General features: G+C 57.4%; 52 protein-coding genes and 1 other RNA gene (2 of these 53 only partly in view). 29 read left to right on the top strand and 24 right to left on the bottom strand.

The annotated features are described in order from the left end of the window. The 3 genes from H0S68_RS20430 to H0S68_RS20420 form a co-directional block, all read left to right on the top strand. Positions 1-938 carry the 3' portion of an ABC transporter substrate-binding protein gene (locus tag H0S68_RS20430; protein WP_369982361.1) on the top strand. 118 nt of this gene lie to the left of the window's left edge, so 938 of the gene's 1,056 nt are visible here — the last part of the coding sequence; its start codon lies off the left edge, out of view; the stop codon is at positions 936-938. Positions 939-1,020: 82 nt separating this feature from the next. Further along, the gene (locus tag H0S68_RS20425; RefSeq protein ID WP_020828532.1) at positions 1,021-2,790 is read left to right on the top strand and encodes an ABC transporter permease; all 1,770 of its coding nucleotides are present in this window, start codon (positions 1,021-1,023) and stop codon (positions 2,788-2,790) included. After that, positions 2,783-3,853 (top strand): ABC transporter ATP-binding protein, encoded by a 1,071-nt coding sequence (locus H0S68_RS20420; protein WP_142814459.1) that lies wholly within the window; start codon positions 2,783-2,785, stop codon positions 3,851-3,853. The genes H0S68_RS20425 and H0S68_RS20420 overlap by 8 nt, the downstream gene beginning before the upstream one ends. A gap of 2 nt (positions 3,854-3,855) precedes the next feature. Here the strand turns inward: H0S68_RS20420 and H0S68_RS20415 are convergent, their stop codons facing one another. After that, entirely contained in the window at positions 3,856-4,935 is a 1,080-nt protein-coding gene (locus H0S68_RS20415) for a tartrate dehydrogenase (RefSeq protein ID WP_410528994.1), read from the bottom strand. 79 nt (positions 4,936-5,014) lie between these two features. On the opposite strand from H0S68_RS20415, the gene H0S68_RS20410 reads away from it, so the two are divergent. The 4 genes from H0S68_RS20410 to fbaA all read left to right on the top strand — a co-directional run bounded on the left by H0S68_RS20410 (position 5,015) and on the right by fbaA (position 9,746). Further along, positions 5,015-5,974: a LysR substrate-binding domain-containing protein gene (locus H0S68_RS20410; protein ID WP_185959367.1), complete on the top strand. Its 960-nt coding sequence runs from the start codon at positions 5,015-5,017 to the stop codon at positions 5,972-5,974. 323 nt (positions 5,975-6,297) lie between these two features. Then, positions 6,298-7,314 (top strand): erythrose-4-phosphate dehydrogenase, encoded by a 1,017-nt coding sequence (gene epd, locus H0S68_RS20405; protein ID WP_020828524.1) that lies wholly within the window; start codon positions 6,298-6,300, stop codon positions 7,312-7,314. A 71-nt stretch (positions 7,315-7,385) separates the two neighbouring features. Next, positions 7,386-8,549 carry a phosphoglycerate kinase gene (pgk, locus tag H0S68_RS20400; RefSeq protein ID WP_020828523.1) on the top strand — a complete coding sequence of 388 codons (1,164 nt, stop codon included), beginning with the start codon at positions 7,386-7,388 and terminating at the stop codon, positions 8,547-8,549. A 117-nt stretch (positions 8,550-8,666) separates the two neighbouring features. Continuing rightward, positions 8,667-9,746, top strand: a complete 1,080-nt coding sequence (gene fbaA, locus H0S68_RS20395; RefSeq protein WP_020828522.1) for a class II fructose-bisphosphate aldolase — start codon at positions 8,667-8,669, stop codon at positions 9,744-9,746. A 56-nt stretch (positions 9,747-9,802) separates the two neighbouring features. Here the strand turns inward: fbaA and H0S68_RS20390 are convergent, their stop codons facing one another. Next, a complete protein-coding gene (locus H0S68_RS20390; protein WP_020828521.1) occupies positions 9,803-10,471 on the bottom strand; it encodes a DUF1345 domain-containing protein in 669 nt (222 codons plus the stop codon). 205 nt (positions 10,472-10,676) lie between these two features. On the opposite strand from H0S68_RS20390, the gene mscS reads away from it, so the two are divergent. Beyond that, entirely contained in the window at positions 10,677-11,546 is an 870-nt protein-coding gene (gene mscS, locus H0S68_RS20385) for a small-conductance mechanosensitive channel MscS (protein WP_020828520.1), read from the top strand. A gap of 90 nt (positions 11,547-11,636) precedes the next feature. Here the strand turns inward: mscS and H0S68_RS20380 are convergent, their stop codons facing one another. The 13 genes from H0S68_RS20380 to H0S68_RS20320 all read right to left on the bottom strand — a co-directional run bounded on the left by H0S68_RS20380 (position 11,637) and on the right by H0S68_RS20320 (position 25,536). Beyond that, positions 11,637-12,986, bottom strand: coding sequence for an MFS transporter (locus tag H0S68_RS20380; RefSeq protein ID WP_217331816.1), 1,350 nt, complete (start codon positions 12,984-12,986; stop codon positions 11,637-11,639). A gap of 203 nt (positions 12,987-13,189) precedes the next feature. After that, the gene (locus tag H0S68_RS20375; protein WP_261136546.1) at positions 13,190-13,888 is read right to left on the bottom strand and encodes an RluA family pseudouridine synthase; all 699 of its coding nucleotides are present in this window, start codon (positions 13,886-13,888) and stop codon (positions 13,190-13,192) included. Positions 13,889-14,063: 175 nt separating this feature from the next. After that, positions 14,064-14,765, bottom strand: a complete 702-nt coding sequence (gene araD / locus H0S68_RS20370) for an L-ribulose-5-phosphate 4-epimerase (protein ID WP_410528993.1) — start codon at positions 14,763-14,765, stop codon at positions 14,064-14,066. Next, complete coding sequence (locus H0S68_RS20365) at positions 14,759-15,619, bottom strand: L-ribulose-5-phosphate 3-epimerase (RefSeq protein ID WP_044553295.1); 861 nt, start codon at positions 15,617-15,619, stop codon at positions 14,759-14,761. The genes araD and H0S68_RS20365 overlap by 7 nt, the downstream gene beginning before the upstream one ends. A 1-nt stretch (position 15,620) precedes the next feature. Further along, entirely contained in the window at positions 15,621-16,277 is a 657-nt protein-coding gene (gene ulaD / locus H0S68_RS20360) for a 3-keto-L-gulonate-6-phosphate decarboxylase UlaD (protein WP_020828515.1), read from the bottom strand. Positions 16,278-16,286: 9 nt separating this feature from the next. Next, a complete protein-coding gene (locus H0S68_RS20355) occupies positions 16,287-17,765 on the bottom strand; it encodes an FGGY-family carbohydrate kinase (RefSeq protein ID WP_316044343.1) in 1,479 nt (492 codons plus the stop codon). Continuing rightward, a complete protein-coding gene (locus tag H0S68_RS20350; RefSeq protein WP_262244709.1) occupies positions 17,765-19,060 on the bottom strand; it encodes an MFS transporter in 1,296 nt (431 codons plus the stop codon). The genes H0S68_RS20355 and H0S68_RS20350 overlap by 1 nt, the downstream gene beginning before the upstream one ends. Positions 19,061-19,179: 119 nt before the next feature. Next, positions 19,180-19,650 carry a YhcH/YjgK/YiaL family protein gene (locus H0S68_RS20345; RefSeq protein ID WP_020828512.1) on the bottom strand — a complete coding sequence of 157 codons (471 nt, stop codon included), beginning with the start codon at positions 19,648-19,650 and terminating at the stop codon, positions 19,180-19,182. 13 nt (positions 19,651-19,663) lie between these two features. Further along, positions 19,664-20,662, bottom strand: coding sequence for a 3-dehydro-L-gulonate 2-dehydrogenase (gene yiaK / locus H0S68_RS20340; protein ID WP_020828511.1), 999 nt, complete (start codon positions 20,660-20,662; stop codon positions 19,664-19,666). A 256-nt stretch (positions 20,663-20,918) separates the two neighbouring features. Continuing rightward, on the bottom strand, positions 20,919-21,779 hold the full coding sequence (locus H0S68_RS20335) for an SMP-30/gluconolactonase/LRE family protein (protein ID WP_142814466.1): 861 nt from the start codon (positions 21,777-21,779) through the stop codon (positions 20,919-20,921). Between the two features lie 12 nt (positions 21,780-21,791). Then, positions 21,792-22,892: a substrate-binding domain-containing protein gene (locus H0S68_RS20330; RefSeq protein ID WP_130015842.1), complete on the bottom strand. Its 1,101-nt coding sequence runs from the start codon at positions 22,890-22,892 to the stop codon at positions 21,792-21,794. A 15-nt stretch (positions 22,893-22,907) separates the two neighbouring features. After that, positions 22,908-23,990 (bottom strand): ABC transporter permease, encoded by a 1,083-nt coding sequence (locus H0S68_RS20325; protein ID WP_410528992.1) that lies wholly within the window; start codon positions 23,988-23,990, stop codon positions 22,908-22,910. Further along, positions 23,983-25,536, bottom strand: coding sequence for a sugar ABC transporter ATP-binding protein (locus H0S68_RS20320; protein ID WP_410528991.1), 1,554 nt, complete (start codon positions 25,534-25,536; stop codon positions 23,983-23,985). Before H0S68_RS20320 ends, H0S68_RS20325 begins: the two co-directional genes overlap by 8 nt. 362 nt (positions 25,537-25,898) lie before the next feature. Here H0S68_RS20320 and H0S68_RS20315 point away from each other — a divergent pair, with 362 nt between their 5' ends. The 3 genes from H0S68_RS20315 to H0S68_RS20305 all read left to right on the top strand — a co-directional run bounded on the left by H0S68_RS20315 (position 25,899) and on the right by H0S68_RS20305 (position 28,311). Next, positions 25,899-26,717, top strand: coding sequence for an IclR family transcriptional regulator (locus H0S68_RS20315; RefSeq protein ID WP_410528990.1), 819 nt, complete (start codon positions 25,899-25,901; stop codon positions 26,715-26,717). A gap of 122 nt (positions 26,718-26,839) precedes the next feature. Continuing rightward, positions 26,840-27,457 (top strand): arginine exporter ArgO, encoded by a 618-nt coding sequence (gene argO, locus H0S68_RS20310; protein WP_020828505.1) that lies wholly within the window; start codon positions 26,840-26,842, stop codon positions 27,455-27,457. A gap of 122 nt (positions 27,458-27,579) precedes the next feature. Then, positions 27,580-28,311 carry an oxidative stress defense protein gene (locus tag H0S68_RS20305; RefSeq protein WP_071844535.1) on the top strand — a complete coding sequence of 244 codons (732 nt, stop codon included), beginning with the start codon at positions 27,580-27,582 and terminating at the stop codon, positions 28,309-28,311. Positions 28,312-28,694: 383 nt separating this feature from the next. Here H0S68_RS20305 and H0S68_RS20300 read toward each other — a convergent pair whose 3' ends face one another. Next, positions 28,695-29,588: a LysR family transcriptional regulator ArgP gene (locus tag H0S68_RS20300; RefSeq protein ID WP_020828503.1), complete on the bottom strand. Its 894-nt coding sequence runs from the start codon at positions 29,586-29,588 to the stop codon at positions 28,695-28,697. Positions 29,589-29,790: 202 nt separating this feature from the next. Between H0S68_RS20300 and rpiA the strand changes: the two genes are divergently transcribed. Then, positions 29,791-30,447, top strand: coding sequence for a ribose-5-phosphate isomerase RpiA (gene rpiA, locus H0S68_RS20295; protein WP_260629885.1), 657 nt, complete (start codon positions 29,791-29,793; stop codon positions 30,445-30,447). A gap of 324 nt (positions 30,448-30,771) precedes the next feature. Continuing rightward, complete coding sequence (gene serA, locus H0S68_RS20290) at positions 30,772-32,010, top strand: phosphoglycerate dehydrogenase (protein WP_020828501.1); 1,239 nt, start codon at positions 30,772-30,774, stop codon at positions 32,008-32,010. A 46-nt stretch (positions 32,011-32,056) separates the two neighbouring features. On the opposite strand, the gene H0S68_RS20285 is transcribed toward serA, so the two are convergent. The 3 genes from H0S68_RS20285 to zapA form a co-directional block, all read right to left on the bottom strand. Then, positions 32,057-32,665 (bottom strand): 5-formyltetrahydrofolate cyclo-ligase, encoded by a 609-nt coding sequence (locus tag H0S68_RS20285; protein WP_020828500.1) that lies wholly within the window; start codon positions 32,663-32,665, stop codon positions 32,057-32,059. Positions 32,666-32,693: 28 nt separating this feature from the next. Next, positions 32,694-32,876, bottom strand: a non-coding RNA gene (gene ssrS, locus H0S68_RS20280) — 6S RNA. Positions 32,877-32,917: 41 nt separating this feature from the next. Beyond that, positions 32,918-33,247 carry a cell division protein ZapA gene (gene zapA, locus H0S68_RS20275; RefSeq protein ID WP_012146623.1) on the bottom strand — a complete coding sequence of 110 codons (330 nt, stop codon included), beginning with the start codon at positions 33,245-33,247 and terminating at the stop codon, positions 32,918-32,920. Between the two features lie 321 nt (positions 33,248-33,568). On the opposite strand from zapA, the gene H0S68_RS20270 reads away from it, so the two are divergent. The 9 genes from H0S68_RS20270 (at position 33,569) to H0S68_RS20230 (ending at position 47,664) form a co-directional block, all read left to right on the top strand. Next, complete coding sequence (locus H0S68_RS20270) at positions 33,569-34,147, top strand: YecA family protein (protein ID WP_041414927.1); 579 nt, start codon at positions 33,569-33,571, stop codon at positions 34,145-34,147. A 61-nt stretch (positions 34,148-34,208) separates the two neighbouring features. Then, complete coding sequence (pepP, locus tag H0S68_RS20265) at positions 34,209-35,522, top strand: Xaa-Pro aminopeptidase (RefSeq protein ID WP_020828498.1); 1,314 nt, start codon at positions 34,209-34,211, stop codon at positions 35,520-35,522. A 4-nt stretch (positions 35,523-35,526) separates the two neighbouring features. Beyond that, positions 35,527-36,705, top strand: coding sequence for a 2-octaprenyl-6-methoxyphenyl hydroxylase (gene ubiH, locus H0S68_RS20260; protein WP_020828497.1), 1,179 nt, complete (start codon positions 35,527-35,529; stop codon positions 36,703-36,705). Positions 36,706-36,791: 86 nt separating this feature from the next. Next, the gene (gene ubiI / locus H0S68_RS20255; RefSeq protein ID WP_046372700.1) at positions 36,792-37,994 is read left to right on the top strand and encodes an FAD-dependent 2-octaprenylphenol hydroxylase; all 1,203 of its coding nucleotides are present in this window, start codon (positions 36,792-36,794) and stop codon (positions 37,992-37,994) included. Between the two features lie 549 nt (positions 37,995-38,543). Continuing rightward, a complete protein-coding gene (gene gcvT / locus H0S68_RS20250) occupies positions 38,544-39,641 on the top strand; it encodes a glycine cleavage system aminomethyltransferase GcvT (protein WP_048760857.1) in 1,098 nt (365 codons plus the stop codon). 44 nt (positions 39,642-39,685) lie between these two features. Next, positions 39,686-40,072 carry a glycine cleavage system protein GcvH gene (gcvH, locus tag H0S68_RS20245; RefSeq protein WP_020828494.1) on the top strand — a complete coding sequence of 129 codons (387 nt, stop codon included), beginning with the start codon at positions 39,686-39,688 and terminating at the stop codon, positions 40,070-40,072. Positions 40,073-40,158: 86 nt separating this feature from the next. Next, positions 40,159-43,038, top strand: a complete 2,880-nt coding sequence (gcvP, locus tag H0S68_RS20240) for an aminomethyl-transferring glycine dehydrogenase (RefSeq protein ID WP_410528989.1) — start codon at positions 40,159-40,161, stop codon at positions 43,036-43,038. A gap of 240 nt (positions 43,039-43,278) precedes the next feature. Continuing rightward, positions 43,279-46,563 (top strand): autotransporter domain-containing protein, encoded by a 3,285-nt coding sequence (locus H0S68_RS20235; protein ID WP_410528988.1) that lies wholly within the window; start codon positions 43,279-43,281, stop codon positions 46,561-46,563. Between the two features lie 135 nt (positions 46,564-46,698). Beyond that, positions 46,699-47,664: a zinc-binding alcohol dehydrogenase family protein gene (locus tag H0S68_RS20230; RefSeq protein ID WP_187963010.1), complete on the top strand. Its 966-nt coding sequence runs from the start codon at positions 46,699-46,701 to the stop codon at positions 47,662-47,664. 4 nt (positions 47,665-47,668) lie between these two features. On the opposite strand, the gene H0S68_RS20225 is transcribed toward H0S68_RS20230, so the two are convergent. The 3 genes from H0S68_RS20225 to H0S68_RS20215 are packed head-to-tail and all read right to left on the bottom strand — an operon-like array spanning position 47,669 to position 50,277. Further along, positions 47,669-48,199, bottom strand: coding sequence for a GNAT family N-acetyltransferase (locus H0S68_RS20225; RefSeq protein ID WP_149573833.1), 531 nt, complete (start codon positions 48,197-48,199; stop codon positions 47,669-47,671). A gap of 6 nt (positions 48,200-48,205) precedes the next feature. After that, positions 48,206-49,612 carry an ATP-binding protein gene (locus H0S68_RS20220; protein WP_410528987.1) on the bottom strand — a complete coding sequence of 469 codons (1,407 nt, stop codon included), beginning with the start codon at positions 49,610-49,612 and terminating at the stop codon, positions 48,206-48,208. Next, positions 49,609-50,277 carry a response regulator gene (locus H0S68_RS20215; protein ID WP_048760848.1) on the bottom strand — a complete coding sequence of 223 codons (669 nt, stop codon included), beginning with the start codon at positions 50,275-50,277 and terminating at the stop codon, positions 49,609-49,611. Before H0S68_RS20215 ends, H0S68_RS20220 begins: the two co-directional genes overlap by 4 nt. A 187-nt stretch (positions 50,278-50,464) precedes the next feature. On the opposite strand from H0S68_RS20215, the gene H0S68_RS20210 reads away from it, so the two are divergent. Genes H0S68_RS20210 through H0S68_RS20200 form a run of 3 tightly spaced genes read left to right on the top strand, consistent with a single transcriptional unit; the run spans position 50,465 to position 52,296 of the window. Then, positions 50,465-50,698: a hypothetical protein gene (locus H0S68_RS20210; protein WP_187961875.1), complete on the top strand. Its 234-nt coding sequence runs from the start codon at positions 50,465-50,467 to the stop codon at positions 50,696-50,698. Positions 50,699-50,711: 13 nt separating this feature from the next. Further along, a complete protein-coding gene (locus H0S68_RS20205) occupies positions 50,712-51,524 on the top strand; it encodes a MipA/OmpV family protein (RefSeq protein ID WP_217331827.1) in 813 nt (270 codons plus the stop codon). Between the two features lie 25 nt (positions 51,525-51,549). After that, on the top strand, positions 51,550-52,296 hold the full coding sequence (locus H0S68_RS20200; RefSeq protein ID WP_142814472.1) for an SDR family oxidoreductase: 747 nt from the start codon (positions 51,550-51,552) through the stop codon (positions 52,294-52,296). Between the two features lie 7 nt (positions 52,297-52,303). On the opposite strand, the gene H0S68_RS20195 is transcribed toward H0S68_RS20200, so the two are convergent. After that, positions 52,304-52,981, bottom strand: a complete 678-nt coding sequence (locus H0S68_RS20195; RefSeq protein WP_046372709.1) for a GntR family transcriptional regulator — start codon at positions 52,979-52,981, stop codon at positions 52,304-52,306. A 129-nt stretch (positions 52,982-53,110) separates the two neighbouring features. Here H0S68_RS20195 and H0S68_RS20190 point away from each other — a divergent pair, with 129 nt between their 5' ends. From H0S68_RS20190 to H0S68_RS20175, 4 genes are read left to right on the top strand one after another with little or no spacing between them, the layout of a single operon-like run. Then, a complete protein-coding gene (locus H0S68_RS20190; protein WP_128865163.1) occupies positions 53,111-53,824 on the top strand; it encodes a DUF2848 domain-containing protein in 714 nt (237 codons plus the stop codon). Continuing rightward, entirely contained in the window at positions 53,824-55,173 is a 1,350-nt protein-coding gene (locus tag H0S68_RS20185; RefSeq protein WP_410528986.1) for an amidase, read from the top strand. Before H0S68_RS20190 ends, H0S68_RS20185 begins: the two co-directional genes overlap by 1 nt. A gap of 30 nt (positions 55,174-55,203) precedes the next feature. Continuing rightward, positions 55,204-55,857 (top strand): DUF4286 family protein, encoded by a 654-nt coding sequence (locus tag H0S68_RS20180; RefSeq protein ID WP_122080134.1) that lies wholly within the window; start codon positions 55,204-55,206, stop codon positions 55,855-55,857. After that, positions 55,854-57,179, top strand: a complete 1,326-nt coding sequence (locus H0S68_RS20175; RefSeq protein WP_046372712.1) for an MFS transporter — start codon at positions 55,854-55,856, stop codon at positions 57,177-57,179. The genes H0S68_RS20180 and H0S68_RS20175 overlap by 4 nt, the downstream gene beginning before the upstream one ends. Before the next feature lie 40 nt (positions 57,180-57,219). On the opposite strand, the gene H0S68_RS20170 is transcribed toward H0S68_RS20175, so the two are convergent. Then, a protein-coding gene (locus tag H0S68_RS20170; protein WP_048760837.1) for an HD domain-containing protein crosses the window boundary here: on the bottom strand, positions 57,220-57,346 show its final stretch. It continues 482 nt past the right edge of the window; 127 of the gene's 609 nt are visible here — the last part of the coding sequence; its start codon lies off the right edge, out of view; its stop codon occupies positions 57,220-57,222.

Raw genomic sequence — 57,346 nt, 5'->3', positions numbered from 1 at the left:
CGGATACCAAAGCCGCAGGACCGTTGATTCAGGGGTTCGAAGCGCTGTATCCGGGCGTTAAGGTCGAATACAACGACATGAACAGCACCGAGCTGTATAACCGCTATATCAGCGAACAGGCGGCGGGTGGCACCAGCGGTGACGTGGTGTGGAGTTCGTCGATGGATACCGCGCTGAAGCTGGCAACCGACTATGCGCAAGAATACGCCTCGCCGGAACAGGGCCAACTGCCCAAGTGGGCGGTCTGGAAAGAGAGAGCCTACGGCACCACCTATGAGCCGGTGGTCTTCATTTATAACAAACGGCTGATCCCGCAGGGGGATGTGCCGGACTCGCACGCTGCGCTGGCAAAGCTGATCGCCAGTCAAACCGACAAGTTTAAAAAGAAAGTCACGACCTATGACATTGAAAAATCAGGGTTGGGCTTCATGCTGTCGGTGCAGGACTTCAAGGCCGATCCGAACTATTTCGCTACGCTGGCTGACGTTGCCAAAGGCGGTCTGGCCGTGCAGTCGTCCACCGGTACCATGATGGAAAGGGTATCGTCCGGTGAAAACCTGATTGGTTTCAACATTCTGGGTTCCTACGCCGAAGCCCGCGCCAAAACTGACCCTTCTCTGGGCATCGCTTACCCGAAAGATTACACCCTGGTGCTGTCGCGCGTGTCCTTTATCAGCAAAGAGGCTGCCAACAGCAACGCGGCAAAACTTTGGCTTAACTACGTATTGTCGGAAAAGGGCCAGAGCATTCTCGCCAACCAGGCCGATATTCCCTCTATCCGTAATGACATTGAAGGCAAAAACGACATCGACGGCATGACCAAAATGCTTGGCAACGCGCTGAAGCCTATTCCGGTGGACGAAAGCCTGTTGGAGTACCTGCAGCCGGCCAAACGGCTGGACTACATCAAGCAATGGCGTACCGCCGCGGCAAAATAAATTAGGACAGGCTCCGGACGCGCGTCTGCCAGGGAGGCGCGCGCCCTTTGGTGGTCGATGTTTACAACCATTGGGATAGATTATGAATACATGGCGCAGAAAGTGGCAGAGCCTGCCGCGTGGCTTGGTGGTGGTGATAACCGCGCTGGTTATCTATGTTCCGCTGTCATTTATCGTGATTCAAAGTTTTCTCTCCGCACCTTTTTTTTCGCCCTCCAAGGTTTTTAGCCTTGAGGCGTTCGAGTTTATTTTTACCGATCCCGACTTTTACAAGGCGCTGAAAAGTGGCTTTATCCTGGCCTTTGGCTTAGTGGTGATCGCCATTCCGCTGGGAGGTATTCTGGCCTTTTTGATGGTCAGAACCGATTTGCCCGGTCGTCGGTTTATTGAACCGCTGATCCTGGTGCCGATCTTTGTCTCACCGATGGTGCTGGGCTTTGGCTACGTGGTGGCCGCCGGGCCGGTCGGCTTCTTCTCGCTATGGGCGGAATCGCTGCTGGGCTTTGTGCCCTGGAATATCTACTCGATGGCCAGCATTGTGGTCATTGCCGGATTAACCCACGTGCCGCACGCTTATCTTTATATTTCCTCGGCCTTGCGCAGCGTCGGCTCAGACGTGGAGGAGGCCGCTCGTACGGCAGGGGCTTCGCCCTTGCAGGTCATGACGGCCGTCAGTTTGCCGATGGTGCGCCCTTCGATTCTGTATGCTGGCGTATTGCTGTTCTTTCTCGGGCTGGAGGTGTTCGGCCTGATGCTGGTGCTGGGCGATCCCGAAGGGAACCTGGTGCTGGCGACCTACCTGTATCAACTGACCAACAAGCTGGGCACGCCGTCTTACCACCTGATGGCGGCAGTGGCGGTGGTGCTGATTTGCATCACCATTCCGCTGGTAATGTTGCAGCGCCGTCTGATGCGTACCGCCAACCGTTTCGTCACCGTCAAGGGCAAGGCGTCGCAGGCGCGGGCGCTGCCGCTGGGCAAATGGCGCTGGGTCGCCGGTGCGGTGGTGGTGTTTTGGCTGACGGTGACCATAGGTGTGCCACTGGTGGGCGTGGTGCTGCGTGCCTTTATTTCCAACTGGGGCGTGGGTGTTTCTATCTGGGACGAGCTGTCGCTCAATACCTTCCGCACCATCTGGCAGCAACCCAACCTGTTGCGAGCCATCGTCAACTCGATGGCGATAGGGGTGATCGGCGGTGCTCTGGCGGTAGTCTGTTATCTGTTCATCGGCATTGCCATGCACCGCAAACCCGACGGCGCTACCCGTTTTCTCGATTACAGCGTGCTGGTACCGCGTGCGGTGCCGGGTTTGCTGGCGGGGCTGGCGTTCCTGTGGGTGTTCCTGTTCCTGCCGATGTGGCTGGACAAGTCGCTGAAAGAGGGCTGGTTATCGGCCCTGCCGGTCGCCGAATGGCTGCGGGAAAACCTGATTGTCTGGCTACGTTCTTTGCGCAGCACCATCTTCAGCGTTTGGCTGGCGTATACCGTGGTGTGGATGGCCTACGGCCTGAGGTTGATCTCCTCGACGCTGTTGCAGGTCGGCCCTGAACTGGAAGAGGCTGCGCGCAGTGCCGGTGCGTCCCGTGGGCAGATCACTCGTCACGTGACTATTCCGCTGTCGCGCTACGGCCTGATCGGCTCGTGGTTGCTGATGTTCCTGATTTTCGAGCGAGAGTATTCCACCGGGGTTTACCTGTTGTCTCCAGGCACCGAAACCATAGGTTCGATGCTGGTTTCGCTGTGGGCGGCGGGCGCTATTGATATCGTGGCCGCGCTCTCCTTCATTAACATCCTGCTGGTGGTGCTGGGGCTGGGGATCGCCTTGCGCTTTGGAGTGAAATTACATGATTGAACTTTCGGTAGAGAACCTGCATTTGACCTACGGCGACAACCCGGTGCTGAAAGGCGTTTCGATGCAGCTCAAGCGCGGCGAGGTGGTTTCGCTGCTGGGGCCGTCGGGCAGCGGTAAAACGACGCTGTTGCGGGCGGTCGCCGGGCTGGAGAAGCCAACGCAGGGCAGCATTACCATTGGCAGCAATAAGGTGTATGACGGCACTGCGCGCAGCGAGATCCCGGCGGAGGAGCGCAACCTCGGGCTGGTATTCCAGTCCTATGCCCTGTGGCCGCATAAAACCGTGTTTGAGAACGTCGCCTATCCGCTGAAATTACGCAAAGTTTCCACGGCGGAAATTACCCAGCGGGTGCAAGGGGTGCTGGATCAACTGGGACTGGGACATCTGGGCAAACGCCATCCGCATCAGCTGTCCGGCGGCCAGCAGCAGCGCGTGGCGATTGGTCGGGCGTTGGTGTACAACCCGCCGGTGATCCTGCTGGATGAGCCGCTATCCAACCTGGATGCCAAGCTGCGCGAAGAGGCGCGGGTGTTTCTGCGTGAACTGATTATCAAGCTGGGGTTGTCGGCGCTGATGGTGACCCACGATCAGAACGAGGCGATGGCCATTTCCGATCGCATTTTGTTGCTCAACAACGGCAAGATCGAACAGCAGGGCACGCCACAGGAAATGTACGGCTCCCCCTCGACCCTGTTTACCGCCGAGTTTATGGGCAGCAATAACCGCCTGTTCGGCAAAATCACCGAGATGAGCGAGGGCAAGGCGCGCATCGAAGGGAAAGATTGGGCGCTGTGGGGCATGGCAGGCGCAGGGGTAAAGGTTGGCGATGAAGCCACGGCGGTGATCCGGGTAGAACGCGTGCGCCTGGGTGAGGATCCCCAGGGCAACCAACTGGAGTTGCCACTGCTGACCAGCATGTACCTGGGCGATCGTTGGGAATACCTGTTCCGCACCGTTGCTGAAGATTTCGTGGTGCGGGCTTATGGCACCGAAGTGCGCGGACAGACGCTTTGCCGGCTGTCCTTGCCGGCAGAGCACCTGTGGATTTTCCCCAAGGCCTGAGGTTAAAGCAGGGCGGCGATCGCCTGACCGACCTGCTGGGTGGTGGCATCGCCGTGCATGTCCGGGGTACGTGGCCCGCAGGCGATAACCTGTTCGATGGCGGCGAGAATACCGTCATGCGCCTGGCGATAGCGTGGTTCATCCTTACCGAGGAAGTCCAGCATCATGGCACCGGCCCAGATCATGGCGACAGGGTTGGCGATTTTTTTGCCGAAAATATCCGGTGCGGAACCGTGCACCGGCTCGAACAATGACGGAAAATTGCGCTCGGGGTTCAGGTTGGCCGAAGGCGCGATACCGATAGTGCCGGCGCAGGCCGGGCCAAGATCGGACAGGATGTCGCCGAACAGGTTGGAGGCTACCACCACGTCGAAACGTTCGGGTTGCAGCACGAAGCGCGCGCAAAGAATATCGATATGCTGTTTGTCCCAGCGAATGTCCGGATACTGCTGCGCCATGGCGGCTACACGTTCATCCCAATACGGCATGCTGATCGCCATTCCGTTGGATTTTGTGGCGGCGGTGAGCGTCTTGCGCGGGCGTTGTTGCGCCAGCTCAAAGGCGTATTTCAAAAGGCGGTCGACGCCGTGGCGGGTGAACACCGACTCCTGGATCACCATTTCGCGTTCTGTGCCTTCAAACATTCGGCCGCCGAGCGACGAGTACTCCCCTTCGGTATTTTCACGCACCACGTAAAAATCGATATCCCCCGGGTTCTTATTTGCCAGCGGGCAGGGCACGCCGGGGAACAAGCGCACCGGACGCAGGTTGACGTACTGATCGAAATCGCGACGGAATTTTAGCAATGAGCCCCACAGCGAGATATGGTCCGGCACCTTGTCCGGCCAGCCGACGGCACCAAAATAGACGGCGTCAAAGCCTTGTAGTTGCTCGAACCAATCGTCCGGCATCATCTGGCCGTGCTGAAGGTAATAATCGCAGCTGGCCCATTCGAAGGTTTCAAACTCCAGGGACAAATCCCAACGCGCGGCAGCAGCTTGCAACACCCGAATGCCTTCCGGCATCACTTCCTGGCCAATACCGTCTCCCGGTATGGCGGCGATTTTATAGCTTTTGCTCATAGGATCTCACTTGTGAAGAGGGGCGATTGACATCCCTTCCATCCTATAATTGACTAACTGTTAATCAATGCTGGAAACGGTGAAACATAAAACACGAATCATGAATAATCTACCTATCCTGAGTGACCTGCGGGTGTTTGTGTTGGTGGCGCGCCGCGCCGGTTTTGCCGCCGCCGCCGACGAGCTGGGCGTTTCACCGGCATTCATCAGCAAACGTATTGCGCTGTTGGAAAAGGCGCTGGACGTGTCGTTGCTGCACCGCACTACGCGCCGGGTGGCGATCACCGAAGATGGCGAGCGCATTTACGAGTGGGCACAACGCATTCTGAACGACGTCGATCAAATGATGGATGAGCTTTCCGACGCCCGTCAGGCACCGCAAGGTACGTTGCGTATTGTCAGCAGTTTCGGCTTCGGTCGGCGTTTTGTCGGCCCGGCACTGTCGGCGCTGGCGCTGGAATACCCGGCGCTTGAACTGCGGCTGGACGTTTCCGATCGGCTGGTGGATTTGGTCAGCGAAGGTTTTGACCTGGATATCCGCATCGGTGATGACATTGCCCCCAATCTGATTGCCCGCAAGCTGGCGCAGAACCAACGCATTTTGTGCGCGTCTCCGCAATACCTGCAGCGTTACGGCACACCGAAAACCTTGAGCGAGCTTTCCGGACGCGCATGTCTGGCAATTAAAGAGCGTGACCATCCTTTTGGGCTGTGGCGACTGCAGGGGCCGCAAGGGGAGGAGGCGGTGAAGGTGACCGGCGGGCTGTCATCCAACAACGGTGAAATTGTGCATCAATGGTGCCTGGACGGACAGGGCGTTGCGCTACGCTCTTTCTGGGACGTACGAGAGAGTATTGAAAATGGCTGGCTGGTGCATATCCTGCCGGACTACTACCAGCCGGCAGATATTTGGGCGGTGTACGTTTCACGCCTGGCGACCTCGGCGAAGGTGCGGGTGACCGTCGAATTTTTGCGCGATTATTTCCGCCAACACTATGGCGAAGCCTCGTTGTTGTCGGAATACCTGGCGCGTCGCTAGGGCAAGGAGGAGGCAAAAGTGTGCGCCAGATCATTTTATTCCCGCAAAGTGTCGATCAGTTGTCAGGCGAGCTGTCGCATCTGTTCCTTTTGGCAAAACTTTGGTTTATGCTCAGCTGAAGCGTTTCAGTTGTATCGGAATTCAACTGAAACGCCGGAGTGAAGGTGATGAACACGCGGCTGATGGAAGGAATAATGCGACGTGGCGATTCACAGCAGGCGGTGCGCTAAAGTACTCTATGCGAGTAAGCTTGATAACCTATCAGCGCTCTCTCAGATAGGGTGAGCATGCCCGGTGTGAGAAGGCCCTTTTTCAGGAGCAGCATGACAATCCGCATAGCGATAAACGGCTTTGGCCGCATAGGCCGCAGCGTTTTACGCGCACTGTATGAATCGGGACGAAGAGCGGAAATTTCCGTGGTGGCGATCAACGAATTGGCGAACGCCGAGGGGATGGCCCACCTGCTGAAATACGACTCCAGCCATGGCCGTTTTGCCTGGGATGTTCGCCAGGAATGCGACATGTTGACCGTCGGGGACGATACCATTCGTTTGCTGCATCAGCCGGCGGTGGAACAGCTTCCCTGGGGCGAGCTGGGCGTTGATGTGGTGCTGGACTGCAGCGGCGTGTACGGCAGTCGGGCGGATGGCGAGGCCCATCTGGCGGCGGGGGCGAAAAAAGTGTTGTTCGCTCACCCCGGCGGCAACGATCTGGACGCCACCATCGTGTTTGGCGTCAACCATCAGACGCTGCTGGCGGAACACCGCATCGTGTCCAATGCGTCATGCACCACCAACTGCATTATTCCGGTGATCAAACTGCTGGACGATGCCTACAGCATCGAGTCGGGCACGGTGACCACCATTCACTCCTCAATGAACGATCAGCCAGTGATAGACGCCTATCACCAGGATTTGCGGCGCACCCGCGCGGCGAGCCAGTCGATTATTCCGGTCGACACCAAGCTGGCCGCCGGTATTACCCGCGTTTTTCCGCAGTTTTGCGATCGTTTTGAAGCGATTTCCGTACGTGTACCAACCATCAACGTGACGGCCATCGATCTCAGCGTCAGCGTCAGTTCGGCGGTGAAAGTGGCAGAGGTCAACCAGCTGTTGCAAATGGCCGCACGGGGATCTTTTCGTGGTATAGTTGACTATACGGAACTACCATTAGTCTCGATCGATTTTAACCATGACCCGCACAGCGCTATCGTCGACGGTACGCAGACTCGGGTCAGCGGACAACACCTGATCAAGACCTTGGTCTGGTGTGATAATGAATGGGGCTTTGCCAACCGGATGTTGGATACAACACGGGCAATGGCCGCAAGCGGTTTCTAGTACGGCGGCATCGGCACTGGCCGGTGCGCCGCTCAGGCAACTTTATAGAGAATCAACCAAGAGGGTTCACCATGTCTGTAATTAACATGTCCGATCTGGATCTGGCAGGTAAACGCGTTCTGATCCGCTCCGATCTGAACGTTCCAGTGAAAGACGGTAAAGTGACTTCCGATGCACGTATCCGTGCCTCCCTGCCGACTATTGAAGCTGCGCTGAAACAAGGCGCCCGCGTGATGGTAACTTCCCACCTGGGTCGTCCTACCGAAGGCGAGTACAACGAAGAATTCTCCCTGCTGCCTGTTGTCAACTATCTGAAAGAACACCTGAAAAACCCGGTACGTCTGGCTAAAGACTACCTGGATGGCGTTGATGTTGCAGAAGGCGAGCTGGTCGTGCTGGAAAACGTCCGTTTCAACAAGGGCGAGAAAAAAGACGACGAAACCCTGTCCAAGAAATATGCGGCACTGTGTGACGTGTATGTGATGGACGCCTTCGGCACCGCACACCGTGCACAGGCTTCCACCCATGGCGTGGGCAAGTTCGCGCCTGTTGCCTGTGCCGGCCCGCTGCTGTCTGCAGAGCTGGAAGCGCTGGGTAAAGCGCTGGGCAACCCAGCCCGTCCGATGGTTGCCATCGTGGGTGGTTCTAAAGTTTCCACCAAACTGACCGTACTGGATTCCCTGTCCAAAATCGCCGATCAGCTGATCGTCGGTGGCGGCATCGCCAACACCTTCGTGGCGGCGCAGGGCAACAACGTGGGCCAGTCTCTGTACGAACCTGATCTGATCGACAACGCCAAGAAACTGCTGGAAACCTGCGACATTCCGGTTCCGACCGACGTGCGCGTGGCGACCGAGTTCTCTGAAACTGCGGTTGCGACCGTGAAGCAGGCGAACGAAATTCAGGACAACGAGCAAATTCTGGATATGGGCGACGTCTCAGCCGAGCGTCTGGCCGTTATCCTGAAGAACGCCAAAACCATTCTGTGGAATGGCCCGGTTGGCGTATTCGAGTTCCCTAACTTCCGTAAGGGCACCGAAATTGTCGCTCGCGCTATCGCAGACAGCGAAGCCTTCTCTATCGCAGGCGGCGGCGACACCCTGGCAGCAATCGACCTGTTCGGCATTGCTGACAAGATTTCCTACATCTCAACCGGCGGCGGCGCCTTCCTGGAATTCGTGGAAGGTAAAGCGTTACCGGCGGTCGTGATGCTGGAAGAGCGCGCTAAGCAGTAATTCAGACAACGGGAGGCGAAAGCCGCCCGTTTGTTTTATACCGCGCGGCATAATGCGGCGCGGCATGAAAAAATCGATTTACATCCATCTACGGCCGACGAAACAGGACAAAGTAACATGTCTAAAATTTTTGATTTCGTAAAACCGGGTGTCATCACTGGTGATGACGTTCAGAAAGTATTCGCAGTAGCTAAAGAGAACAACTTTGCTCTGCCAGCAGTGAACTGCGTAGGTACCGACTCCATCAACGCCGTGCTGGAAACAGCAGCGAAGGTGCGTGCTCCGGTAATCGTACAGTTCTCTAACGGCGGTGCCGCGTTCATCGCCGGTAAAGGCGTGAAGACTGACGTTCCTCAGGGTGCAGCAATTCTGGGCGCTATCTCTGGTGCACATCATGTTCACCAGATGGCTGAGCATTACGGCGTGCCGGTTATTCTGCACACCGACCACTGTGCGAAGAAACTGCTGCCATGGCTGGACGGCCTGCTGGACGCTGGCGAGAAACACTTCGCGGCTACCGGTAAGCCACTGTTCTCTTCTCACATGATCGACCTGTCTGAAGAGTCCCTGGAAGAAAACATCGAAATTTGCAGCAAATACCTGACTCGCATGGCGAAGATCGGTATGACCCTGGAAATCGAACTGGGCTGCACCGGCGGTGAAGAAGATGGCGTGGACAACAGCCATATGGACGCATCCGCTCTGTACACCCAACCGGAAGACGTGGCTTACGCGTACGAAAAACTGAACGCCATCAGCCCACGCTTCACCATCGCAGCGTCCTTCGGTAACGTGCACGGCGTATACAAGCCAGGCAACGTTAAACTGACTCCGACCATCCTGCGTGATTCTCAGGACTACGTGTCCAAGAAATTCAATCTGCCGCACAACAGCCTGAACTTCGTGTTCCACGGCGGTTCCGGTTCTACCGACGCAGAGATCAAAGAATCCGTAGGTTACGGCGTGATCAAAATGAACATCGATACCGACACCCAATGGGCAACCTGGGACGGTATCCTGCAGTACTACAAAGCGAACGAAGCTTACCTGCAGGGCCAGTTGGGCAACCCGAAAGGCGCCGACCAGCCGAACAAGAAATACTACGATCCACGCGTATGGCTGCGTTCAGCCCAGACTTCCATGATTACTCGTCTGGAACAGGCTTTCAAAGATCTGAACGCAGTAGACGTTCTGTAATCTCGGTCAGCTGTTAGCCATATTGAAAGGCTCCCTTCGGGGAGCCTTTTTTGTTGCTAGCCCAACAGACTGGCGCCGACGTTAATCGACAGCCCCAGGATCACCAGATTGAAAACAAAGGAAATCACCGATTGCAGTAGAGCGACTTTGCGCACCTCGGCCGCACCGACGGCCACGTCGGCAGTTTGCGAAGCCACCGCGATGGTGAACGAGAAATAGGCAAAGTCCCAATAGGTAGGCTCCTTAAGGTCGCCGGGAAACAACAGCGGCAGCGGATCCTGCTGTGCACCCTGACGATAAAACTGGTGGGCATAGTGCATGGTAAATGCCGTGGGCAGCAGTAACCAGGACACCACCAGCGTCGCGCCGGTCAGCGCCAGATGCAGCGTCTTCAGCGAATCGCTGACCTGTTTGGCGGTGCTCAGCTCAAACAGAATGGATAAAATGCTCACCAGACAACCGATGCTGACCAGTGCCAGCACCATACTGGCGCTCTCATCCTGTGCCCGTGCCAGTTGGCGGATGTGTTTTGGCGTGCTGATCAACATCAGTCGCCAGAGAAACAGCAGATAGCACCAGGCCAAAACGTTCCAGCCGAGCATCAGTCGCTGCAGCTCAGAAAGCGTGGCGGGCAGCAGCAGGTAGCACAAAATGCCCGCACCGACGGACAGCAGCAGCCTTGGCCGAACCTGCCAGTAGTGTTTGATTGACGATGGAATGTGCATAACCGATGAAGTTCCTTATCGTTATAAAGGCGATAGCGGTGTGTTCAGCATAGAAGAAGCGTGGCGGCTGTTTCGGCTATTTTTGACGCTTACGGTTGGCATGCGGTGGAAATGTTGGTTAACCTAAGGCTGTGGTTTCCGACTGACGGCTGATGTCAGTTTTTTTGCGAGTTTATCCCCTTAGGGACAAGTTAGGACGACACGAATGAAAGATCTGAATGTAGTAGATGGCATTAATGGTGCCGGTAACTGGCTGGTGCAGAACCAGGACTTATTGATTCAGTACGCGGTGAACATCGTCGCGGCGATCGTTATTTTCATCATCGGTTCGATCATTGCACGCGTAGTCAGCAATGCATTAAGCCGGGTGATGAAGCTGCGCGGTATTGACGCCACGGTTGCCGACTTCCTGTCTGCCATGGCGCGTTACGGCATTCTGGCCTTCACCTTTATCGCCGTGCTGGGGCGCGTTGGCGTTCAGACCACCTCGGTGATCGCCGTGTTGGGTGCCGCAGGTTTGGCCGTCGGCCTGGCGCTGCAGGGCTCACTGTCCAACTTCGCTGCAGGCGTGCTGCTGGTGGCCTTCCGTCCACTGCGTGCCGGTGAATATGTCGATCTGGGCGGCGTAGCCGGTACCGTCGACCAGGTGCAGATTTTCTCCACCACGCTGCGTACCGCAGACAACAAAACCATCGTGGTGCCGAACGGCAAAATCATCGCCGGCAACATCATCAACTATTCCCGCGAGCCAAACCGCCGCGTAGACATCGTGGTTGGCGTGGCTTATAACGCCGATATCGACGTGGTGAAAAAAGTGTTGGGTGATGTGATCGCTGCCGACAAGCGCATCATGCACGCCAAAGGCGTAACCGTACGCTTGAACGAGATGGCGCCATCTTCACTGAACTTTGTCACCCGTTCCTGGACCACCAATGCGGAATACTGGAACGTATACTTCGATCTGATGGAGAACTTCAAGCGCGCGCTGGATGCCAACAATATCGGCATTCCGTTCCCGCAGATGGATGTTCATCTGTACCGCACTGAAGAAGCGGCTACCGCGAAAGCGGAATAAAGCAGAACAAGAGAAAAGGGGCCACGGCCCCTTTTTTTATTGCTGGCCGAGGCTGCATCCTGCGGATGTCGCCTCGGCTTTTTCGTTTTATCAGTTTGATAACGCGGAGTCTGGCACAGGGACGCGGCGGTTCACGCTGAGCCGGTAGAGCAGGAAAATAGCGGCAGAGCCCACCAGTACCGGCAGCGCCAGCCAGATGAAGAACATCTCCGACGTCCCTGCCGCGACGATCATCCAGGCGCCAAGCATTGAACCGACTATCGAGCCGAAGCGACCGCTCGCCATCGCCCAGCTGACTCCGGTGACGCGAGCGGCGGTAGGGTAAAGGGTAGCGGAGACCAGATTCAGGCCGTTCTGCGCACCGGCCACGCCGAAACCGATGAGGAATACGGCGACCGCCAGCGTATAGGCGTCCCCCATCAGATAACCGGTAGCGCCAATTACCAGCGCGGCACCCAGGTACGACAGGGCCAATACCCGGTAGGGGCCGACGCGGTCCATCAGCAGCGCCATAAGGATGGCACCGAGGGTTCCGCCCAGCGGCACCATCGCCCCGATGCGCGAAGCGTGGACGATATCGTACCCGGTATCCTTGAGGATGCTTGGCAGCCAACTGGTGAGCAGATAAAACACAAACAACGAGCAGAAGAATGCCACCCACAGCAGCAAAGTGCGCACTGCGCGACCTTCGATAAACAGGTGGGAGATTGGCGATCTGGCCAGTGCGGGGCGTTCATCATCGATAATCGTCACGCCGGCCCAACTTTTGCCGGTGATACGCTCGACCACCTGGCGCAGGCTATCGGCATGTTTCGGGCTGGCAGTCATAAAGCGCGCTGACTCGGGCATCTGCCAGGCCAGCAACGGCAACAGCAACAATGGCGCGATGCCACCGAGCATCAGCAAACCACGCCAGCCGAAGGCCGGAATAACCTGCCCGGCAAGGATGCCGCCCAGTGCCAGACCGGCGGTGAAACCGCTCCAACTGAGGGTGACCATGATCATCCGCCGACGTGCCGGCGAGTATTCCGAGCTCAGGGTGATGCAGGTGGGCATCGCCCCGCCCAAACCGATACCGGTGATTAAACGCAGCAGGGTCAACGACTCGATTGAGCTGGTATAGGCCGAGGCCAGAGTGCCTCCGCCAAAGATCAGTATGGAGGCGAGCAGCACGCGCTTGCGCCCTATGGCATCGGCAACCGGGCCGAAGATCAGGCTGCCGAGCAGCAGGCCGAACAATCCCGCGCCAAACGTCGGCGATAACTGTGCAGGCAGCAGTTGCCACTCTTCGCGTAACGCCGGGGCGATATAGCCGATGATGGCGGTGTCAAAACCGTCCAGCAGGACGATCAGGAAACACAGGGTAAGGATCAGGATTTGATAGGGCGAGATTTTCGCGTTGTCGATGATCTCGCTGATACGAGCGGTATTTTGGCTCATGGGGGTTCCACTTTAATTAGGCTTGTGTGGAGCTGGCTGGAGGGCTGTGCAGGCGTCAGGCTCTTGCTGAAACGGGCCTGAACCAAAGCCGCTGTGGCTGGCATGGTGCAGAAAGTCTGAGTATACACCAGAGCCAGCGGCTTGCAGCGATGCGCTGAGATGAGCCGTTCTGTTTCAGACAAAACGGCTTAAATACTCTGTTCTCAGAACGGGCAAGCATGGTGGGCTTTGATCTTCTCTGCGCTGACAGGATGAACGAAATGCAGTTCGCTGGCGTGCAGCATCAATCGCGGCGTCCATTCGGTGCCTGGCAGCAGACGGCCGCCATACAGGTCACAGCCCAAAATAGGATGGCCCAGATGCTGGCAGTGGATACGCAGCTGATGGGTGCGTCCGGTCTCCGGGATTAACTGTACCCGCGTCAACGGCAGTAACGTCCCGTCTTTCAACTCGCGATAAGTGCGTTCAACGACCCGATAGCGTGAGCGAGCGGGCTTGCCGTGGATTGAGCAAATCGACATCAGCGGGAACAGCGCCGGATCTTTGGCAATTGCCGCATCTATCACCCCTTCGTCGTCGTTCAGGTGCCCGCAGAGCAATGCGCTGTACACCTTGGTGACGGTACGCTGACTGAACTGTTGGCAAAGGGCGGCATTGATCGCTTTATTACGCGCTATCACCATCAGCCCGGAAGTGCCGAAATCAAGGCGGTGGACCAGCGTACAGCCAGGAAATAGCTGCACCAGCCGATGATGCACCGAATCGAGATTTTGCGGGTTTTTCCCCGAGAGGCTTAGCAGCCCGGCGGGTTTATTGATAAGCACCAGACTCTCGTCCTGATACAGCGTTTCTATCTGGTCATGGCACGGCGGGGCAATAAAGGTATCGATAATCTTAGACATCAGGCTGCCCGGCGGGAAAGTGGGAGCGGATAATAACGAATTTTTGGCCGCCAGTCAGTTGTCGCTGCCCGGCCCCTTGCCAAAGGAGGGTGAACGGCTAACCCGGCAGAGAGGTTTTCACCAGACGCCGAACGGCGCCTGGCTTCCAAAGGGGTTACTGAAAGGCGTTACCGGCTTATTGCCCGTAGTAGGCATTTTTGCCGTGTTTGCGCAGGTAATGTTTATCCAGCAGTGCCGGTTGCATGCTGTGAATGGCCGGCGTCAGCTGACGTGAGAAAATCCCCATGTAGGCAATTTCTTCCAGCACCACCGCGTTATGCACCGCGCTGTGCGCGTCCTTGCCCCAGGCGAACGGCCCGTGTGAATTGACCAATACTGCCGGAATGGCGTTCGGGTTGATGCCGCGACGGCGGAAGGTATCGATAATGACCTTGCCGGTTTCCAGCTCGTATTCATGCTCAATTTCGTCTTCGGTCATCAGGCGGGTACAGGGAATCGCACCGTAGAAGTAATCGGCGTGGGTGGTGCCCCAGGCGGGGATATCCAATCCTGCCTGCGCCCAGATGGTAGCGTGGCGCGAATGGGTATGAACGATACCGCCAATATCGGCGAATTCACGGTACAGCGCCAGATGGGTAGCGGTGTCAGAGGAGGGCTTTTTGGTGCCCTCGACGGTGTGCCCGTTGGCGAGATCGACCACCACCATGTCCTCCGCGGTCATGTGTTCATACTCCACGCCGGAAGGTTTGATCACCACCAGCCCGCGTTCGCGATCCACGGCGCTGACGTTACCCCAGGTGAAGGTCACCAGGTTATGGCGCGGCAGGTCTAGGTTGGCTTCCAGCACCTGTTGTTTAAGCTGCGGCAGCGTTAGCATGTCATACCCCCTTGTTGCATTTTCTGTTCGATCCACCGGCGGGCCTGCACAATCTCGGCCACTGGCTCTTCGGCTTTTTCGGTCCACATTTCAATCAGGAAAGCACCGCGGTAGTTAAGCTGTTTCAGGGTGCGGAATACGGCGACAAAATCGACGCAGCCTTCGCCAAACGGCACGTCGCGGAACTGTCCCGGCGAGCTATCGGTAACCGGGTAAGTGTCTTTCAAATGGATGGCGGCGATGCGGTCAATGCCCAGCGCCAACTCCTGCGCCACGTCATTGCCCCAGGCGCTCAGATTGCCGACGTCCGGATAGACCGTGAACCAGGGGGAGGCCAGGCAGGCGTCCCAGGCTTTCCATTTGCTGATGGAGTTCATAAAGGCGGTGTCCATGATCTCTACCGCCAGCATCACCTGCGCTGCGGCGGCGCGCTCGACTGCCCACTGCATACCCTCGGTGAAGCGGGCAAGAGTGCTTTCGTCCTGCGGCTCGTAATAGACGTCATAGCCGGCGAGCTGAATGGTGCGGATGCCGACGTCCTTCGCCAGTTGAATCGCCTGTTCCATCATCTCGAAGGCACGCTGACGCAGCGCATCGTCATGGCTGCCGAAGGGAAAGCGGCGATGACCGGACAGGCACATCGACGGGATGCTGATGCCGGTTTCCAGCATGGCGCTGACCAACGACAACCGCTGCTCCTTGCTCCAGCTCAGACGTGCCAGCCGCTCGTCGCTTTCATCCACCGACATTTCGACAAAATCAAAACCGCAGGCCTTGGCCAGCGCCAGCCGCTCGGGCCAGGTCAGGTGCTTCGGCAAGGCTTTTTCATAAATTCCCAAGGGGTGCTGACGCATATCAACTTCTCCAGATGTCATCAATGGCCGAGCGGAACTGACCGGCAGCGGCCAGCGGATCGGCAGCCTCCGCCAGCGCTCTGCCGACGATAAAAGCGGTCACGGCGATGTCTTTAAACAGCGGCAAATCGGTCGGCGTGATACCGCCGGTCACCGACAATTCAATGCCCAGATCAGACAAGGCCTTCATCAGATCCAAATCTTGATGGCTCCAGGTTTGCCCGCTGGCCTGCGCGTCGCGGCCACGGTGGTATATCGCCTGGCGGATACCGAGGTCGCGCCACTGTTGGGCATCCTCCAACGTCCAGCGGCCGAACAGCTCAATCTGAATCTCGCCCTGGTGTCGTTGCGCCACTTCCAGCGCACTGGCCATGGTGGCCAACGGGGCGGCGCAAATGACGGTCATCCAGTTGGCACCGTGGCCGAAGGCCTGTTGCGCCAACGTGCCACCGGCATCGGCCACTTTCAGGTCGGCCACCAGCGTATGTTGCGGGCAGCGCTCGCGCAGTGCGCTCACCGCCTGAATACCGGCGCTGATGCATAAGATGGTGCCGGCCTCGATGATGTCGACGTGGGGCCGCAGGCGTTCTGCCGTCTGCAGAGCGGCATCTAACCGGGTGTGATCGAGCGCCAGCTGCAGGCGCGGTTTATTGCTCATAAAGCCTCCTTACTGTGCGGATTGCAGCGTTTGCAGTGCGGCAATCAGCGCCTGATAACGTTGGTATTTCTTGCCGTAGGCCGCGCTTGTTGAAGCATCCGGCAACACCCGCTCAATACGTGGCGCCAGCTCGCGTTGGGCAGCGGTGAAGTCGCTGAATGCGCCGCTGCCGACCATCGCCGCCATCGCGGCGCCCAGACAGCCGGTTTCTTCCACCTGCGGCAGTTCGACCGGCAGGCCGCTGACGTCGGCAAACATCTGCATCCAGGGCACTGACTTGGCTGGGCCACCGGTGACGCGCAGCGCGGTGGCCGCAGGGAAACGTTGCCGCATGCGGTTGAGATGGGTCATATGGCAGAACACCACCCCCTCGTAAATCGCCTGCACCAGGTGCTCGCGCTGGTGGAAAGCCTGCAGGCCGTGGAAGCTGGCGCTCAGGCCCAGCCCGGCGTTGGAGCCATACAGGAAGGGCGCGAACAGCAGGCTGCTGTCGGCCTTGGGCAACGCCGCTACCCAGTCATTGAGTTGGGCGTAGTCTTGCAGGCCCCATTGTCGGCAGAACCACTCCAGGTTGGCAGCGGAGGTGGGGCTGGCTTCATGCACGATGTATTTGCCGGCTTCGGCATGACGGCCATAAACAAAGGGATGATCGAACCCTTCGGTAATGCGGTCGGTGATGCCGCTGGTGACCGACCAGGTACCCATCACCGCATTGAGTCGGGTTTCGTCCTGCAGCCCGGCGCACAGTGCGGTGGACACCACGTCAAACAGCCCGCCAACCACCGGCGTTCCCGGCAGCAGCCCGGTCGCGGCGGCAGCAGTAGCGTTGACGCGCCCGGCGATTTCGGCGGAACCGACGATCGGTGGCAGCGCGGGCATGATGTCGCCAATCCCCAGCAACTGCGCCAGCGCCGGGTCATAGCGGCCGTCGGCCATCTGATAAAGATTGGATTCGGAGATATTGGTCTCTTCGCAGGCCAGCTCGCCGGTCAGGCAGTAGCGCAGATAATCGTGCGCCATCAAAACGCTGCCAATTTGGCGATAGCGTTCCGGCTGGTGTTGCCTGACCCAGCGCAGCAATGACACCGGATGGCCGGTCCACAGCGTTTGTCGGGTCTGCGGGTAGAGCGCCTGCGGCACGCCCTGTTTTTGCCACTCCTGCACCAGTGTCAATGCGCGCTGATCGGAAGACAGCATGGCGTTGCCCAGCGGCAGGCCGCGTTTATCCAATAAAAACGCGCCCTTGCCCTGTGCCGAGATGCCGATTGCCTGAATATCGCCGGCGGCAATCTCGTTGCGGGCCAAGACTTCCCGGATCACCTCGGCGGCGGTGCTCCACAGCGCGTGCATATCCCGTTCCGCCCAGCCGGGCTGTGGCGCGATAATCTCAAGATTGCGGCGGGCAATATCCAGCTCGCTACCTCGGCGGTCATACAGCCCGGCTTTGATAAAGGTGCCGCCGCAGTCCAACCCCAACCAATATTCCATTATTCGGCCCCCGCTTTCTGGTCGCATTTATTCGGCAACATCAGTGCCAGTACCGACGCGATGGCCAGCGATACCGCCAGGCTGTAAACGCCGATATCCTTGCTGAACAGGCTGATCAAAACGCCGACCATGTACGGGCCGCAGAAGCCGCCCAGGTTGCCCAGTGCGTTGATCACGCCGCGTGCCCCGCCGGCCACTTCGGCGTTAAACAGTTTGGGAGGAATGGTCCAAAACACCCCGGCGGCGGCCTGGATAAAGACGCCGCAGCCAACCAGCGCTGCGTAAGACCACCAGATGTGATCTTTTAACAGCACTGACAGCGCCATACAGATGGCGAAGCAGGCCAGCGGCAATGCGACGAACACTTTGCGTTTGCCGGTACGATCGGACAGGGTGGAGATGATCAGCATGCCGAAGATGGCGCCGATATAGGGCAGGATGGCCAGCATGCCGACCTGCTCCATGTTGCCGTTGGTCAGCCCCTTGAGGATGGTCGGCAGCCACAGGGTGTAGCCGTAGATCCCGGTTTGATAGAAGAAGTTCACCATGATCAACTGCCACATGATCTTGTCGCCCAGCACCCGGCGCAGCGAGGCGTTACGCACCGTTTTGCCTTTGATCAGCAGCTGTTCGTCATGCAACGTTTTGATCAGGTAGTCTTTTTCAGCCTGTGAAATCCACTTGGCCTCCTGCGGGCGGTTGCTGATGGTGAAATACCACAGCACCATCACCACCAGCGACAGCGCGCCTTCCACCAGGAACAGCATGCGCCAGTCCCAGGCGGTGATGATCCAACCGGACAGCGGCGCGGTGAGAATACCGGCAATGGGCACGAACATAATTACGATGGCGTTGGCGCGCCCGCGCTCCTTGTCCGGGAACCAGTTGCTGATCATGGTCAGCACCACCGGCAGCATGCCGCCCTCGGAGACGCCCAGCGCGAAACGCAGGAATAACAGCTGATATTGATTGCTGACCAGCCCGGTCAGTACCGAGATCACCGCCCAGGCCAGCAGTGACCAGCCGATGAATTTCTTGCCGTTGCCGTACACCGCCAGCTTGCCACCCGGCACCTGCAAAAACAGATAGCCGATAAAGAAGATGCCGCCGGCCAGGCCGGCCATGGAAGCGGTGATGCCGAGTTCATCGTCCATGCCGCCGGGCATGGCGAAGGCAATATTCACCCGGTCCATGTAGGAGATGATGCAGGTAATAAGAATAGGCGGCACTATTCTCAACCAGCGTAATTTGGGAATGACCTGGCTGCGGCTAACGGAAACAGAGGCTGTATTCATCTATACACCTTTCGCTATTTTGTAGGGTCGGGCTTTATTGTTTTGGTTTGCGTTGGGCACAAGGGCGCCCGCACCGGCCTGAGGACCGGTGTTTTTTGCAGGTTTTCGTTTGCTGCTAATTAAGCGCTAAATAATGCCAGCGGTATTTTCACCACCACTTTGCGAATATCGCCGGGCTGTTGGTTAATACAGGCCGGGCGATGCACATCCTGCGGGAAAAATACCGCAAAATTTCCGGGCCGCAGGGTTAACCAGGATTCATCGGCGACGTCCTGATAAAAAAGAATGTCGCGCTGCGCCAGCAAATCCTGGTGGATCGGGTTATTACCGCGATCTGCCGCCACACCGATCAATTCGGTGCCGCTGACCAGAAACTGCACGTCGACGTTTTCCCGGTGTACCTCCGGTCGCAGATCGCTCGGCTGGTGGGTCTGCAGATCCAGCACCTGTACCACGTAGCCGGTGGCAGGATCCTGATACCGACCGGCGGGCAGGGCGCTGAAATCGGTGCTTTGCAGATAGGCGATGGCTTTGGCCACCGGCGCCGGGTACTGCTCCGGCGAAGTATGGGCAATATGGCCGAATATCATGGTGACTCTCCTGTTAAAGCGCCTGAATGCGCGCCCAGACGCGCTCATCCACGGGAATGCCGTCACGCATGTTTTCCGCGTGAATACGTGGGAATTTATGGCCCGGCAGGCGAATGGCTATCTCCGGGTTGTCGCGTTCTGCGCTGGTAATGTAGTCCATGATGCGCTGCAGTTTGGCATCGCGGGTGGCGCCGTCGATCAAGCGTTCGATCTCAATGGCGATGAAGACCTGCGACACGCCATACTCTTCGCGGTTGTCTTCGGTCACTTCCGCCACTGAGGATCCGCCAGACAGCAGGGTGGCAATCATATCGAGCACGATCGACAGCGCGGATCCTTTCCAGTAGCCCATCGGTAAAATGCGGCGGTTCTCTTCAATGGCGGCAGGATCGCGCGTCAATTGACCGTCGTTGTCGAAACCGCCGTCCACCGGCAGCGTTTTGCCCGCCAGCCGATTTAGCTCCAAAGCACCATAGGAGAACATCGACATCGACATATCCACCATGGTGATGGGGTTGCCCGGCACCGCGACGATCAGCGGGTTGGTGCCGATCCGGCACTCCTTGGCGCCCCAGGGTGGCATAACGGCAATTGAGTTGGTCCAGCAGATACCGATATAACCTTTCTCCGCCGCCTGCCAACCGAAACCGCCGCCGCGCATCCAGTGGTTGGCATTGCGCAGGGCCACCAGGCCTATGCCGTGGCTGTCGGCCAATTGCATGGCGCGATCCATCATCCGGCGCGCCGTGAGATTGCCGATACCCTGATGCGCGTCCCATTGTTCAATGGCTCCGAGCGACAACAGCTTGCTGGGTTCGGCGTCCGGCACGATATCGCCGGCGTCCAACTGCTGAATAAAGCGTGGGAAACGGTTAACGCCGTGGGAGTAAACGCCGTTGGCAGAGGTGTCGGCGAACATGCCCGCACAGTCATCGGCGGTGGCTTCCGCCACGCCCCGCGACAGCAGCACGCGTTTGAATTCCTGTTTCAGATCGGTGTAACTCACTCTCATGCTGGTTCTCCGCTACGGCATTTTTGTTTGTTTTGTGTTCTTTGAATTTCAATATACGAAATTGCATTTCAAATAAATGCTATACCTGCGGCCAGGTGAAGTCAAAGCGAGGGAAGAGAAAGTTATTTATATAAAACAAGTGGTTAAATTAACTTGGTGGTTTTGTGATCGCAGACACGTTTTTGGCCGTTGCGGTGTTTTAGGCGTGGCAAAGCAGAGCGGTAACTGCCCGCTCTGCTTTGGCCTTTATGACTAATTACCCTCGCGTATTCAGTATTTTGCGGTACAGCGAAGTGGTGGCGGTGATGTACAACTCATTGCCGTCTGGTCCGCCAAACGTGCAGTTGGAGACCCGCTCTGGCACTTCGATCTTACCGAGCTGTGTTCCCTGACTGTCGAAGAACAGTATGCCGTCGGCGCAGCTGCAAAAAATGTTTCCAAACGCATCGACACAAAAACCGTCCGGGAAGCCGGGGGCCACGGTGGCAAAACGGCGTCCGGCGTTCAGTTCACGTCCGTTAACCTGATACACCCGCAGCTCTCTGCGGCCCAGGGTTGGGAAATCGACGATCGACATATCCGCCACGTACAGCAGAGACTCATCCGGCGAGAACGCCAGGCCGTTAGGGCGCTGCAGATCGCTGGCCGCGATGTTCAGCGAACCGTCGCGGGGATCGAAGCAGTAAAGGTAACAGCCAACGATCTGACTTTCCGACTTGTAACCTTCTTCGTCACCGATAATGCCGTAGGGCGGATCGGTAAACCAAAGGGTGCCGTCGGAACGTACCGCCAGATCGTTGGGTGAGTTGAAACGCTTGCCGTCAACGCGATCGACCAGCATTTGCACCTCACCGTTGTTTTCGGTTCGGCTGATGCCGCGTCGTCCGTGCTCGCAGCTGACCACGCGGCCTTCGGCATCCCGTGCGTTGCCGTTGGCATAATGCGACGGGGAGCGCCACAGGCTCAGTTCCCCCTGTCGCGACCAGCGGAACATGCGATTGCCTTTCACATCGCTGAACACCACCGCATTTTGCGCGGGCAGCCACACCGGCCCCTCGGCCCAAATGGCCGGTGAGCACAGGCGTTCGAGCGGCGGGCCCGCCATCAGTTCGTTCATGCTGACCTCCGCTTACTTCACGCCCCAAATGGCTTTGTAATGGCCCTGATAATCATTTTGCGGGTCATACAGGTTACTGGCGCCGCCGTCGGCGGTGATGTTGTCGCGGGTCACCAGGTGCGCTGGGGTCACGTAGCCGGAAGGTGGCTGTTTGGCGAAGGCGCGGTTGAACTCATCCAGCAGTTGCCAGCCGTGCAGTTTAAGCGGCTCCGGCACCGTCGCCGACTGGCTGCCGCCGGAACGAATGCGCTGATAGGCCGAAATCGAGCCGTCGCCGGCGGAAATGCTGTATGGCGCATGGGTACCGCCCTTACCGGCGGTTTTCAGTGCCGGTGCCATAAAGTCAAAATACAAATCGTTAATCGCCAGTGCGTACTGGAATTGATCGCCGTATTTCTGCAGCAGGCTGAAGGTCATGGCGGGCATGCGGTTGGCGGTGTCCGCCAGCGGGGTATCGATAAACTCAACCACCTTGCAGCCGCTGCATTTGCCGATCTCCTCTTTCATCACGTTGGCCTTGTCCAGCGCGATTTGGTACAGCGAATCGGTGAAGATCAGCACGCTGGCTTTGCCGCCGGACTGCACCACGGCATATTGGGCGGCAATGCGCGCCACTTCGTTAGAGTCAGAGGTGACGTTATAGAACACGCTGTACTTGGCGATTGGCCCCGGCTCCGGCACCGCGTGCCAGGCCGTCAGCACTATGCCTTGTTGAATGGCCTTTTTCAGCGGGATCTTGGCGACGTTAGGGTTCCAGCCGCCGATCACTATGCCGTCCGGTTTTTGGGCAATCGCCTGATTGAGCGAGGCCAGCTGATCTTTCACCGAGCCACCGCCGTCGAGGGTTTCCAGCTTCCAGCCCGCGGCTTTCGCCGCTTCGCTCAGCCCTTCCTGCACCCCTTGCACACCGCCGTTTTTCATGTCCGAAGCGATAAAGATGATTTTCTTGTTGGCTTGCAGCTGTGGCCCGCTGGTGGGGCCGTCCCACTGAGTCACGCTGGCAGTCGCCTTGGCGACCGCTGCGGTGGCCTGATCCAGATAGGCGTCTGCCCAGGCGGATGAAGCAGCGCTGGCCAGCAGCAGGGTAGTCGGTAATATCCAAATACGTTTCATTCGGTGCACTCCTGGTTAAGGATTGATCGCTTTTTGGTTATTTTTATCAGCCGTAGCGGCTGGGCTGCGTTGTACCGCTTTTTGATTGAGTAACCGGCGGCGTTGGGCATAGCCCGCCAGGGTGATCGACAGCAACAGCGTCGCACCGTTGAACAGTGGCTCGACCCAGAATTCACCGCCGAACTGTTGGATACCGGCGATGCCGATAGCCAGAATGGCAATGCCAACCACGGTGCCCCAGACGTTAACCCGGCCCGGGCGAATGGTTGTGCTGCCGAGGAAGGCGCCGACCAGCGCCGGCAGCAGGTAGTCCATGCCGACGCTGGCCTGACCAACGCCCTGTTCGGCGGCGATCAGTACGCCACTGAAGCCGGTCAGCACGCTGGAGGCGATAAAGGCGCCAATGGTGAAGCGATTGACCGAGATGCCGTTCAGCCGTGCCGCCGCCGGATTGCCGCCCACGGCGTACATGCAGCGGCCAAGCGGGGTATGTTCGGTGATCAACCACAGCACCACGGCGACGATCAGCACGTAGAATGCGACGATCGGGATCCCGCCGATCTCGGTATGGTGCAGGGCGATGAAAGCATCCGGCAGATCGCCGACGATCTGTCGCCCGCCGGAGTGCCACAGCGCAATGGCATACAGCACGGTGCCGGATCCGAGCGTGGCGACGAAGCTGTCGATGTCCGCCAGTGCCACCAGAATGCCGTTCAGCAGGCCGTACAGAGCGGAAAGGGCCAGCACCGTCAGTACCGCCATCTGCCACGAAAAGCCGTATTCCACCTGCAGGGTGATGGCCAGGATATGCCACAGCACGATGCCGAAACCGACGTTAAGGTCAATTTTGCCGACGATCATCGGGATGGTCGCCGCCAGTGCCAGCAGCGCAATCTTGGCTTTGCTGGAGAGGATTGCCTGCAGCGTCAGCATGGACGCGAAAGACGGTGTGATCAGCGAAAATAGCACCACCAGCGCAACGCACAGCAGCAGCAGGCCGTAGCGGGTGAGAACCTGCATCAGCCAGGGGCCGGCACCGTCCTGCGACAGGCTGACTCTTTGCTCCAGTGCCGTTGATTTAACAGATGTTTTAGACATGGCCTACCTCAGATTCTAACGTTGTCGCGAGGGGGTCCCCGGAGCTGGCGGAGGCCAGTTCCAATAAATTGGCGAATGACACCTGCTGATTTTTCAGCTCGCCGACCACTTTTCCCCGGTTGAATACCAGTGCGCGGTTGCAGATATGGGCGATCTCTTCAAAGTCATTGGAGATCACCAACACCGCCACGCCCTCCGCCAGGGATTTATTTAACAGATGGTAGATTTCCGCCCGGGCCCCTACGTCTACACCGGCGGTGGGATCTTCCAGGATCAGCAATGGGGCACCGAGGTGCATCCAGCGCGCCATCACCACCTTTTGCTGGTTCCCGCCGGACAGGGCGCTGATATCGATATTGACGTCCTTGGGCCGCACGTCGAACAGCTGTACTTTCCACCAACTGGCGCCGATTTCGGCCCGGCGGCTGTAGCGGGAAAGCAGCTTGTGGCCACTGGCACAGGGGTTGATAAACAGGTTTTCACGCACGCTCATCGACATCACCAGGCTTTCGCCGGTACGGTCACCCGCCACCAGCGAAACGCCGCAGGCCATGGCCTGTTGTGGGCTACTGGCGCTATAGGGTTGGTCGCGAAAGCGGATTTCACCTTCATCGGCATGACGCAGGCCGAACAGCAGGCGACCAATCTCTTCTTGGCCTGCGCCGCGCAGGCCGGCCAGCGCCAGCATTTCACCGGGCTGCAGGTTAAAGCTGACCGGGCCGATATCGCCCACCACCACGTGATTGAGCTGCAACACCGGCGGCTGATTTTCCGGCAGGGGCTCGCGCTGATCTTCTGCCATTGCCTCACCGACGATCATCTGCACCAGATCCCGCAGCGAATAGTCGGCGGTATTGCCGCCCGCCACATAGCGGCCGTCGCGCATGACGCATACCCGGTCGGCAATCTCGATCACTTCGTCCAGCCGATGGGTGACGTAAATCATGCCGACCTTTTTGTCGCGCAGCCGGTTAATGACGGCAAACAGATGACGCACATCGTTGGCGGGCAGCGAGGCGGTCGGCTCATCCAACACCAGCAGTTCGGCGTTAACGGCCACCGCCCGGGCGATCGCCAGCAGCGATTTCTCGGTGCGCGACAGTTCGAACACCCTGGCGTCGGGATCCAGCGCGATGCCGACATCCTGCAGCGCCTGAGCGGCGCGGCGGCGAATGGCTCGCCAATCGATCAGGCCGAAGCGGCGTGGGAATCCCATCACCAGCGCCATGTTCTCCGCTACCGTCATCCATTCGATCAGCCCGAGATCCTGATGAATAAAGGCAATAGGTTGGCGACTGTCACTTTTTATCGCCGCGGCGGAGGCTATGCTGGTCCCCTGAAACTGAATGTCGCCACCGTCGCGTGGATACACCCCGGCCAGCACTTTGATCAGCGTCGATTTGCCGGCGCCATTTTCGCCCAGCAGGGCCAGGACTTCGCCCGGCATCACCTGCAGACTGACGTCGTTTACCGCAACGTTGCCGCCAAAGCGCTTAACGATATGGCTGAGGGTTAGAATGGGTTGTTCCGCATTATCTGGTGTCATGTGATGCGCCCCTGATAGTGAAATACGCAATCTGATTTATGCATTCTGGTGTTTATATGTCCGTTAAATTTCAATATACGAAATTCAATTTCAAAAATAATATGCCGAACGCCAATCTAAAGCAAAGCCGGAGGTGTTTTAATTCTTGTTTTAAAACAACTGGTTATTTATATCTTTGCGGAATTGTGACGTACAACTCACTTCAGGGGTTAGCAGAATGTTGCGCATTTTTAACCTGCTGCTGACAATGAAACGGCGTTCCGTCTTCACCTGATGCGGGCCTTGGGGTAACATTCCCGGCAAAGGGGCCGTTTGCCACACCGTGGCGTTGGCCGGCGGTTCGACACTGGAGAAATTGCGCAATGAGCTTGAAAGCTGTCGAAGAGAAAGATGACAAGAAAGACAAACCCCTGGGCAGTCAAAGCCTGTTCCGTGGATTGCAACTGATTGAGATCCTGAGCAACTTCCCTAACGGCTGCCCACTGGCGCACCTGTCTGAGTTGGCCGGCATGAACAAAAGCACCGTCCATCGCCTGCTACAAGGGTTGCATACCAGCGGATATGTGACACAGGCGCCGTCGCCCGGCAGCTATCGCCTGACCACCAAGTTCATTTCGGTCGGCCAGAAAGCGCTTTCTTCGCTGAATATTATCCACGTTGCCGCACCACATCTGGAGCAGCTCAATCTTGAGGTGGGGGAGACGGTAAACTTCTCCAGCCGTGAAGACGACCACGTTATTTTGATCTACAAGCTGGAGCCCACCACCGGCATGATGCGCACTCGTGCCTATATCGGTCAGCATATGCCGCTGTACTGCTCGGCGATGGGCAAGATATTTATGGCCTACGGCAACAGTGATTATCCGGAACACTACTGGCAGACACATCAGCATGAGATCCAGACGCTGACGCGCAATACCATTACCGAATTACCGAAGATGTATGGGGAATTGGCCGACATTCGCAAACAGGGCATGGCGATGGATCGCGAAGAAAATGAGCTGGGCGTGTCCTGCGTAGCGGCGCCGGTGTTTGATATTCAACAGCGTGTGCCCTACGCGGTATCGGTATCGTTGCCGACCGCCAAACTGCAGCAAATCGGCGTTAAAGCCCTTATTAAGCCAGTTCTGGCAACCGCGCAGCGCATTTCTCAGGAGCTGGGTTTTGTCATTCCCGCCTGATTATTAGCATTGCTGATAGTTGATTAGAAATATCAATTTCACCTAATAATTTTTTCCTCCTATGATGCGCGTGTTGACCGACACGCGCCGCTGACCGGCGCACTCTTTCTGTGAGGAATACCATGCTAGCTGTCTTTCTGCAGGGCTTTGCCCTGAGCGCCGCGATGATCCTGCCGCTGGGCCCGCAAAATGTTTTTGTCATGAACCAGGGCATCCGCCGTCAGTATCATCTGATGGTCGCCTCACTGTGCGCATTGAGCGATGTTGTGTTGATTTGCGGGGGGATTTTCGGCGGGAGCGCGTTGTTGAGTCGTTCGCCGTTGCTGCTGGCGTTGGTCACCTGGGGCGGGGTTGCCTTTCTGTTGTGGTACGGCTGGGGGGCGTTTCGCACCGCGTTCAGCCGCCAATTGGCGCTGGCAACGGCCGAGGAGCTGAAGCAGAGTCGCTGGCGGCTGGTGGTGACCATGCTGGCGGTAACCTGGCTTAATCCGCACGTTTATCTCGATACTTTTGTGGTGTTGGGCAGCCTAGGCGGTCAGTTGGCGCCGGACGTTCGTTCCTGGTTTGCGCTGGGGGCGGTAAGCGCCTCGATTCTTTGGTTCTTCGCGCTGGCGCTGTTGGCTTCCTGGCTGGCACCCTGGTTGAAGACCCAAATGGCACAGCGCGTCATCAATACGCTGGTCGGCGTGGTGATGTGGGGCATCGCATTGCAATTGGCCTGGCAGGGCGCAAGTTTATAAGAATTTGTCACTAATCCGAATTCAAAAGCCCGTGCGATATGCTACGTTTGATGCCAAGGAACCGGCCGTTTTCAGTCGAGAAAGGCCGGTAATCAGTTACAGCCTGTCATCAAGGAGACTCTGTGAAGCTTAAAGCATTGGCTATGGCCGCAATGATTGGATTAGGGACGTTACCGCTGGCGTTGCAAGCGGCTGAAGTGCCGGAAGGGCCGCACGTGGTGACCTCTGGCACTTCAAGCGTTGACGCCACTCCAGATATCGCCACCCTGGCGATCGAGGTCAGCGTTTCTTCTAAAGACGCGGCACAGGCGAAGAAGCAGGTCGATGAGCGCGTAGCGCAATATTTTGATTTCCTGCAGAAAAACAATATCGAGAAGAAAGACATCAGCGCCGCAAATCTGCGCACCCAGCCGGAATACGATTACCTGAAAACCGGTGAGTCGGTGCTGAAAGGCTACCGTGCAGTTCGTCAGGTGCAGGTTACTCTGCGTCAGTTGGATAAGTTGAACGAGCTGTTGGACGGCGCGTTGAAGTCTGGCCTGAACGAGATCCGTGCCGTTGAGTTGGGCGTAGCCAAACCAGATGTTTACCGCGAACAGGCGCGTCAGAAAGCCATCGAGAACGCTACGCAGCAGGCGGCTTCACTGGCGAAAGGCTTTAACGCGAAACTGGGGCCGGTTTACAGCATTCGTTATCATGTCGCCAACTACCAGCCGATGCCGGTAGCGCGCATGTACAAATCGGCGGGAGCCGCTGCGGAAAGCGACGTGGCGCAAACCTACGAGCAGCAGAGCATTCACTTTGACGATCAGGTCGATGTAGTCTTCGAGCTGCAGCGCAACACGGCGCAGTAACATACCCGTCATACTTGAAGCTGCATCTGTGTTGGCTGCAGGCAGTCACCCCAGTCACTTACTTGAGTAAGCTCCTGGGGACTCCCGCCCTGGCCGCGTTACTCGGCAAAGCCTCGCCCCGTTGGGGCCAGCGCAAGCGCATCACAACAAAACCCTTGGTTTTGTTGTGATGCAACTCCAATTATCTAGGGTATAAGTCAGGTTTTTCAAACTGCTGATAAAACCTGTTATTAGCGAGAGCGTGCTGAAGTGGTCAACGGCCCGGAGGGGGGATACAGGGATGCATCCCACAATAGCCTCTCGGTACGCGAGATCGGGGAATCTCGGACTTAAAACAACTTTGTTAGTAATCTGAGGTTCGCTGCGGCGAACCTTTTTACCTTTTAATCCTGACGCAGAACCTGACGACCATGCTCCAGCAGGGCATCGGTCACTTTACGCATCATGCGGCTTTCCGGCGCGAAGCGGTGCCAGAACAGCATGCGGCGCTGGAACAGGCCCGGTGTAAGGTCGATAAGCTCGCCCGACTCCAACTCTTTCTCAATCTGCAGATGCGGGATCATACAGCAGGTGGTGCCCTGCCGAGCCAACTGCACGAAGGCTTCCGATGAGTTCACGATATGACAGGGAACGCTGCCCGGCGACAGATCAAAGTTCTGCTGCAGGAAAGCCTGGTGCATGTCATCGAGATGGTCGAACGCCACCGCCGGCGCTTTTAGCAGCGCAGAACGCGTGACGCCGTTCGGGAAGTAGCGCTCGGCAAAACCCTTCGAGGCGACAAACAGATAGTCCAGCGCACCCAACCGGTCTACCAGGCAGCTCGGCAGCGGCTGCGGTTGGATACTCACCGCGCCGACCACTTCACCGCGCCGCAGACGTTCCTGAGTACGGGTTTCGTCTTCCACCTGGAGGTTCAGGCGGATAGGGGAGTCCGTCAGCACCGGTTTTAACGCCGGCAGCAGCCAGGTGGCCAGGCTGTCGGCGTTGACCGCCAGCGACAGCAGCAACGGCGTGTCGATACCGGTGTCGTTGCCCAACCACTCTTCTTCCAGCAACTCGACCTGGTGCAGCAGCGCCAGCAATTTTTGGCCCTGCTCGGTCGGGCGCGGCGGTACGGTGCGGACCAGCAGCGGTTGGCCGAACAGGTTTTCCAACTGCTTAATGCGCTGGGATACTGCCGATTGGGTGATACAAAGCTTTTGCGCGGCGCGCTCAAAGCCGCGCTCACGGATCACCGCGTCCAGCGCTTGCAGCGTTCGATAGTCTGGGCGTTTCATCGGAAAGATATCCCTTACAGTAATAGATACAGGCACTATGCCACATCTGGGGTGTTTTACAGGTGGAAAATCACCGCGCGACTTTACCGCGACGCGCCTAAAAATGCGGCTTAGGGTGAAGAAGTGTGATCCTGCCTGAGTGAAAAATAGCGATTTACCCTATAATACGCACACGTTTTCGTACAGAGGCAATGGACATATTATGACGCAGGATGAACTGAAAAAAGCGGTTGGCTGGGCCGCGCTGGATTACGTAACCCCTGGCACCATCGTTGGGGTAGGTACCGGCTCCACCGCCGCCCACTTTATTGACGCGCTCGGCTCGATCAAGCACCAAATCGAAGGGGCGGTGTCCAGCTCCGACGCCTCCACCGCCAAGCTGAAAAGCCTCGGCATCCACGTGTTCGACAGCAACGAAGTGGATTCTCTGGATATTTACGTTGATGGTGCGGATGAAATCAACCGCCAGATGCAGATGATCAAAGGCGGCGGTGCCGCGCTGACTCGCGAAAAAATCATTGCCGCCATCGCGCGCAAATTTATCTGCATCGTCGATGCCAGCAAGCAGGTCGACGTGCTGGGCAAGTTCCCGCTGCCGATCGAAGTGATCCCGATGGCGCGTTCCTATGTGGCGCGTGAACTGGTGAAGCTGGGTGGCTTGCCGGAATATCGTCAGAATGTGCTGACCGATAACGGCAACGTGATCCTCGATGTGCACAACCTGAGCATCGTCGACGCCATCGCGCTGGAAAACAAAATCAACGGTATTGCCGGCGTGGTGACCGTCGGTTTGTTCGCCAACCGCGGCGCCGATGTGGCGCTGGTCGGCACGCCTGAAGGTGTGAAAGTCGTCGAATAACCGCATGTGTTTGCAGGGGCGTCGCCATGGCGCCCCTCTGGAATACGATCTTGGATCCCAGCGGACCGCATAATTCACTGGCTAAAATATCTTTTCTTTAAAGCGCCAAATTTGGTGACATATGTCACATTGTCAGCGTTAGCTCCACAAAGCTTCTGTCTATTTCTTTCCCTATGGCATTTTCTGCCACAAACCGCCAACATCGCTGAGCCTTGTACTGACGGGCGGGCAATCGTTTGTATTGCCGCCCGCGTTATTTTTGTTATGTTGGATGCGTGCTGTTAACAACAGCCGCTTCTGAAGTCTGAACATAGGGTCGGGTAAATGGCAAAAGTATCATTGGAGAAAGACAGGATTAAATTCCTGTTGGTGGAAGGGGTTCATCAGAGCACGGTAGATAATCTGCTGGCAGCCGGATATACCAACATTGAATATCACAAAGGTGCGTTAGACACCGAAGCGCTTAAGGCATCCATCCGCGATGCTCACTTCGTCGGCATCCGATCGCGTACGCATCTGACCGAAGAAGTCTTCGCCGCTGCAGAAAAGCTGGTGGCGGTAGGGTGTTTCTGCATCGGCACTAACCAGGTTGATCTGAAGGCGGCGACCAAACGCGGCGTTCCGGTGTTTAACGCACCTTTCTCTAATACCCGATCCGTGGCCGAAATGGTGCTGGGCGAACTGCTGCTGATGCTGCGCGGCATTCCATCCGCCAACGCCAAAGCGCACCGCGGCGAATGGCAAAAATTGGCCGTGGGCTCGTTTGAAGCGCGCGGCAAGAAGTTGGGGATTATCGGCTACGGCCATATCGGTACCCAACTGGGCATCCTGGCCGAAGGCCTGGGCATGAAAGTGTTCTTCTACGATATCGAGAACAAGCTGCCGTTGGGCAATGCTCAGCAGGTGCGCCACCTGTCAGACTTGCTCAATATGAGCGATGTGGTGACGCTGCACGTGCCGGAAACCCCTTCAACCAAAAACATGATGGGTGCAGAAGAGCTGGCACTGATGAAGCCGGGCTCGATTCTGATCAACGCTTCGCGCGGCACCGTGGTGGATATTCCGGAACTGTGCAAGGTATTGGCCAGCAAGCACTTGGCCGGCGCGGCGATCGACGTCTTCCCGGAAGAGCCTGCGACCAACAGCGAGCCGTTCAACTCACCGCTTTGCGAATTTGATAACGTGATCCTGACCCCGCACATTGGCGGTTCCACTCAGGAAGCGCAGGAGAATATCGGTGACGAAGTGGCCGGCAAGCTGGCGAAATATTCCGACAACGGCTCAACCCTGTCGGCGGTAAACTTCCCGGAAGTGTCCCTGCCGGCGCATGGGCCTAACGCCAGCCGCCTGCTGCACATCCATGAAAACCGTCCGGGTGTACTGACGCAGATTAACCAAATCTTCGCTGAAGAAGGGGTGAACATCGCCGCGCAGTACCTGCAAACCGGTGCGGAAATCGGCTATGTGGTTATCGACATTGAAGCGGAAACCGAGCGTGCCGATGCGGCATTGCAACGTATGAAGGCGATTGACGGCACTATCCGTGCTCGCTTGCTGTTCTGATTGAACGTGCTGTAACTAATAAAGGCCGGATTTATCCGGCCTTTTGCTATTTAACGATCTGCCAAACCCAATTCTGCGCGGGGGTAACAATCTCCGGCAGCGGAATATCCCAGTGTTCCACCGGCACCTGTTCGACCTGCTGGCAATCATGGGCCAGGCCTATCGGATAAGGGCCACGGTGTTGCCAGTTTTGCAGCGTGCGATCGTAGAAGCCACCCCCCATCCCCAGGCGCTGGCCCGCGCTGTCAAAGGCCACCAACGGCGTCAGTACCACGTCGAGCGAGCCCAATGGCAGCACGTGGCGCACGTCGAGCTCGGGCTCGAGAATGTTGAAGCGGTTGTGCACCAGCGGCGTTTCAGGGGTGTAATGCAGGAATAACAGATTACCCTTGCTGAACGGGTGCAATACGGGCAGATAAACCTGCTTGCTCAACTGCCACAGCCGTTCAATCAACGGGCGGGTATTTAGCTCACCGTCGAACGACAAAAATACCGCGATATTCTGCGCTGCCAGGATGCGTGGATGTGCAGCGATGCGTTCAGCTATCTGCAGGGAGGATTGTTGTTGTTGTTCAGGCGTTAGAGCGCGTCTACGCTGACGGATTTGATTTCGGATATTTTGCCGCTGCTGGGCATACTGGGCTTGAAAAGACATAGTCAGCACACATACCGCTGAGGAAGGGGGAATCTCCGAGATGCCGTCGCAGGCTGTAACCCTTGAACCCATGGTTCAAGGTGAACGTGCTGTCGCAATCTTAAGGCTTCTCGGCGGGCCGAGCATGCACACCGATCGCGGATCATCACATTCTGTTGGTACTAAATATCGGCTCAGGGGACTGGCCCGCTGGCGAACATCTCAGAGAAATTTTTTACTCATTGCCAAAACCTGAGGTTTCAGCAACTTAAGTTATTCGAATTGTGCATCCTGACGTTCAGAGATGCGACCCTGTTCAAGCAAAGCCTGTTCAATGGTCTGTTGCAGCATGCGAATGCGTTGTTCCATATTGGACGCATAATCACGGGTTTTCAACCGTTCTTGAGCAAGTTCATGACAAACGTTCAATGCTGCGATGAAAACGAGCTGCTCAGTATTTGTGACTCTAGTGCGAACTTTAAGATCTTGCAACCGTTCGTTAAGATCGACCGCGGCCATGTTCAACGCATCTTGTTGTTCTGGCGGGCAATTGACTCTTAAAGAGCGACCAAAAATTTGAATATCTACCGGTTGTGCAGACATGCCACCTTCCTGCCTAAATTTCGCGCCAGCCCCAGCTTGCCCTGACCGGGCCTACCAAAGCGGGCGCCACTATATATACCTCGGTACCAAGATACAACCCCTTTTTCAGTACCTGGTTGTAATCTACTGCGTCAGACATTACCAGTCAAAAAAGGGTTTCAAAATGCGTATTTAGCGTCATTTCGTCCCCTGCCGGCAGCGTGTGAGTTCTGACACATCACGATTATAACTAGCCACTGAGGTGTCGCGCTTATCTGGTACAGCGACGGACCTTGGTGGTAGCATAACACGAACTTATCCTGCCAACGATGACGAATGCGCATGTCTATACAGAATACATTTCCAAGTTACCAATCTTTGACCGTTGCTCTCAACCAGCAAGCGGTGGCGTTAACCGCAGCAGAAATGCACGGCCTGATCAGCGGCCTGCTGTGCGGTGGCAGCCGCGACGCTGGCTGGCAATCGCTGGTCTACGATCTGACCAATGAAGGCGTGGCCTTCCCGCAGGCGCTGAGCCTGCCGTTACAGCAACTTCATGAAATAACGCGTGAAACGCTGGAAGACGACGACTTCATGTTCCAATTGATGATGCCGGAAGGCGAAACCGTCAGCGTGTTTGACCGCGCCGATGCGCTGGCCGGTTGGGTGAATCATTTCCTGCTGGGGCTGGGCATGATGCAGCCCAAGCTGGCGCAGGTGAAAGACGAAGTGGGCGAGGCGATCGACGATCTGCGCAATATCGCTCAGCTCGGTTATGACGAAGACGAAGACCAGGAAGAGCTTGAGCACTCTCTGGAGGAAGTGGTGGAGTACGTGCGTGTGGCGGCCATTTTGTGCCACACCGAATTTACCCGCCATAAGCCGACGGCGCCGGAAAATGCCAAACCGACCTTGCACTAAACACCCGATTTCACGTCCTTAGCGGCCGTGAGCACAGGCAGATTGATTTCAGGAGAAGGTGATGACTCAGCAGGAATTCAACGGCCGCCGTCAGGCGCTGTTGGCTAAAATGGCTCCGGCCAGCGCGGCAATTATTTTCTCTGCGCCGGAAGTGACGCGCAGTGCAGATACCGAATATCCCTACCGTCAGAACAGCGATTTCTGGTATCTGACCGGCTTCAACGAACCGGGTTCGGTGTTGATTCTGGTCAAGAGCGACGAGACGCACAACCACAGCGTGCTGTTCAACCGGGTGCGCGACCTGACGGCGGAAATCTGGTTTGGCCGTCGCCTGGGGCAAGAAGCGGCTCCGGCGAAACTGGGCGTGGACCGCGCGCTGCCGTTCGATGAAATCAACGATCAATTACCCCTGCTGCTCAATGGCCTGGACGTGGTTTACCACGGGCAGGGCCAATACGACTACGCCGATAAAATCCTGTTCGACGCGCTGGACAAGCTGCGTAAGGGTTTCCGCCAGAATCTTCAGGCACCGGCGACCGTGACCGACTGGCGTCCATGGGTGCATGAAATGCGCCTGTTCAAATCGTCTGAAGAGCTGGCGATCATGCGCCGCGCCGGTGAAATCAGCGCGCTGGCCCATACCCGCGCGATGCAGAAATGCCGCCCCGGCATGTTCGAATACCAGCTTGAAGCGGAAATTCATCACGAATTTACCCGCTTTGGCGCTCGTTATCCGTCTTACAACACCATTGTCGGCGGCGGTGACAACGCCTGCATTTTGCACTACACAGAAAATGAAAGTGAATTGCGCGATGGCGATCTGGTGCTGGTCGACGCCGGCTGTGAGTATAAAGGCTACGCGGGCGACATCACTCGTACCTTCCCGGTCAATGGCAAGTTCAGCCGGCCGCAGCGCGCGGTGTATGACATCGTGCTGGCATCGCTGACGCGTGCCCTGGAGCTGTTCAAACCGGGTACCAGTATCCGTGAGGTCAATGATGAGGTGGTACGCATCATGATCACCGGGCTGGTGGAACTGGGGATCCTGAAGGGCGAAGTGGAGCAGTTGATTGCCGAACAGGCCCATCGTCAGTTCTACATGCATGGACTTGGCCACTGGCTGGGGCTGGATGTGCACGACGTCGGGCATTACGGCACGCCAAACCGCGACCGCACGCTGGAGCCGGGCATGGTGTTTACCGTCGAGCCAGGGCTGTACATCGCGCCGGATGCCGACGTGCCGGAAGAGTACCGCGGCATGGGCATTCGCATTGAAGATGACATTGTGATCACTGCCAACGGTAATGAAAACCTGACCGCCAGCGTAGTGAAAGACGCTGACGCCATCGAAGCACTGATGGCGGCGGCAAGGTAACGGCATGAGCGTAATTATTGTTGGCGGCGGCATGGCGGGCGCGACCTTGGCGCTGGCCATTTCATCGCTCACTCAGGGAAGAATGGCGGTTGATCTGGTCGAAGCCACCCGACCGGACGATCGTAGCCATCCGGGATTTGACGCCCGCGCCATTGCCTTGGCGCAGGGCACCTGCCAACAGTTGACGCGTATCGGCGTTTGGCCGGCATTGCGCGATTGTGCGACGGCCATCACCGAGGTACACGTCAGCGATCGCGGTCACGCCGGGTTCGTTAATCTGTACGCGCAAGATTATCAGGTTGACGCGCTAGGGCAGGTGATTGAACTGCACGACGCCGGGCAACGGTTGTTTGCGTTGCTGGCCAAGGCACCCGGCGTCACGCTGCATTGTCCGGCCAGAGTGGTCGATGTGGTGCGCACGGCGGAGCAGGCCGAGGTATTGCTGGATAATGGTCGGCGTATCAGTGGAAAATTGCTGGTGGCAGCGGACGGCTCGCGCTCGGCGCTGGCTCAGGCCTGTAATCTGCAATGGCAGCAAAGTGACTATCCGCAGTTTGCCACCATCGCCAACGTAACCACGGCAGTGCATCCGCAAGGGCGTGCCTTTGAGCGTTTCACCCGCTACGGGCCTTTGGCGCTGTTGCCAATGTCCCAGGGGCGTAGCTCATTGGTGTGGTGCCATGCACGCGAAGATCGTGAACAGGTTGATGCGTGGGACGATGCACGCTTTATCAGTGAATTGCAGCAGGCGTTCGGCTGGCGATTGGGGCGGATCCTGCGTGCCGGTAAGCGCCACAGCTATCCGCTCAGCCTATTGACCGCTAATCAGCACGTCAGCCATCGGCTGGCTCTGGTGGGCAATGCCGCCCAGACGTTGCATCCGATCGCCGGTCAGGGGTTCAACCTTGGCCTGCGCGACGTGATGTCGCTGGCGGAAACGCTGGCCCAGGCACAGCAGGACGGGGAAGATCCCGGTGGCTATGCGTTGTTGAGTCGTTATCAACAACGCCGCCAGCAGGATCAGCAAGCGACGATTGGCGTCACCGACGGTTTGATCCGGCTGTTCGCCAACCGTTACGGTCCTTTGGTGGTCGGACGTAATCTCGGTCTGATGGCGATGGCCCAATTGCCGGCGGTGCGTGATGCCTTTGCCAAGCGGACTTTGGGCTGGGTAGATCGCTAGGCAATAATCAGTAGCGGCGCAGCGTGTTGCGCCCAAAAGCGCTGGGCAATCACTGCGCAGCGCGTCATTTAAGGAAATTAAGCAGCATGCAATCATTTGATGTGGTTATCGCCGGTGGCGGTATGGTGGGGCTGGCACTGGCTTGCGGATTGCAGGGCAGCGGCCTGCGCGTTGCGGTGCTGGAGCATCAGCAACCGGATATGACACCGCCGCCGCCACAGCCGGCACTGCGCGTATCCGCCATCAACGCCGCCAGCGAGCGCCTGCTGCAGCATATTGGCGTCTGGGACGAGATCCTCAACCTGCGCGCCAGTGCCTATAACGCGATGGAAGTGTGGGATCGCGACAGCTTCGGCAAGATTGCCTTCCGCGGTGACGAATGCGGCTTCAGCCACCTCGGCCACATCATTGAAAACTCGGTGATCCAGCAGGCGTTGTGGAAACGGGCGGCAAGCCTGAGCGATGTCACGCTGATTACCCCGGCGGCGCTCAAACAGGTAGCCTGGGGCGAAAACGACGCGTTTATCACCCTTGAGGACGGCCGCATGCTGACTGCCCGGCTGGTGATCGGCGCCGACGGCGCTCACTCCTGGCTGCGTCAGCATGCCGATATCCCGTTGACCTTCTGGGACTACCGCCATCATGCGTTGGTGGCCACCATTCGCACCGAAGAGCCGCATTTGGCGACGGCGCGTCAGGTATTCCACGGCGACGGCATTCTGGCATTTCTGCCGTTCAGCGATCCGCATTTAAGCTCCATCGTCTGGTCGGTTGCTCCTGAAGAGGCCGAACGCCTCAAGCAACTGGAGCCCGAGCAGTTTAACCGTGAGTTGGCGATGGCCTTCGATCTGCGCCTTGGCGCCTGCCAGTTGGAAAGCGAACGCCAGACCTTCCCGTTGACCGGGCGCTATGCGCGTAGCTTTGCTGCACACCGTCTGGCATTAGTGGGCGATGCTGCCCATACCGTACATCCGTTGGCTGGCCAGGGGGTCAACCTGGGCTTTATGGACGCCGCCGAGCTGATCGCCGAATTGCGCCGCCTGCAACGTCAGGGCAAGGACATCGGTCAACACCTGTATCTGCGCCGCTATGAGCGTCGTCGCAAACACGGTGCAGCGGTCATGCTGGCCAGCATGCAAGGGTTCCGCGAACTGTTTGACGGCAATCACCCGGCGAAGAAGTTGCTGCGCGATGTCGGGCTGCGGCTGGCTGACAGCCTGCCGGGCGTGAAGCCGAAGCTGGTGCGCCAGGCTATGGGCCTGAACGATCTGCCGGATTGGCTGGCCTGATCACCGCCTGAGAGAGACCGGTTTGCCGGTCTTTCTGTCTTGTTTCCCCGTAGCGTTATCGCTCTCCAAAGGCGCAGATCTGCGCCTTATGCCCATAGCTTTTCCTTATATAACCCTTCATTTGAAATAATCTAATTTCAGGCTGTTTTTACCATTACTTTTTCTAATTCCATAACCGGTTATCAAAAGTCGAAATTCCGTCTCTGGCCGTGGGTTTGTTATATAACTTCGGATTTTTGGTGCTCTAATTGTTGGTTTTGTGCCTTAAAGCGCAGTTTTCCAGTTTAAAACTCTGCACACTAGCCCAGCTTTTTACTGGCGCAGAACGCCGTCCAGCCTATTTTAACTTATGGTTAATGTGGTCGTTCGGTGATAACGTCAGGGCAAAGGTATCGTTTGCGTCGCGGCGATTTGCCGCAGTTTTTGTCAATTTCGACGCAGCGTTTCTGTTGGGCAGTCAGTGCGCCACGCAATCCGGCCACGAGCCATAATCTGACGTATTGCGTAGCAGCACCCTATCTTCAGCTTCTGAGTGGAATGAGGGAAAAGATGGCAAAGCAAACCCCACTGTACGACCAGCACGTGGCGTGCGGTGCGCGCATGGTAGATTTTCATGGCTGGATGATGCCGCTGCATTATGGCTCCCAGATCGATGAGCACCACGCCGTGCGTCAGGATGCCGGTATGTTCGACGTCTCCCATATGACCATTGTTGATTTGCGCGGTGCCCGTACCCGTGAATTCCTGCGTTACCTGCTGGCGAACGATGTCGCCAAGCTCACCCAGCCTGGCAAAGCGCTGTACACCGGCATGCTGAACGCGTCCGGCGGCGTAATCGACGACCTGATCGTTTACTTCTTTACTGAAGACTATTTCCGCCTGGTGGTGAACTCCGCCACACGCGACAAAGACCTGGCCTGGATCGAAGAGCACGCAGCGCCGTATGGCGTAACGCTGACGGTGCGTGACGATCTGGCGCTGATTGCAGTACAGGGCCCACAGGCCAAAGAACGCGCGGCTACCTTATTCACCCCGGAACAAAAAAACGCGGTTGAAGGCATGAAGCCTTTCTTCGGCGTGCAGGCAGGGGATCTGTTTATCGCCACCACCGGTTATACCGGCGAAGCGGGTTATGAAATCGCCCTGCCGAAAGAGCAGGCGGCGGATTTCTGGCAGCAACTGCTGGCGGCAGGCGTTAAGCCAGCCGGGCTGGGCGCGCGTGACACGCTGCGTCTGGAAGCTGGCATGAACCTGTATGGCCAGGAGATGGATGAAAGTATTTCGCCGTTGGCCGCCAACATGGGCTGGACCATCGCCTGGCAGCCGGAAGATCGTCAGTTCATCGGTCGTGACGCGCTGGAAAAACAGCGTGAGCAGGGCACCGAACAACTGGTCGGCTTGATCATGACGGAAAAAGGCGTATTACGTAATGAGCTGCCGGTGCGTTTCACCGATGCGGCAGGCCAGACGCATGAAGGGGTGATCACCAGCGGTTCATTTTCACCGACCCTGGGCTTCAGCATCGCCCTGGCCCGCGTCCCTGCCGGTATCGGCGAACAGGCTATCGTACAGATCCGCAACCGTGAAATGCCGGTCAGGGTCACCAAACCTGGCTTTGTGCGTGCCGGTAAGTCACTGATTAATTAATTTTTGTTTATTGATTCTTTATTTCTTCGAAGGAGTAGCTGGCGATGAGCAATGTGCCAACAGAATTGAAATACGCATCCTCCCACGAGTGGGTTCGTTCAGAAGGTAACGGCGTTTACACCGTAGGTATCACCGAACACGCGCAGGAACTGCTGGGCGATATGGTGTTTGTTGATTTGCCAGAAGTGGGCCGCGTCGTTGCCGCAGGCGAAGATTGCGCCGTGGCGGAATCCGTTAAGGCGGCATCGGACATTTACGCGCCAATCAGCGGCGAAATCGTAGCGGTAAACGCTGAACTGGAAGGTTCTCCGGAGCTGGTGAACAGCGAGCCTTACGGTGAAGGTTTCCTGTTCCAGATTAAAGCATCAGACGAGAGCGAGCTGGCGAACCTGCTGGACGCCGGTGCTTATCAGGCTTCTATCGACGAGTAATCCATGCAACGCCCCAGGTCTTTCTGCCGGGGCGTTTTAGTTCAGGCTATATCCCGTACCACGCCAGAATTCAGGAATTTGTAGCAATGACTCAGACACTCAGCCAACTTGAACACAGCGAAGCGTTCATCGAACGTCACATCGGCTCTTCTGCAGAACAACAGCAGCAGTTGCTGGAAGCGGTGGGCGCACGCTCGCTCAGCGCGCTGATCCAACAGATTGTGCCGGCAGACATTCAACTGCCTGCGCCGCCGCCGGTGGGCGATGCGGCAACTGAACATCAGGCGTTGGCCGAACTGAAGGCGATTGCCTCGCAGAATCAGCGCTACAAATCCTATATCGGTATGGGCTACAGCGCGGTGCTGACGCCGCCGGTGATCCTGCGCAACATGCTGGAAAACCCAGGTTGGTACACCGCTTATACCCCGTATCAGCCAGAAGTATCCCAGGGCCGTCTTGAGGCGCTGTTGAACTTCCAAACCCTGACCCTGGATTTGACCGGTTTGGATCTGGCGTCCGCCTCGCTGTTGGACGAAGCCACCGCGGCTGCCGAAGCGATGGCGCTGGCCAAACGCGCCAGCAAGCTGAAAGACGCCAACCGTTTCTTCGTGGCTGATGACGTACATCCTCAGACGCTGGACGTGGTGCGTACCCGCGCCGAAACCTTCGGTTTCGAAGTGATCGTGGATAAAGCCGAGAAAGTTCTGGAGCTGCAAGGCGTGTTTGGCGTGCTGCTGCAACAGGTCGGTACCACCGGTGAACTGCACGACTACAGCGCACTGCTGGCCGAGCTGAAGAATCGTAAAATCGGCACCAGCGTGGCAGCCGACATTATGGCGTTGGTGCTGCTGACCGCTCCGGGCAAACAGGGAGCCGACGTGGTGTTCGGTTCTGCACAGCGTTTCGGCGTGCCGATGGGCTACGGCGGCCCACATGCCGCCTTCTTTGCCTGTCGCGACGAGTTCAAACGCTCAATGCCGGGCCGTATCATTGGTGTTTCCCGCGATGCCGCCGGCAACACCGCGCTGCGCATGGCGATGCAAACCCGTGAGCAACATATCCGCCGCGAAAAAGCCAACTCGAATATCTGTACCTCGCAGGTGCTGCTGGCCAACATAGCCAGCCTGTATGCGGTGTACCATGGCCCGCAGGGCCTGCAACGCATCGCCGGGCGCATCCATCGTCTGACCGACATTCTGGCCGCCGGGCTGCAACAAGCCGGGCTGGCATTGCGCCATAAAACCTGGTTCGACACCCTGACGATAGAAGTGAAAGACAAGGCCGCGGTGCTGGAACGTGCATTGAGCTTCGGCATCAACTTGCGTACCGACATTCACGGTGCCGTAGGCATTACGCTGGACGAAGCGACCTCACGTGAAGACGTGCAGACGCTGTTTGCCTTGCTGGCGGGTGACGATCACGGCCTGGACATCGACGCGCTGGACGCCGCGGTGAGTAAAAACAGCCAGTCGATCCCGGTCGCCATGCTGCGTCAGGATCCGATCCTGACTCACCCGGTGTTTAATCGTTATCACAGCGAAACCGAGATGATGCGCTATATGCACCGTCTGGAACGCAAGGATCTGGCGCTCAATCAGGCGATGATCCCGCTGGGCTCCTGCACCATGAAGCTCAATGCCGCGGCGGAAATGATCCCGATCACCTGGCCTGAATTCTCCGAACTGCACCCGTTCTGTCCACCGGAGCAGGCGGCAGGTTACCAACAAATGATTGGCCAACTGTCGCAGTGGCTGGTGCAACTGACTGGTTATGACGCAGTCTGCATGCAACCGAACTCCGGCGCACAGGGTGAATACGCCGGTTTGCTGGCGATCCGTCGTTACCATGAAAGCCGCAATGAAGCAGGCCGTCATATTTGCCTGATCCCAAGCTCTGCGCACGGCACCAACCCCGCTTCCGCGCAAATGGCGGGCATGAGCGTGGTGGTGGTCGCCTGCGACAAGAACGGCAACATCGATCTGCATGACCTGCGCGTCAAGGCAGAACAGGCGGGCGAAGAACTGTCTTGCATCATGGTGACCTACCCGTCGACCCACGGCGTGTACGAAGAAACCATCCGTGAAGTGTGCCAGATCGTTCACCAGTTCGGCGGCCAGGTCTACCTCGACGGCGCCAATATGAATGCGCAGGTGGGCATCACCACCCCAGGTTACATCGGGGCGGACGTTTCGCACCTTAACCTGCATAAAACCTTCTGTATCCCGCACGGCGGCGGTGGCCCAGGCATGGGCCCTATCGGCGTGAAAGCACACCTGGCCCCGTTCGTTCCAGGCCACAGTGTGGTGCAGATCGACGGCGTGACCACCCAGCAGGGCGCGGTCTCCGCTGCGCCGTTCGGCAGTGCTTCTATCCTGCCAATCAGCTGGATGTATATCCGCATGATGGGCGCGGAAGGGTTGAAGCAGGCCAGCCAGGTGGCAATCCTTAATGCCAACTATATTGCGACCCGTTTGAAGGACGCGTACCCAGTGCTGTATACCGGTCGCGATCATCGCGTGGCGCATGAATGTATTCTCGATATTCGTCCGCTGAAGGAAGAAACCGGTATCAGCGAAATGGATATCGCCAAACGTTTGATCGACTACGGCTTCCATGCGCCGACCATGTCGTTCCCGGTGGCGGGCACGCTGATGGTTGAGCCAACCGAGTCGGAGAGCAAGGTCGAACTGGATCGCTTTATCGATGCGATGTTGGCGATTCGCGCAGAAATTGACCGGGTAGCAAAAGGTGAATGGCCGCTGGAAGATAACCCGCTGGTAAACGCCCCACACGTGCAGGCGGAGCTGGTCAGCGATTGGCAGCACGCCTACAGCCGTGAGCTGGCGGTGTTCCCTATCGCCGGAGTACGTGAGAACAAATACTGGCCGAGCGTGAAGCGTCTGGATGACGTGTACGGCGATCGTAACCTGTTCTGTTCCTGTGTGCCGATGAGCGACTACGAATAAGCTTATTCGGCGAGGTTTGCCATCAGGAAGCAGCGCATTATGCGCTGCTTTTTTTATGGCTAAACCCTGAGGGTTTTCTTGCTTATATATTTGATTAATTACTGGTTATTTTATTTTTCTTCAGTTTGTTACCCCGATCGTTTAAGACTCTCTCCAGTTTACTTTCCGTTTAAACCCCTGCGGCTAAATTGTCATCAGCAAACTATTTTGCAGGGAAGATTTACTGACAGGGAGTGCACTATGAAAAAGTTGGCTATCGCAATCGTTGCGGCTTTACCCTTGTGTTCCGCGCAGGCAATTGAGACTTATGACGTTCGGAATAACAGCGGCCAAACGGTGTTTAAACTGAACTTCTACGGTCCAACCGATGGCAGTTATTTAAATGATGATGGCGTTCCAAAACACTCCACCCGGGTGTTGGATGATGCTAAAAAATCTCAGGTGATCAGCGCCGCGCAACGCTGGGCCGATATTATCAAACCCCTGCCAGGCAAATTGCCGGGCGTAATCAACGTCGGCACCTTTGACGACGAGAATGCGGGAGCGATGAGCCCAGACGTCAGTGATGCCGCATTTAGCCTGACCCAGCTTCAGGCAGTGTTGCAGGGCCAGGATGCCGGCGAATTGAACAGCGGTGCCCATGCCGTCGTCCAGATCGGGAAAATGGATTTTACCCCTGGCCAGGCTTCGCCAGCACTGATCCCCACCGATCACCGTGCCGATCTGGAAGTCATCATTTTTCATGAAATAGCTCATGCATTAGGCATCAGCGCTGATGCCGGTGTGGCTGATGGTGTGACCCAGTTTGGCCCGACGTTCGGCAGCTGGAGTTCGCACCTGTTTGATGACAATGGCAACCCTGCACAGCCGGGGCAGGCTATCTTGTGTACTAAGTGTGAGGGGCCGGACGACCCTTCGGCCTTTGACGTACGCAAAGATCGGGGTTATTTCGCCGGTAGCCACGTCAAGGAGGTATTGGCAGGCGCCATGCCGGGTGTTCCGGTGCGTATTCTCGGTGTGCTGGGCGATCTGGATGATGATTACATGTCCCACATTGAACTGGATCGCAGCTTGATGAGCCACCAAGACTACCGCAATTACACCATAATGATGGAAGCCGAGCTGGCGCTGCTGCAGGACATGGGGTACGGCATCGACCGCCGTAACTTCTTTGGTCACTCGGTGTACGGCAGCGGTCTGGATATGGTTAACCAACAAGGATATTTTGCGCGCAACGCCGCAGGTACTGGGTATATCGACGGCAAGGCCAATACCGCAGCCCGAGGTGTCGGGTTGCACATTTATGGCAGTAATAATCGGGTCGAGCAGCGCGGCGATATTTTGGCGGATGGTGTTGCCGCTGCAGGTATCAGAATTGATGGCGCAGGGAATACGCTCAGTATTGCACCTGGCGTGCGGGTGCAGGCCAACGGCGATTACGGCACCGGCTTATTGGTGGCTTACGGAGATAGCCACAGCATTATTCAACGCGGCAGCCTGGAAGCGACCGGTAAAGAAGGCATCGCCGCCAGGCTGGATTTCGGCAACAACCTGCTGGGCAACGAAACTGAATACCGTGGCTCGTATATCTGGCAGTGGGCTGGGGTCGACCTGTCCCAATACCGCGCTGCGCCGTTGGTGTCTAACTTCGATATCACCGGCTCGTTGAAAGGAGCCAAAGCGGCCATCTACCAGTCGGTGAATGCATTGGCCGGTGCGATTAACGTGATGCGCGGCGCCGATATTCAGGGCGACATAATTTCCGATTATGCGCAACGGGACGAAAATAACCAGGCTCGCCTCACTCGCTTAACATTCGGCCTGCAGCCAGATGCGCAGGGGCAGGTCACTGCGCTGGCGGATAACAGTTTTGATTTCACCTATAACGGCAATATCCGCGGCAAGGATAACCTTGCGCTGGTGGCCGAAGGCGGGAAAACCACGCTGAACGGCGACCATCAGGTCTATAGCGTGGATATCCAACCGGGCGCCCAGTTGGCGGGCAACAGCCGCTATGGGCTGTCGGATGCCGGGTTGTTTACCAACAATGGCTTACTCACTACCGGGGCTTCTTTTGGCAAGCTGTCAATCAACGGTAATTATCTTCAAGGACCACAGGGGCGCTTGCAACTGACATTTGACAGTCTGGGGCAGGGGGATCAAGTACAAATCAGCGGCAAATCCAGTCTGGGCGGGGCTCTGGAGCTGCTGCCGGTCAAAGGTTGGTATGCCTCGGACTGGCAGATGAACAGTACTTCCCTGCTGCAATTAGGCCAGGTCAGCGGTGAATTCGAGCAGTTGAGCATTCAGGCACAGTCACCGACGCTGAGCTTCCGGGTGGCACCACTGGAGGACGGGCAATATCAAATCAGCGCAACCCGTGACGCATCGGCCTACAGCCAGTACGCGCAGACTGCGAATGAACGAAATGTGGGTCTGGCGTTAGCCCATGCTGCGGCGACGGTGGGGGATGACCTGCGGCCGTTACTGACCGCGCTGGACTTCTCCAGCCCCGAAGGCCGGCAGGTGAATAGCGCGTTGGCTCAACTGGAGCCGTCGGCTTATAACAGCCTGATTCAGACCTCATTTGACCGCGAACGCCAGTTAACCCGGGCATTGACTGCGCCGGAACGCAATCTGACGTTGGCACCCACCGGCGACGAGCCAGATTGGATCAGCTTTGCTCTGCCTTACGGCGGTGGCAATTGGCAAAATAATACGGGCAATATCGCCGGTTACAACGCATCGCGTTATGGCGTGCTGTTCGGTGCCGAGAAACGTAACGGGCTGGTAGCGGGCCTGACCACCGGGTTCCACGCGGCGGTCGGCGGGCAAACGGTCAATGCCAAAAGCGCCGATCGGGCACGTACGAACAGCACCTCATTTGATGTTGGCTTGCAGTTCAATTATGCGCAGGACGTGATGGCCGGGCCTTTCGCCTACGGTCTGGGCCGCATAGGGGCGGAGGATAATCAGATGAAGCGCCAGTTTGATGTTGCCGGCATCAGCGGTACCAGCAAAAGTCACTGGACGGCCTGGAATGGGTCATTGACCTTGGGCGGCGGCTATCATTTTGCGTTAACCGATACCTTCAGCCTCGGCCCGGTCGCGGCGCTGGACTATACCGCGACTACTCATCGCACAATCAAAGAGTCCGGGTTCGGTACCGCGCCGCTGCAGATTAAGGGGCGTTACGCCGACTCGCTGCAAAGCACGCTCGGCGTGGAGGCACTGTACCAGCAGCCGTTGCAGGGCTCGCAGGCATTGTCAGCCACTTTGCGCCTGGGTTGGCAACATGAGTTGTTAAGCAACAAAGTGACCCAGCGCGCTCAATTTGTGGGGTATAACGCCTCTGCCTTTGATAGCGAAAGCACCTTGGCCGGGCGTGATACGTTGGCCGCACAGGCCGGTGTGCAGTATCAACTCAACCAGGCGGTCTCTTTGGGCGTCGGCGTTTCCAGCGAACTGTTACGCCAGGGCAGTCATTCATTAGAGGGTAACGTTGCCGTAACCTGGCGCTTCTGATGTTTAAACCAGCTTGCCGCTGAGCGAATTTCAATAACACTTTTCGGCTAGATGTATTATCAAGGGACACGGCATGATGCAGTGTCCCTTTTCAATTATCGCCGCAGGGCCATCTGAACGGCGTGAGGATCCATGATGAGAGCAGCAATCGTAAACGCATTAGGGCAGGCACCGGTGTTTGGCAATATCGACGAACCGGTAGCGCGTGAAGGGGAAACGGTGATCGCGGTGAGCGTGGCCGGCATCAAACAACTGGATCGCGCCATAGTGGCCGGAACGCATTACTCAAGCCCGAAGATCTTGCCGATCGTACCCGGCACCGATGGCGTTGGCTACGCGCCGGACGGTCAACGGGTCTATTTTGCCTCCTTCCGCCAGCCGCACGGTGCGCTGGCAGAACGTAGCCTCGCCTCCTGGACGGTGCCGGTGCCGAAAGGGGTGGATGATGCTACCGCCGCCGCGTTGATTAACCCGGCGTTTGCTGCCTGGCTGCCACTGCACTGGCGTGCCGAGTTACAGCCCGGTGAAACGGTGCTGATTGTTGGCGCGACCGGGACGTCAGGCAAGCTGGCAGTGGCGGCTGCACGTCAGGCGGGGGCGGGACGAATTGTCGCAGCCGGTCGTCGCCAGAGCGTGCTGGATGCGCTGGACGTTGATGCTACGGTCGATCTTGGACTGGAAGGGGCTGCACTGACACAGGCTTTCGCCGCCGCAGCGGGGCCGCATGGCTATCAGGTGATTGTCGATTATATCTGGGGGGCAGCGACCGAAGCCTTGCTTGCGACGCTTAACAACCATGATTTGTCTTCCTACGCAGGTGGACGCGGCATACGTTTGGTCAACGTCGGATCGATGGCCGGGCCGGATATCCGACTGCCGGCGGCGGTGTTGCGCAGTAATCAACTACAAATCATCGGCAGCGGCACCGGCAACTTCCCGCCGGTGGCTGAAATGAAAAGATATGCCAGCGAAATTCTGGCATTGGCGGCGGCAGGGCAGATTTCGGTCGAAACCCAGGAGCACGGCTTATCAGAGATCGCTGAAGTCTGGGATCTGAACAAGAAAAGCGACGTGCGTTCGGTGATCCGTATTGCCCAATAGGCGGCTAGCGGCAATAGCAAACCAGGTGGATATCTTCCGGTTCGCGGGCGAACAGCTCTGCATCCGGCTGATCAATCACCTGGCAGCCCTGCGACAGGTAGAAATCCACGGTGTTTTTATTGGGGATTGAGGAGACGTACAGCCCCTGAGCCCCGCCTTTTCTGGCCTGCTGCAGACAACGGCGGAATAGGATTTTGCCCAGCCCTTTACCGCGTTGGGCGGCACCGACGTAGAAAAACAGCAGTTGGTGCAAGTCCTGTTGCGGGCCGCGTGGCAAGGTATCTACCGCCGCAGCAGCGACAATCTGACCTTTTTCGAACAGGGCGAAAAATGCCCCGCCGCGGGCAAAGCATTGTTCATGGATCGGCGTATAGGTTTCCCGATCGTGTGGATCCCAGCCGCGTACATCGTAATAGTCACTGTAAGGCTGTAACTCCCCGTCTTGCAGGCGATAAAGAGTATCAATAATTTCACTGCGGTCGATCTGCCACAGCGCATCAAGCTGGTGCCGCTGCAGTAAAATGGGATCGGTCATGGGGAGTTAGTTCTCCGTCGGTATCAGGTAACTTTCCGGTAGGTCGATGACAAACCCGATGCCGCGTTCATCAAGCCCTTCGGTGATCCTTAGCTGCGCCCCGATTTTATCGGCCAGGTTTTTGGCAATGGCTAACCCCAGGCCGCTGCCTGTCTGCTGGACGCCAGGCACGCGATAAAAACGCTCAAACAGGTGTTTTTGGTATTCCCGGCTCACGCCGGGGCCATTATCACGCAGGGTAATATAGCAGCCCAAGGGGGACAACGAACGGATGTTGGCTTCGATCCTGCCGCCGGGCGGTGCGTATTTGATGGCGTTTTCCAGCAGGTTGGTAAAGATGGTGATCAGCGAATGGCGATCGGTATCGATCACCACGTTTTCACTGCCCTCGAGCGAAAGCTCAACGTTCTTCTCCATTGCGTAGGGCACGTGTTGAGCAATGCATTTGCTGATTTCTGCGTAGATATCCACTGCTTCAATCTTGAGCGGAAAGTCTTCCGACTCCAGCTTGGCCAGATCAATCAGCTGGCGCGACAGCGATGCGGCGCGATCCAGCCCCTGTTGCATGTCGCCAATAATTTCCTGCCGTTCGGTTTTATCCGCCACCTGAGTCAGCAGGTGCAGCTGTGCCAGCACGGCGGCAATCGGGGTGCGCAGTTCGTGGGCGGCATCCGCCATAAAGCGTTTTTCCCGCTGGTTGGCGGCGTCGATACGCGTCATCAGCTTATTGATTTCTAGCACCACAGGCCGAATTTCCTGATACTGCGCGCGTACATTGATCGGCGATAAATTGCCTGGTTTACGGTCAGAGATGGTACGGGCAATTTGCCGCAGCGGTCGCAGGCTGAAGTAGGCGGTGATCAGCAGCGTGACAATGATCGCCGCCAGGATCACCAGCAAAGGGATCGCGGTACTTTCCGCCGGATTGCCGAAAATGGTGGTCCGGTTGTCAAAGGATTCGCCGACAATCACCCGATATTTTTGTTTATCGCTCCAACTGCCGGCGATATGCCACTTCACGTTGGCGTAACTGATGGTGCCGGACAGCACTGAAGGGGGCAGGAATAATGCTTTGTCCTGTTGCGGCGAGGCGTAGATCATCCGATTACTGCTGTCGTAAACAACGAATAACGGGCGATAATCTATCTCGTCTTGCATACCGTTTTTAATCGAGTCGATATACATGACTTCGATATCTTTAATGATATCGGTGTAATTTTTGTCGGTGATAACAGTCTTATCGAGAATATTGGCGATGCCTTGTGCGACAATGCGTTGCTGATTATCCAGGTACTTTTCAGCATCTGGATAATAAAGGTATTTTACCCAGCCAAGCAATATTCCCCAGAGCACCAGTATGGCCATTACCTGGAAAACAATGGTTCGCATGAAAAAGGATTTGAAGCTAATCATCCCTGAGACTCTTTTTTCAATAAATACCCTATGCCGCGTACGGTAATAATTCTCTCCTTGCCAATTTTTCGTCGCAGATTATGCATGTGCACCTCAAGAGAATTACTTTCTACATTATCGCCATTGCCGAACAGACGCTGTTCCAGGGCGGCCTTACGCACCACGGTACCGGCGCAACGCATCAGTTCGTGCAACAGGCGGTACTCTTTTTTCGACAGCAGCAGCAGTTCGTCGTCCAGCGTGACCTGGTGGTTCATCGGGTCCAGATACAGGTTGCCCAGGCTCCAGGTTTGGGAGGCAAACCCCGCCATGCGCCGGTTTACCGCCTTCACGCGGGATATCAGCTCAGGCAGGGCAAAAGGCTTTGCCAGAAAATCATCTGCGCCGGAATCCAGGCTGTTGACCAGGCTTTCAATGCGGTCACGGGCGGTGAGAATAATGATCGGAATATTTTGGCCGGCAGCGCGCCATTCGATCAGTTTTTTCAAGCCATCGCCGTCTGGCAGGGTGAGATCCAGCAGCATTAAATCAAAGCTGCCCTCAGACAATTTATGTTGTGCATCATGGACTAGCCGCACCCAGCACAAATCAAACCCGGCCAGCTCCAAAGCACGGCACAGGGCTTTGCCCAATTGCAGATCGTCTTCCACAAGCAATATGTTCACTTGATATCCGGTTTATGTCACGGCGCTGGCGGCTATATAACTACAACCGCAAGGGGAAGACAACGACGTCATCCCGTTTGTTCGCTCCTTCTTAAGCAAACCTTAATCTGGGATTAATTTGACGTTAAGGGAGCCCCGTCCTTTTTCAAGTACGCTCGACTCTGAATAAATCATTCAGGTGGAAAAAATGCGTATCGACAATCTTTCAATGAAGGCTGCCCGCTTAGGCGCAAGTTTATTGTTGGTATTGACCATGCTGTCTTTCCACGTCGATGCGCAAGATGGGGATCGTGGCGGCCCATTGTTATCCACCCTGCCTCTTATTCAGCATACGGAGTCATCGGATTTTTATAAAAGCTTAAAACCACGCATTAAAAAACAATTGCGGCGCCTGGTGGCGCTACAACCCTTTATTAAATAATAAGGCAGATACGGTGAAAAATACCCTGGGTTATTCCGCGGCCACGTTATTGGTGTTATTCCCTCTGCAGGGGCTTACGCAAGATGGCGCAGAGGCGTCATTGAAATTCAGCGGCGGCATGGCCGTGGCGCCGGACTATCAGGGAGCTTCCGACTACAGTGCCGTGCCGCTGTACGATATTGAGGCCGGTTACGAGAAGTCTGCCTGGGGTGACTTCAGCCTCGGGCTGCAAAACGGTGCTCGCTGGCAGTTGCCGTTATCCGGGCCCTTCGGTATAGCCCTATTGGCTGGTTATGACGGTGGGCGTGATGAAGAGGTGAAAACGCTGCGGGGTCACAACAAGCGGCTGAAAGGCATGGGCGATTTGGGTGGCGCTTTTGAAGCCGGTATTGAGCTGAGCTATAAATTTGCCCCTTTTCGCACTTACGTTAAGGGAATGCAGGCCACCAAAGCACGGCGTTATGGGGATGAGGACCTGGGGCATACTGCATACGTCGATCTGGGTATCGCGGCAGTTTATCCGCTGAGCGAGGCATTGACGTTTTCAACCGATTTGAGCACCACCTGGGCCAACAAGGGTTACCAGCGTGGTTATTTTGGCGTGACGCAGCAACAGGCGAAGCAAACGTCATTCGCCGCGTATCGACCGGGTAGCGGCTTTAAGCAAGCCACGCTTACCGGCGTGCTGAACTACCAATTGACGCCAGAAATTGCCTTTCAGGGCGGTGTGAGTCTCTATACTTTGTTGGGCGACGCGGCCAAAAGCCCGATCGTCGAGAAAAAAACGGCCGGCATCGCCTTCCTGAGCGCCAGCTACAGTTTCTGACTTCCCAACCAGAGAAAGGAACGACATGACGAAAGTTGTATTGGTTACTGGCGCCAGCCGCGGCATTGGCCGCGCCACGGCGTTGTTATTGGCCCGACAGGGTTATGCGGTGGGCGTTAACTATCTGAAAGATGAGGCCGCGGCGGCGCAGGTGGTGGCGGAAATTGAAGCCATGGGCGGTCGTGCACTGGCACTACGGGCGGATGTCGCCGATGAAAATCAGGTGGTGGCGATGTTCAATGCACTGGATGTCGGCCTTGGCCCGATCAGCGCGCTGGTTAACAACGCCGGTATCTTGTGTCAGCAGACGGGGATTGAGCAACTGACCGCCGAGCGCATCAATAAGGTATTGAGTACCAACGTTACCGGTTATTTTCTCTGTTGCCGTGAGACGGTGAAGCGCATGGCGCAGCGTCATGGCGGCCAGGGCGGGGCGATCGTCAATGTCTCTTCCGCTGCCGCGCGCCTCGGCGCTCCGGGAGAATACATCGACTATGCCGCCTCCAAAGGGGCGGTAGACACGCTTACCACCGGGCTGGCGCTGGAGGTGGCTGCGCAGGGCATCCGCGTAAATGCCGTGCGGCCAGGGCTGATTTATACCGAAATGCATGCCAGCGGCGGCGAGCCGGGGCGCGTTGATCGGGTAAAAAGCAGCCTGCCGATGCAGCGTGGCGGCACCCCGGAAGAGGTGGCGGAAATCATCGTCTGGTTACTGTCCGATGCCGCTTCTTACGTCACCGGCAGCTTTATTGAAGCCGCCGGCGGCCGCTGACGGCGGCTTATCCCTCGTGCAGTAGCGCACTGCGGAATGAGAGTATGTGCGCCTGCGCCGCATTGGCGGCTGCATCATCGTCCTGCGCGGCCAGTGCGGCGATAATCGCCCGATGCTCCTCTATCACCTCTCGCATGTGGCCTTCGCGTGATAGCGTGCTGGCCCAAAAGCGCTGTGCTCGGGCATGCAGTACGCTCAGAATGTCGGCCAGCATATTATTACCGGCGATTTGCGCCAACTGCTGGTGGAATTGATGATCCAACGTCATCATTTTTACTCGATCGCGTTGCTGACTGGCGGCTTCGATTTGTTGATTGAGATCCGTAAGCTCGGCGATCTGGGGGGCCGTAATTCTCTTGCTCGCCAACCGCATACACAGCATTTCATTGGCCAAACGTACTTCAATCAATTCCAGCGCATCATCCATCGAAAGCGGCGCAACCATCACCCCTTTACGCGGGATCACCTGCAGCAATCCTTCATTGGCCAGCCGGTGGATCGCCTGATTGATCGGCGTTCTGCCCATGTCCAGCTCGCTCATCACCTGAGCGGTATTGAGATATTCACCAGGTTTATAACTTAACGTCACCAGCGCCTGCTTAAAGCGTCGGTAGGCGAGTTCATTCAGTGACAGCCCGGCTTCCTCTGCCGTCGGGAGTTCCGGGCTCTCTGCGTCAAGGGTCATCACGTTCTGCTCCTGCAAGACGAAAGTTTTTAGACATAGTACACAAAAACATGGCACGGAAATCGCTTATTTGGTAACTAAAGATATAGTGAAATTTCACAGTATTTTAACCAAAGAGGCACAAACGCCATGAGACTGACCTTTACTTTACCCGAATCCAGCGGCACTGGGGTGTTGGATGTCGAGATCGATCACCTGGTGATTGCCGGCTGGACCGGCCGGGATCGCGAGGCGATCCTGCACCATATCAGGGAGCTGGCCGAGCTCGGCGTGCCCCAACCCAGTGCAATTCCTCTGTTTTACCGGGTGGCGGTTAACCAGCTCAGCCAGAGCGAACGTATCGAAGTTATTGGCAATGCCAGCTCCGGCGAAGCGGAACCGTTGATCTTCACACATCGCGGTGAATTGTATGTCTCGCTGGCTTCGGATCATACCGATCGTCAGTTGGAGGCGCACAGCGTGGCCCTGTCCAAACAGCTCTGCGTCAAGCCGGTGGCTCGTGCCGCCTGGCCGTTGCGTGAGGTGATCGCGCACTGGGACTCGTTGATCCTGCGCTCGTGGATCAAGGAAAACGGCGAATTCCAGCTCTATCAGCAGGGCCGTCTGGCCAGCCTGCGTACTCCGGGCGATCTGCTGGATCGCTACCTGAGTGGCCAACAGTTACCGGAAAGTGGGCTGACAGTGCCTCAGCCGCAAGACGGTCTGGCGATGGCCTGCGGTACGGTGGCGGCGATTGGCGGCATCCGGCCGGCGACCGAATTCCGTATGGAACTGGTGGATGAGGTGCTGGGGCGGACCATCAGCCACCATTACAGCAGCATTGAGCTGCCGGTGGTGGCCTGATGAAAAAGCTGACGTTATCCCAGGCCGCTTCAGGCCTGTCCAACGGCGAATTTACCGCCGCGCGGTTAACCGCTGACGCATTGTCACAAATTGCGGACGAGCAGGGAGAGGGGCGGCGCACCTTTACTCATGTGTATGCTCAATGGGCTCAGGAGCAGGCCCTGGCGGCCGATCGGCGGCGTGCCGCGGGTAACCCGTTGTCGGCGCTGGACGGCGTACCGGTGTCGGTCAAAGACCTGTTTGATGTTGCAGGGGAAGCCACCGCGGCCGGGTCGCGCGTACTGGCCAGTGCGCCAGTGGCTAATGCCCATGCCGCCGTGGTGGCGCGTTTGTTGCAAGCGGGCGCGGTGGTGATGGGCAAAACCAACATGACCGAATTTGCCTATTCCGGGCTGGGGATCAATCCCCACTACGGTACGCCCGCTAATCCCTGGGATCGCAGCGCTCGTCGTATTCCCGGCGGTTCGTCCTCGGGGGCTGCGGTGGCGGTGAGCGACGGCATGTGTTTCGGCTCGATAGGCAGCGACACCGGCGGTTCGGTGCGGATCCCGGCGGCCTTCTGCGGCCTGACCGGCTATAAGCCCACCGCCAGCCGCATTAGCAGCGGCGGCCTGCTGCCACTTTCCCCTTCACTGGATTCGATAGGCGTAATTGCTCATGACGTTGCCGGGTGCCTGGCGCTGGATACGGCAATCGCCGATCGGCCGCTGCAACCACAGCAGAAAAATTTGAGTCAGGCATGCTTCGCCGTCCCGCAAACCCTGGTGCTGGATGGCCTGGATCGGGAGGTCACCACCGCGTTTCATCTCAGCCTGCAACGTTTGACGCAGGCTGGGGCGCAAATTGAATTTATTCCCTGTCAGGAGTTCGCCGAGCTGGCGGCGATCAATGCCGACGGCGGTTTTAGCGCGCTGGAGTCCTGGCACTGGCACCGGGCTTTGATTGCCGAACATGCCGATGCTTATGACCCTCGGGTGCTGTCACGCATTCGTCGCGGCCAAACGCTGGATGAAAACAACCTGCAGCAATTACGGTCACAGCGCGCCGATTGGCAACGGCGGGTGAGTACCGCAGTGCAAGGATTCGATGCGTTGCTGATGCCGACGGTGCCCTTCGTTGCCCCGACCCTTGCCGAGTTGGAAGCAGATGAAGAAGCCTATTTCCGTATCAATGGCGCCGTGCTGCGTAATCCTTCGGTGATCAATTTCCTCGACGGCTGTGCATTGTCATTGCCGTGCCAGCAGGCCGATGCGGCACCGGTTGGCCTGATGGTGGCCGCACTGCCTTTGCATGACGAAGCGCTGCTGGGGTGGGCGCTGGCAATCGAACGTTGCCTCGCCGGCGCGTGATTTTTACTTTGAGCTAACAGGAGAGTCCCCATGACCGGTTCCCCGAACGGAATGCTGTTTGTCGCAACAGATATCGCCACGCAGGATGAGGCGGATTTCAATCAGTGGTACGACCGCGAGCACGTGGAAGAGCGAGTACGGGTGCCTGGTTTTTTGTCGGGCACCCGTTATCAGGCGCTGCACGGCGGGCGTAAATATCTTGGCCTGTACAAAACCGAATCACTGGCCAGTTTTACCTCAGCGGCCTACCGCGCTGCGTTTACCCAGCAAACTCCCTGGTCGGTGGCGAGCCTCGATAAAATGCGTGACCCGATGCGCCGGGTGTGTGCGGTGGAGGCGGTGACCGGTCAGGGCTGCGGCAGTTACCTGGCTATCGTTAACCTTGCACCGGCGCAGCCGGAGGTATTGAAAGCCAGCATCAGCCATTTGGGGGCTCTGCTGGCTGAGCAACCAGGCTTTGTGCGCAGTAGCCTGCTGTCGCCGGACGCGGAGCTCAGTTCGCCGTTACCGAAAGAGTCGCGTGAGAATCGCCATCTGTTGCCGATGCTGCTGATCGAAAGCAGCAGCGCCGAGGCTGGCCAGCGGCTGAGTGAACTGGCCTGCCGCCAACTGAAAATCCCCGCTGCCGAAGCCCTGCATTATGCCCTTGGCTGGCAACTGACCACTCAGGAGCTGTCATCATGAGCACTTCAACCACCGAAACGCCGACCTTGAACCTGTCCGCTGACGACTCTGCCGCTCACCCACCGAAAACCGGCAGGCTGGCGGCCGCCAGCTCTATCGGCACCGCGTTGGAATGGTACGATTTCACCGTTTACAACATCATGGCGGCGCTGATTTTCAATCACGTATTTTTCCCGTCTTTCGACCCGCTGGTGGGTACCATTCTGGCGTTTTCCACCTATGCGGTCGGTTACGTTTCAAGGCCGATTGGCGGCATCGTGTTCGGTCATCTCGGCGACGTGCTGGGACGGCGCTTTGTGCTGGTGACGACGCTGGTGATCATGGGCGTGACTACTGCGCTGATGGGGCTGTTGCCCGGTTACGCCAGTTGGGGCATCTGGAGCCCGCTGCTGTTGGTGACGCTGCGCTTTATTCAGGGGATTGCGTTGGGAGGCGAATGGGCCGGTGCGGTACTGCTGTCGATGGAGCACGGCAAACCGCACCAGCGGGGGCGCAATGCCTCCTTTGCTCAGGTCGGTCCTTCCTGCGGCACGCTGATTGGCACCGGCCTGATCACGCTGGTGACGGTGGCAATGTCGGCAGAAGATTTCCAACAGTGGGGCTGGCGTATCCCCTTCCTGCTGAGCCTGGTGCTGGTGGTGTTTGGCCTGTGGCTGCGCCGTGGGGTAGGGGAAACGCCGGCGTTTCTGAAACTGGAAGCTTCGAAGGACGTTACGCATGCGCCAATCCGTGAGGTCTTCACCCAACATCGGCGTCCGCTGTTGATTGCCGGCGGTTCACGTATCGGCTCCGACGTGCTCTATGCGCTGGTGGTGGTCTTCACGCTGACCTACGTCACCACGGTGCTGAACCTGCCGCGCCCGCTGGCGCTGACTGCCACCATGCTGGGGGCGATCGGCAACGCGATTACCGTCCCCATGTTTGGCGCACTGTCGGACCGTTTTGGCCGCAGGCCGGTGTATATCGGCGGAGCGCTGGCGGCGATGGTATGGGCGTTTGTGTTCTTCGTGCTGCTCGACAGCAGCCAGCCGGTGCTGATCTGCCTGGCGGTGGTGGTCGGTTTATTGATCCATGCGGCGATGTACGGCCCGCAGGCGGCATTTATCACCGAACAGTTTCCGACAAGGGTGCGCTACGCCGGTTCGTCATTGGCCTATACGCTGGCGGGTATTATCGGCGGTGGGTTTGCGCCGCTGATTATCGCTTCGCTGTTCAAGTCCTACGACAGCACGCTGGCGATCTCGGCCTACGTGGTGGTGGCGTTGCTGATCACGTTGTGGGCGGTGATTGCCGCAAAGGAAACGGCGCACAAGCCGCTGTGAAGGTGGGGCCGGGTGAGGGATGCACCCGGCCTGCATCGAGTTACTTCAACCAGCCCTTGCGCTGGGCGTCCTGCAGGTGGTGCAGCAGGTGTTTCCACAGCTCAGGGTAAACTTCTTCAATCATCGTATTGCGTGACAACACCTGTTCCAGGCTGATGCCGTTTTCG

The sequence above is a fragment of the Serratia sp. AXJ-M genome, from assembly GCF_046531865.1.
Lineage (GTDB): Bacteria > Pseudomonadota > Gammaproteobacteria > Enterobacterales > Enterobacteriaceae > Serratia > Serratia liquefaciens.
The sequence above is the reverse complement of the archived record's forward strand: the minus strand, read 5'-3'. Positions and strand labels throughout refer to the sequence as shown.

Bases quoted from the DNA above. Each gene is read 5' to 3' on its own strand.
- H0S68_RS20425 (WP_020828532.1), top strand. From the start codon at position 1,021: ATGAATACATGGCGCAGAAAGTGGCAGAGCCTGCCGCGTGGCTTGGTG.
- H0S68_RS20420 (WP_142814459.1), top strand. From the start codon at position 2,783: ATGATTGAACTTTCGGTAGAGAACCTGCATTTGACCTACGGCGACAAC.
- H0S68_RS20415 (WP_410528994.1), bottom strand. From the start codon at position 4,935: ATGAGCAAAAGCTATAAAATCGCCGCCATACCGGGAGACGGTATTGGC.
- epd (WP_020828524.1), top strand. From the start codon at position 6,298: ATGACAATCCGCATAGCGATAAACGGCTTTGGCCGCATAGGCCGCAGC.
- pgk (WP_020828523.1), top strand. From the start codon at position 7,386: ATGTCTGTAATTAACATGTCCGATCTGGATCTGGCAGGTAAACGCGTT.
- fbaA (WP_020828522.1), top strand. From the start codon at position 8,667: ATGTCTAAAATTTTTGATTTCGTAAAACCGGGTGTCATCACTGGTGAT.
- H0S68_RS20390 (WP_020828521.1), bottom strand. From the start codon at position 10,471: ATGCACATTCCATCGTCAATCAAACACTACTGGCAGGTTCGGCCAAGG.
- mscS (WP_020828520.1), top strand. From the start codon at position 10,677: ATGAAAGATCTGAATGTAGTAGATGGCATTAATGGTGCCGGTAACTGG.
- H0S68_RS20380 (WP_217331816.1), bottom strand. From the start codon at position 12,986: ATGAGCCAAAATACCGCTCGTATCAGCGAGATCATCGACAACGCGAAA.
- H0S68_RS20375 (WP_261136546.1), bottom strand. From the start codon at position 13,888: ATGTCTAAGATTATCGATACCTTTATTGCCCCGCCGTGCCATGACCAG.
- araD (WP_410528993.1), bottom strand. From the start codon at position 14,765: ATGCTAACGCTGCCGCAGCTTAAACAACAGGTGCTGGAAGCCAACCTA.
- H0S68_RS20365 (WP_044553295.1), bottom strand. From the start codon at position 15,619: ATGCGTCAGCACCCCTTGGGAATTTATGAAAAAGCCTTGCCGAAGCAC.
- ulaD (WP_020828515.1), bottom strand. From the start codon at position 16,277: ATGAGCAATAAACCGCGCCTGCAGCTGGCGCTCGATCACACCCGGTTA.
- H0S68_RS20355 (WP_316044343.1), bottom strand. From the start codon at position 17,765: ATGGAATATTGGTTGGGGTTGGACTGCGGCGGCACCTTTATCAAAGCC.
- H0S68_RS20350 (WP_262244709.1), bottom strand. From the start codon at position 19,060: ATGAATACAGCCTCTGTTTCCGTTAGCCGCAGCCAGGTCATTCCCAAA.
- H0S68_RS20345 (WP_020828512.1), bottom strand. From the start codon at position 19,650: ATGATATTCGGCCATATTGCCCATACTTCGCCGGAGCAGTACCCGGCG.
- yiaK (WP_020828511.1), bottom strand. From the start codon at position 20,662: ATGAGAGTGAGTTACACCGATCTGAAACAGGAATTCAAACGCGTGCTG.
- H0S68_RS20335 (WP_142814466.1), bottom strand. From the start codon at position 21,779: ATGAACGAACTGATGGCGGGCCCGCCGCTCGAACGCCTGTGCTCACCG.
- H0S68_RS20330 (WP_130015842.1), bottom strand. From the start codon at position 22,892: ATGAAACGTATTTGGATATTACCGACTACCCTGCTGCTGGCCAGCGCT.
- H0S68_RS20325 (WP_410528992.1), bottom strand. From the start codon at position 23,990: ATGTCTAAAACATCTGTTAAATCAACGGCACTGGAGCAAAGAGTCAGC.
- H0S68_RS20320 (WP_410528991.1), bottom strand. From the start codon at position 25,536: ATGACACCAGATAATGCGGAACAACCCATTCTAACCCTCAGCCATATC.
- H0S68_RS20315 (WP_410528990.1), top strand. From the start codon at position 25,899: ATGAGCTTGAAAGCTGTCGAAGAGAAAGATGACAAGAAAGACAAACCC.
- argO (WP_020828505.1), top strand. From the start codon at position 26,840: ATGCTAGCTGTCTTTCTGCAGGGCTTTGCCCTGAGCGCCGCGATGATC.
- H0S68_RS20300 (WP_020828503.1), bottom strand. From the start codon at position 29,588: ATGAAACGCCCAGACTATCGAACGCTGCAAGCGCTGGACGCGGTGATC.
- rpiA (WP_260629885.1), top strand. From the start codon at position 29,791: ATGACGCAGGATGAACTGAAAAAAGCGGTTGGCTGGGCCGCGCTGGAT.
- serA (WP_020828501.1), top strand. From the start codon at position 30,772: ATGGCAAAAGTATCATTGGAGAAAGACAGGATTAAATTCCTGTTGGTG.
- H0S68_RS20285 (WP_020828500.1), bottom strand. From the start codon at position 32,665: ATGTCTTTTCAAGCCCAGTATGCCCAGCAGCGGCAAAATATCCGAAAT.
- zapA (WP_012146623.1), bottom strand. From the start codon at position 33,247: ATGTCTGCACAACCGGTAGATATTCAAATTTTTGGTCGCTCTTTAAGA.
- H0S68_RS20270 (WP_041414927.1), top strand. From the start codon at position 33,569: ATGTCTATACAGAATACATTTCCAAGTTACCAATCTTTGACCGTTGCT.
- pepP (WP_020828498.1), top strand. From the start codon at position 34,209: ATGACTCAGCAGGAATTCAACGGCCGCCGTCAGGCGCTGTTGGCTAAA.
- ubiH (WP_020828497.1), top strand. From the start codon at position 35,527: ATGAGCGTAATTATTGTTGGCGGCGGCATGGCGGGCGCGACCTTGGCG.
- ubiI (WP_046372700.1), top strand. From the start codon at position 36,792: ATGCAATCATTTGATGTGGTTATCGCCGGTGGCGGTATGGTGGGGCTG.
- gcvT (WP_048760857.1), top strand. From the start codon at position 38,544: ATGGCAAAGCAAACCCCACTGTACGACCAGCACGTGGCGTGCGGTGCG.
- gcvH (WP_020828494.1), top strand. From the start codon at position 39,686: ATGAGCAATGTGCCAACAGAATTGAAATACGCATCCTCCCACGAGTGG.
- gcvP (WP_410528989.1), top strand. From the start codon at position 40,159: ATGACTCAGACACTCAGCCAACTTGAACACAGCGAAGCGTTCATCGAA.
- H0S68_RS20235 (WP_410528988.1), top strand. From the start codon at position 43,279: ATGAAAAAGTTGGCTATCGCAATCGTTGCGGCTTTACCCTTGTGTTCC.
- H0S68_RS20230 (WP_187963010.1), top strand. From the start codon at position 46,699: ATGAGAGCAGCAATCGTAAACGCATTAGGGCAGGCACCGGTGTTTGGC.
- H0S68_RS20225 (WP_149573833.1), bottom strand. From the start codon at position 48,199: ATGACCGATCCCATTTTACTGCAGCGGCACCAGCTTGATGCGCTGTGG.
- H0S68_RS20220 (WP_410528987.1), bottom strand. From the start codon at position 49,612: ATGATTAGCTTCAAATCCTTTTTCATGCGAACCATTGTTTTCCAGGTA.
- H0S68_RS20210 (WP_187961875.1), top strand. From the start codon at position 50,465: ATGCGTATCGACAATCTTTCAATGAAGGCTGCCCGCTTAGGCGCAAGT.
- H0S68_RS20200 (WP_142814472.1), top strand. From the start codon at position 51,550: ATGACGAAAGTTGTATTGGTTACTGGCGCCAGCCGCGGCATTGGCCGC.
- H0S68_RS20195 (WP_046372709.1), bottom strand. From the start codon at position 52,981: ATGACCCTTGACGCAGAGAGCCCGGAACTCCCGACGGCAGAGGAAGCC.
- H0S68_RS20190 (WP_128865163.1), top strand. From the start codon at position 53,111: ATGAGACTGACCTTTACTTTACCCGAATCCAGCGGCACTGGGGTGTTG.
- H0S68_RS20185 (WP_410528986.1), top strand. From the start codon at position 53,824: ATGAAAAAGCTGACGTTATCCCAGGCCGCTTCAGGCCTGTCCAACGGC.
- H0S68_RS20180 (WP_122080134.1), top strand. From the start codon at position 55,204: ATGACCGGTTCCCCGAACGGAATGCTGTTTGTCGCAACAGATATCGCC.
- H0S68_RS20175 (WP_046372712.1), top strand. From the start codon at position 55,854: ATGAGCACTTCAACCACCGAAACGCCGACCTTGAACCTGTCCGCTGAC.